At 32.3% G+C, this 57,671-nt stretch carries 48 protein-coding genes (2 of these 48 running past the window's edge); 26 read left to right on the top strand and 22 right to left on the bottom strand.

What is annotated here, in order from left to right:
- Nucleotides 1-207: the end of a cysteate-C-fatty acyltransferase gene (locus tag BMY39_RS08480; RefSeq protein ID WP_092578567.1), read on the top strand. 1,053 nt of this gene lie to the left of the window's left edge; the window shows 207 of its 1,260 coding nt (coding positions 1,054-1,260); the start codon falls outside the window, past its left edge; the stop codon is at nucleotides 205-207.
- 55 nt (nucleotides 208-262) lie between these two features.
- Here the strand turns inward: BMY39_RS08480 and BMY39_RS08475 are convergent, their stop codons facing one another.
- Entirely contained in the window at nucleotides 263-1,381 is a 1,119-nt protein-coding gene (locus BMY39_RS08475) for a GTP cyclohydrolase (RefSeq protein ID WP_092578565.1), read from the bottom strand.
- Nucleotides 1,382-1,402: 21 nt separating this feature from the next.
- Entirely contained in the window at nucleotides 1,403-2,428 is a 1,026-nt protein-coding gene (locus BMY39_RS08470; RefSeq protein ID WP_092578563.1) for a transporter, read from the bottom strand.
- Between the two features lie 147 nt (nucleotides 2,429-2,575).
- Here BMY39_RS08470 and BMY39_RS08465 point away from each other — a divergent pair, with 147 nt between their 5' ends.
- From BMY39_RS08465 to BMY39_RS08450, 4 genes are read left to right on the top strand one after another with little or no spacing between them, the layout of a single operon-like run.
- Nucleotides 2,576-2,848: a DUF4834 family protein gene (locus tag BMY39_RS08465; RefSeq protein ID WP_092579187.1), complete on the top strand. Its 273-nt coding sequence runs from the start codon at nucleotides 2,576-2,578 to the stop codon at nucleotides 2,846-2,848.
- 31 nt (nucleotides 2,849-2,879) lie between these two features.
- Nucleotides 2,880-5,306 carry a YfhO family protein gene (locus tag BMY39_RS08460; protein WP_092578561.1) on the top strand — a complete coding sequence of 809 codons (2,427 nt, stop codon included), beginning with the start codon at nucleotides 2,880-2,882 and terminating at the stop codon, nucleotides 5,304-5,306.
- Nucleotides 5,275-6,576, top strand: coding sequence for a glycosyltransferase family 4 protein (locus BMY39_RS08455; protein WP_092578559.1), 1,302 nt, complete (start codon nucleotides 5,275-5,277; stop codon nucleotides 6,574-6,576). Before BMY39_RS08460 ends, BMY39_RS08455 begins: the two co-directional genes overlap by 32 nt.
- Complete coding sequence (locus tag BMY39_RS08450; protein WP_092578557.1) at nucleotides 6,576-8,039, top strand: lipopolysaccharide biosynthesis protein; 1,464 nt, start codon at nucleotides 6,576-6,578, stop codon at nucleotides 8,037-8,039. The genes BMY39_RS08455 and BMY39_RS08450 overlap by 1 nt, the downstream gene beginning before the upstream one ends.
- Nucleotides 8,040-8,118: 79 nt before the next feature.
- Here the strand turns inward: BMY39_RS08450 and BMY39_RS08445 are convergent, their stop codons facing one another.
- A complete protein-coding gene (locus BMY39_RS08445; protein ID WP_092578554.1) occupies nucleotides 8,119-9,351 on the bottom strand; it encodes a hypothetical protein in 1,233 nt (410 codons plus the stop codon).
- Nucleotides 9,352-9,487: 136 nt separating this feature from the next.
- Here BMY39_RS08445 and BMY39_RS08440 point away from each other — a divergent pair, with 136 nt between their 5' ends.
- Complete coding sequence (locus tag BMY39_RS08440) at nucleotides 9,488-10,588, top strand: DUF3667 domain-containing protein (RefSeq protein WP_092578552.1); 1,101 nt, start codon at nucleotides 9,488-9,490, stop codon at nucleotides 10,586-10,588.
- Between the two features lie 39 nt (nucleotides 10,589-10,627).
- Here the strand turns inward: BMY39_RS08440 and uvrA are convergent, their stop codons facing one another.
- Nucleotides 10,628-13,411: an excinuclease ABC subunit UvrA gene (gene uvrA / locus BMY39_RS08435; RefSeq protein ID WP_092578550.1), complete on the bottom strand. Its 2,784-nt coding sequence runs from the start codon at nucleotides 13,409-13,411 to the stop codon at nucleotides 10,628-10,630.
- A gap of 235 nt (nucleotides 13,412-13,646) precedes the next feature.
- On the opposite strand from uvrA, the gene BMY39_RS08430 reads away from it, so the two are divergent.
- Both BMY39_RS08430 and BMY39_RS15075 read left to right on the top strand, forming a co-directional pair.
- The gene (locus tag BMY39_RS08430) at nucleotides 13,647-14,231 is read left to right on the top strand and encodes an RNA polymerase sigma factor (RefSeq protein ID WP_092578548.1); all 585 of its coding nucleotides are present in this window, start codon (nucleotides 13,647-13,649) and stop codon (nucleotides 14,229-14,231) included.
- A 57-nt stretch (nucleotides 14,232-14,288) separates the two neighbouring features.
- A complete protein-coding gene (locus tag BMY39_RS15075; protein ID WP_177176573.1) occupies nucleotides 14,289-14,435 on the top strand; it encodes a hypothetical protein in 147 nt (48 codons plus the stop codon).
- Nucleotides 14,436-14,462: 27 nt separating this feature from the next.
- Here BMY39_RS15075 and BMY39_RS08425 read toward each other — a convergent pair whose 3' ends face one another.
- Nucleotides 14,463-15,122 carry an endonuclease III domain-containing protein gene (locus BMY39_RS08425; protein ID WP_092578546.1) on the bottom strand — a complete coding sequence of 220 codons (660 nt, stop codon included), beginning with the start codon at nucleotides 15,120-15,122 and terminating at the stop codon, nucleotides 14,463-14,465.
- 53 nt (nucleotides 15,123-15,175) lie between these two features.
- On the opposite strand from BMY39_RS08425, the gene bcp reads away from it, so the two are divergent.
- Nucleotides 15,176-15,631, top strand: a complete 456-nt coding sequence (gene bcp, locus BMY39_RS08420) for a thioredoxin-dependent thiol peroxidase (RefSeq protein ID WP_092578544.1) — start codon at nucleotides 15,176-15,178, stop codon at nucleotides 15,629-15,631.
- A 25-nt stretch (nucleotides 15,632-15,656) separates the two neighbouring features.
- Here the strand turns inward: bcp and BMY39_RS08415 are convergent, their stop codons facing one another.
- On the bottom strand, nucleotides 15,657-17,138 hold the full coding sequence (locus tag BMY39_RS08415) for a nicotinate-nucleotide adenylyltransferase (protein ID WP_092579185.1): 1,482 nt from the start codon (nucleotides 17,136-17,138) through the stop codon (nucleotides 15,657-15,659).
- A 95-nt stretch (nucleotides 17,139-17,233) separates the two neighbouring features.
- Between BMY39_RS08415 and BMY39_RS08410 the strand changes: the two genes are divergently transcribed.
- Together BMY39_RS08410 and BMY39_RS08405 are read left to right on the top strand one after the other, a co-directional pair.
- The gene (locus BMY39_RS08410; protein WP_092578542.1) at nucleotides 17,234-17,995 is read left to right on the top strand and encodes an MBL fold metallo-hydrolase; all 762 of its coding nucleotides are present in this window, start codon (nucleotides 17,234-17,236) and stop codon (nucleotides 17,993-17,995) included.
- Between the two features lie 5 nt (nucleotides 17,996-18,000).
- Nucleotides 18,001-18,501, top strand: coding sequence for a hydrolase (locus BMY39_RS08405; protein WP_092578540.1), 501 nt, complete (start codon nucleotides 18,001-18,003; stop codon nucleotides 18,499-18,501).
- Here BMY39_RS08405 and BMY39_RS08400 read toward each other — a convergent pair.
- Together BMY39_RS08400 and BMY39_RS08395 are read right to left on the bottom strand one after the other, a co-directional pair.
- Nucleotides 18,498-18,869, bottom strand: coding sequence for a DNA topoisomerase IV (locus tag BMY39_RS08400; RefSeq protein ID WP_092579183.1), 372 nt, complete (start codon nucleotides 18,867-18,869; stop codon nucleotides 18,498-18,500). The genes BMY39_RS08405 and BMY39_RS08400 overlap by 4 nt on opposite strands.
- Before the next feature lie 40 nt (nucleotides 18,870-18,909).
- Nucleotides 18,910-19,287, bottom strand: a complete 378-nt coding sequence (locus tag BMY39_RS08395; RefSeq protein WP_092578538.1) for a helix-turn-helix domain-containing protein — start codon at nucleotides 19,285-19,287, stop codon at nucleotides 18,910-18,912.
- A 293-nt stretch (nucleotides 19,288-19,580) separates the two neighbouring features.
- Here BMY39_RS08395 and BMY39_RS08390 point away from each other — a divergent pair, with 293 nt between their 5' ends.
- On the top strand, nucleotides 19,581-20,735 hold the full coding sequence (locus tag BMY39_RS08390) for a M14 family zinc carboxypeptidase (RefSeq protein WP_092578536.1): 1,155 nt from the start codon (nucleotides 19,581-19,583) through the stop codon (nucleotides 20,733-20,735).
- 70 nt (nucleotides 20,736-20,805) lie between these two features.
- Nucleotides 20,806-21,285, top strand: a complete 480-nt coding sequence (locus BMY39_RS08385) for an Lrp/AsnC family transcriptional regulator (RefSeq protein WP_092578534.1) — start codon at nucleotides 20,806-20,808, stop codon at nucleotides 21,283-21,285.
- 143 nt (nucleotides 21,286-21,428) lie between these two features.
- Here the strand turns inward: BMY39_RS08385 and BMY39_RS08380 are convergent, their stop codons facing one another.
- Together BMY39_RS08380 and BMY39_RS08375 are read right to left on the bottom strand one after the other, a co-directional pair.
- Nucleotides 21,429-22,463, bottom strand: coding sequence for a peptidoglycan bridge formation glycyltransferase FemA/FemB family protein (locus BMY39_RS08380; RefSeq protein WP_092578532.1), 1,035 nt, complete (start codon nucleotides 22,461-22,463; stop codon nucleotides 21,429-21,431).
- A 404-nt stretch (nucleotides 22,464-22,867) separates the two neighbouring features.
- Nucleotides 22,868-23,719 carry an aldo/keto reductase gene (locus BMY39_RS08375; protein ID WP_092578530.1) on the bottom strand — a complete coding sequence of 284 codons (852 nt, stop codon included), beginning with the start codon at nucleotides 23,717-23,719 and terminating at the stop codon, nucleotides 22,868-22,870.
- A gap of 382 nt (nucleotides 23,720-24,101) precedes the next feature.
- Here BMY39_RS08375 and BMY39_RS08370 point away from each other — a divergent pair, with 382 nt between their 5' ends.
- The 8 genes from BMY39_RS08370 (at nucleotide 24,102) to BMY39_RS08335 (ending at nucleotide 31,828) form a co-directional block, all read left to right on the top strand.
- Entirely contained in the window at nucleotides 24,102-24,593 is a 492-nt protein-coding gene (locus BMY39_RS08370; RefSeq protein ID WP_092578528.1) for a hypothetical protein, read from the top strand.
- 162 nt (nucleotides 24,594-24,755) lie between these two features.
- Nucleotides 24,756-25,364: a sugar transferase gene (locus tag BMY39_RS08365; protein ID WP_092578526.1), complete on the top strand. Its 609-nt coding sequence runs from the start codon at nucleotides 24,756-24,758 to the stop codon at nucleotides 25,362-25,364.
- A gap of 398 nt (nucleotides 25,365-25,762) precedes the next feature.
- The gene (locus tag BMY39_RS08360; RefSeq protein ID WP_177176572.1) at nucleotides 25,763-26,509 is read left to right on the top strand and encodes an SDR family NAD(P)-dependent oxidoreductase; all 747 of its coding nucleotides are present in this window, start codon (nucleotides 25,763-25,765) and stop codon (nucleotides 26,507-26,509) included.
- Nucleotides 26,510-26,514: 5 nt separating this feature from the next.
- Nucleotides 26,515-27,333: an SMP-30/gluconolactonase/LRE family protein gene (locus BMY39_RS08355; protein ID WP_092578524.1), complete on the top strand. Its 819-nt coding sequence runs from the start codon at nucleotides 26,515-26,517 to the stop codon at nucleotides 27,331-27,333.
- Between the two features lie 4 nt (nucleotides 27,334-27,337).
- Entirely contained in the window at nucleotides 27,338-28,573 is a 1,236-nt protein-coding gene (locus BMY39_RS08350) for a glycosyltransferase family 2 protein (RefSeq protein WP_092578522.1), read from the top strand.
- A gap of 38 nt (nucleotides 28,574-28,611) precedes the next feature.
- On the top strand, nucleotides 28,612-29,901 hold the full coding sequence (locus BMY39_RS08345; RefSeq protein ID WP_092578520.1) for an ATP-grasp domain-containing protein: 1,290 nt from the start codon (nucleotides 28,612-28,614) through the stop codon (nucleotides 29,899-29,901).
- Between the two features lie 82 nt (nucleotides 29,902-29,983).
- Nucleotides 29,984-30,754 (top strand): SDR family oxidoreductase, encoded by a 771-nt coding sequence (locus tag BMY39_RS08340; RefSeq protein ID WP_092578518.1) that lies wholly within the window; start codon nucleotides 29,984-29,986, stop codon nucleotides 30,752-30,754.
- A gap of 39 nt (nucleotides 30,755-30,793) precedes the next feature.
- Nucleotides 30,794-31,828: a glycosyltransferase gene (locus tag BMY39_RS08335; protein ID WP_092578516.1), complete on the top strand. Its 1,035-nt coding sequence runs from the start codon at nucleotides 30,794-30,796 to the stop codon at nucleotides 31,826-31,828.
- Nucleotides 31,829-31,945: 117 nt separating this feature from the next.
- Here the strand turns inward: BMY39_RS08335 and BMY39_RS08330 are convergent, their stop codons facing one another.
- From BMY39_RS08330 to BMY39_RS08285, 10 genes are all read right to left on the bottom strand, one after another.
- Complete coding sequence (locus BMY39_RS08330) at nucleotides 31,946-33,079, bottom strand: glycosyltransferase family 4 protein (RefSeq protein WP_092578514.1); 1,134 nt, start codon at nucleotides 33,077-33,079, stop codon at nucleotides 31,946-31,948.
- A 27-nt stretch (nucleotides 33,080-33,106) separates the two neighbouring features.
- Nucleotides 33,107-35,005, bottom strand: a complete 1,899-nt coding sequence (gene asnB / locus BMY39_RS08325; RefSeq protein WP_092578512.1) for an asparagine synthase (glutamine-hydrolyzing) — start codon at nucleotides 35,003-35,005, stop codon at nucleotides 33,107-33,109.
- Between the two features lie 20 nt (nucleotides 35,006-35,025).
- A complete protein-coding gene (locus tag BMY39_RS08320; RefSeq protein ID WP_092579179.1) occupies nucleotides 35,026-36,171 on the bottom strand; it encodes a glycosyltransferase in 1,146 nt (381 codons plus the stop codon).
- A gap of 66 nt (nucleotides 36,172-36,237) precedes the next feature.
- A complete protein-coding gene (locus BMY39_RS08315) occupies nucleotides 36,238-37,317 on the bottom strand; it encodes a glycosyltransferase (protein ID WP_092578510.1) in 1,080 nt (359 codons plus the stop codon).
- 22 nt (nucleotides 37,318-37,339) lie between these two features.
- Nucleotides 37,340-38,596: an O-antigen ligase family protein gene (locus tag BMY39_RS08310; RefSeq protein WP_092578508.1), complete on the bottom strand. Its 1,257-nt coding sequence runs from the start codon at nucleotides 38,594-38,596 to the stop codon at nucleotides 37,340-37,342.
- Nucleotides 38,593-39,912, bottom strand: coding sequence for a flippase (locus BMY39_RS08305; protein WP_092578506.1), 1,320 nt, complete (start codon nucleotides 39,910-39,912; stop codon nucleotides 38,593-38,595). The genes BMY39_RS08310 and BMY39_RS08305 overlap by 4 nt, the downstream gene beginning before the upstream one ends.
- A gap of 54 nt (nucleotides 39,913-39,966) precedes the next feature.
- Complete coding sequence (locus tag BMY39_RS08300) at nucleotides 39,967-41,247, bottom strand: nucleotide sugar dehydrogenase (protein WP_092578504.1); 1,281 nt, start codon at nucleotides 41,245-41,247, stop codon at nucleotides 39,967-39,969.
- A 6-nt stretch (nucleotides 41,248-41,253) separates the two neighbouring features.
- A complete protein-coding gene (locus BMY39_RS08295; protein ID WP_092578502.1) occupies nucleotides 41,254-42,633 on the bottom strand; it encodes a nucleotide sugar dehydrogenase in 1,380 nt (459 codons plus the stop codon).
- 6 nt (nucleotides 42,634-42,639) lie between these two features.
- Entirely contained in the window at nucleotides 42,640-43,623 is a 984-nt protein-coding gene (locus tag BMY39_RS08290) for an SDR family oxidoreductase (protein ID WP_092578500.1), read from the bottom strand.
- Between the two features lie 161 nt (nucleotides 43,624-43,784).
- Entirely contained in the window at nucleotides 43,785-44,807 is a 1,023-nt protein-coding gene (locus BMY39_RS08285; protein WP_092578498.1) for an NAD-dependent epimerase, read from the bottom strand.
- Nucleotides 44,808-45,344: 537 nt separating this feature from the next.
- On the opposite strand from BMY39_RS08285, the gene BMY39_RS08280 reads away from it, so the two are divergent.
- Nucleotides 45,345-47,180, top strand: coding sequence for an Ig-like domain-containing protein (locus BMY39_RS08280; RefSeq protein WP_092578496.1), 1,836 nt, complete (start codon nucleotides 45,345-45,347; stop codon nucleotides 47,178-47,180).
- An 809-nt stretch (nucleotides 47,181-47,989) separates the two neighbouring features.
- On the opposite strand, the gene asnB (BMY39_RS08275) is transcribed toward BMY39_RS08280, so the two are convergent.
- A complete protein-coding gene (gene asnB, locus BMY39_RS08275) occupies nucleotides 47,990-49,804 on the bottom strand; it encodes an asparagine synthase (glutamine-hydrolyzing) (RefSeq protein WP_092578494.1) in 1,815 nt (604 codons plus the stop codon).
- 581 nt (nucleotides 49,805-50,385) lie between these two features.
- Here asnB (BMY39_RS08275) and BMY39_RS08270 point away from each other — a divergent pair.
- From BMY39_RS08270 to BMY39_RS08255, 4 genes are read left to right on the top strand one after another with little or no spacing between them, the layout of a single operon-like run.
- A complete protein-coding gene (locus BMY39_RS08270) occupies nucleotides 50,386-51,528 on the top strand; it encodes a DegT/DnrJ/EryC1/StrS family aminotransferase (protein ID WP_092578492.1) in 1,143 nt (380 codons plus the stop codon).
- Between the two features lie 12 nt (nucleotides 51,529-51,540).
- Nucleotides 51,541-53,502, top strand: a complete 1,962-nt coding sequence (locus BMY39_RS08265; RefSeq protein WP_092578490.1) for a nucleoside-diphosphate sugar epimerase/dehydratase — start codon at nucleotides 51,541-51,543, stop codon at nucleotides 53,500-53,502.
- Between the two features lie 46 nt (nucleotides 53,503-53,548).
- Nucleotides 53,549-54,325, top strand: a complete 777-nt coding sequence (locus tag BMY39_RS08260; RefSeq protein WP_092578488.1) for a polysaccharide biosynthesis/export family protein — start codon at nucleotides 53,549-53,551, stop codon at nucleotides 54,323-54,325.
- A 3-nt stretch (nucleotides 54,326-54,328) separates the two neighbouring features.
- On the top strand, nucleotides 54,329-56,731 hold the full coding sequence (locus BMY39_RS08255; RefSeq protein WP_092578486.1) for a GumC family protein: 2,403 nt from the start codon (nucleotides 54,329-54,331) through the stop codon (nucleotides 56,729-56,731).
- A 64-nt stretch (nucleotides 56,732-56,795) separates the two neighbouring features.
- On the opposite strand, the gene aroB is transcribed toward BMY39_RS08255, so the two are convergent.
- Nucleotides 56,796-57,671 carry the 3' portion of a 3-dehydroquinate synthase gene (gene aroB, locus BMY39_RS08250; RefSeq protein WP_092578484.1) on the bottom strand. The gene runs 192 nt beyond the window's last position, so the window shows 876 of its 1,068 coding nt (coding positions 193-1,068); its start codon lies off the right edge, out of view; it ends in the stop codon at nucleotides 56,796-56,798.

Below are 57,671 nucleotides of genomic sequence, written 5' to 3'. Positions count from 1 at the left end.
CGTGAGAATTATGGAATATTCTGTTCTATAGTGGTTTATCCAGTAATACCTAAAGGATTAATTCTATTAAGAATGATACCTACCGCTACACATACACTAGAGGATGTTAGGGAAACTTTAGATGCGTTTGACGCTATTAGGGATAGATTGGAAAATGGAACTTACAAACGTTTATCGGCAGCTGTAATGTCTGCCATGGGCGAGTAGTAATTTTATCATAGAAAAACAAAAAAGGTTCTATATCGCATAGAACCTTTTTTGTTTATAATTCTTTTCTGTAGGTTTTTCGTTTTCTAAACACTTCAGGGCTGAAGTGTTTCCATATTTTTTGAATGGCTAAATTATCTTCCAATTCTGGAGTTCTATAGCACATTTCAATATTTTTAGCTGTAAAAACATTGTAATATTCATTAAAAATTACAGCGTGTACGCCTTTGTTTTGATAGTCTGGGTGAACACCAATAAGGTAAAACATTACATCTTTGGCGTGTTTTCTAGCTTTTAAAAGATGCATAAAGCCAAAAGGAAATAACTTGCCTTTGGCTTTTTGTAGAGCTTTGGCGTAACCTGGCATTACAATAGCAAATGCTATTAATTCGTCGTCCTTATCAACAACAAACTTGATGTATTCAGGATTAATGAAGCTGATAAACTTTTTCTTGAAATATTCTTTTTGGATATCGGTTATGGCAACAAAACTGGATAGTGATGCATATGCTTCATTAAACAAATCAAACATTTTATCCGCATAGGGCATAACTTCGCTTGTTTTAGTGAATTTTAATGCCTTTAATTGGTATCTGCGTTTTATGAGTTCTTGGGCCTTAAAAAAAGTTTCAGGATGAACATTAGAAAATGGAAACCTACTTTCTATATAGCCTTTTTCCTTTTTGTAGCCAGCTGCTTCGTAGTGTTTTATATAATATGGGTAATTGTACCATGTTACCATAGGGGCGACGGCATTATAGCCTTCGTCTATAACACCAACCTTGTCGAGATTAGAAAATCCAACAGGACCTTCCGTATATTCAAGATTATTGTCTTTACCTATGTTTTCAACCTTATTAAGAAGTGCTTTTGAGACGTCAAAATCATCAATAAAATCAAACCAGCCAAAACGCATTTTTTTTTGGTCTTGGTTTTTCACTTCCAGCCAATTGATGATTGCAGCAATCCTACCTACAATTTCGTTGTTTTTGTAAGCTAGAAATAAGCGCGCTTCAGCATCATTAAATACAGGGTTTTCGATTTTGTCAAAAGTTTTTAATTCTTGACTTATAATTGGGGGTGTCCAAAATTCAGAATCCTTGTAAAGCTTAAATGGAAATTTTACAAAAGCTTTTAAATCTCGTTTAGAAGTAACCTCTTTTATTGTTATCATATGCACTAACTTAGATAAAATTTATTTATCAAAATCTTCATCTTTTCTTTTTCGTTTCTTAGCTTGCTTTTCTTCAGTATCTAAAGCTTTCTTTCTTTTTTTCTTTTTCTTAGCGCCTTTGCTTCTTAATTTTCTTTCCAATTCATCAGTAGCAGAATTGCCATTATCAATGTTTTTATCCTTGTGAAAATCTAAACGGTAAGAGGCGCCAAGAGTAATGTTTAAAACTGAAGGAGTGTCTTTTGTGTTAAAAGTAACCGCAGTATCTAGTTGAAAGTTTTTGCTCCATAAATATGCCCCGCCAAATCTTAATAGGTTGTCTGCGTAAAAATCACTTTGTATGCCTTGTGTTTCTCCAAAAATAACCCATTGGGGGCTAAAAGAGTGTGTAAGTGTAAGTATGTATGAGAAATCAGATTGGTCCGTTCCAATTCTATCTTTTATCAAATTCATCACAAAAACCCATCCTCCATTAAAGTTGTTTTGCGTTGCTATCATAAATTTAGGGCTAAACCCTTCAATGCCTGGGGCGGTGTATGGGTTGTTTTCGGTGTCGTAGTTTACACCTGCATAAACCGCTACAGCAGGAATAAGTGATTTCCATTTAAAACCACGATTTGCGTTCCAACTGTAAAGATTTGGTTTATCCTCTTCTGCGTTTTTGTAAGGATCGTAAATAAGATATTTAGCGCCTATTGTTAAATATTTGAAGTTAGAACGTTTGTTTTCAGTATTAAATGTTGAAAACAAAGTTCTTGTGTCGTTTTGGTAATTACCTTCAATATTTAGTTCCAGTTCTTCAAAAAGTAAACCGTACCTTGCCGAAAAATCAACGCCAAAGCCCGACACCTCGTATCTTGGTAGTGGTGTTCTTTCTTCTTTAATAAAAAGTGGTCCAACTTCAAATTGTAATACATTAGTGCCAACTGAAAATGCGCTTCTTGACATACCAGGCCTGTTGGAATTTATTACTTCAGTATATTGAGCAAAAAGAGTTGTGCTGACCAATGAAACCAAAATAAAAAACAAGTATTTAATAGTTTTCATAATCAAAGATTTAGGGTGAAGTGTTTTAAGCGCTTTTTGGTTTAGTTGGTTTTCAATAATTTCAAATATAGATATTTTATATTTTTTTTATGTTTTTTCAGGGTTTTTTAAATGGCTATAATTGTATTTTTGTACAAATTATTAGTTATGCAGCAAGAAGCATCGGTTGTAGGTTTGGTTAAAATTATTGGTATTATTCTACTCGTGTATTACGGAGTGAAAGTTTTATCTCGTTTACTTGCGCCTTTTCTATTACGATATGTTTCTAAAAAAGCTGAAGAAAAGTTTGGTGGACAGTTTGGGCAACAACGTTATGAGACACCAAAGAAAGAAGGTGAAATCTCCATTGATAAAATGCCAAATCAAAAACAATCAAATAAAGATGTTGGCGATTATGTGGATTACGAAGAAATTGACTAATTTCATGCCTTAGTGTTTTTAACCTTTTTACATGCAGTTTTTATTTAAGAAGTACTTTCCGCATTTGCTAGTTTTATTGGGGTTTGTTGTAATTTCATTAGCTTATTTTAATCCAGTTTTACAAGGAAAACAAATATACCAAAGCGATATTGTTCAATACATTGGTATGTCTAAGCAACAAAAGGACTTTAAGGCCAAAACAGGAGAAGAAACCTATTGGACTAATAGTGCCTTTGCAGGCATGCCAACGTATCAACTAGGTGCAAGATATCCACATAATTATATCAAAAAATTAGATTTAACCTTGCGTTTTCTGCCAAGACCAGCAGATTATTTATTTCTGTATCTATTAAGCTTTTATATTTTGCTTTTAGTGCTAAAAGTAGATTTTAAACTGGCTGCGTTAGGCGCTTTGGCGTTTGGTTTTTCAACCTATTTAATAATTATTCTCGGTGTTGGTCACAATAGTAAAGCACATGCTATCGCTTACATGCCACTGGTGCTCAGTGGTATTCTTTTAGTGTTTCAAAAGCGATATATTCTTGGGTTTCTGCTAACAGCAATTGCTATGGGGTTGGAGTTGGTAGCGAATCATTTTCAAATGACCTACTATTTATTGCTTCTTGTAATAGTTCTAGGCGTTGTGTATTTAATAGATGCATACAAGAAACAAATGCTGCCACATTATTTTAAATCTATTGGTGTATTGATTGGCGCTGTAGCTTTAGCGATTGGTTTAAATGCTACAAACGTATTGGCTACCCAAGAATATGTAAAGCATAGTACGCGTGGCAAAAGCGAATTAACTATTAACCCTGATGGTTCTCCAAAAGAAGTGTCTTCGGGTTTAGACAAGGATTATATTACACAGTTTAGTTATGGTGGTTGGGAAACATTCAACCTTTTTATCCCAAGATTTATGGGAGGTGGAAATGCCGAAAAATTGGGAAAAGATTCTAATATTTATGATGCCGTTAGAAAGCTTGGAGCTTCTCCTTCCCAGGCTTTAGATCAAGCTGAAAATGCCCCGATGTATTGGGGAGAGCAACCCATTGTTGAAGCTCCTGCATATATAGGTGCTGTTGTGCTGTTTTTATTCGTATTTGCACTTTTTTTAGTTAAAGGACGCTTAAAATGGTGGCTAGTAGGCGGTACCATATTATCCTTGCTGTTATCTTATGGCAAGAACCTAAATTTTTTAACGGATTTCTTTATAGATTATGTGCCGTTGTATAATAAATTTAGGGCGGTAACTTCCATACAAGTGATATTAGAATTATGTATTCCTGTCTTAGCCATATTTGGTTTGGTGCGTTTGTTTAATGATTTTAATAAGGCCGAGGAAAAACTAAAAGCGTTAAAATACGCATCCATGGTTACGGGAGGTTTGGCTTTGGTGTTTTTGCTATTTGGGCGCTCAATGTTCGATTTTGTTGGTGCAAATGATGGAAGATACATCCAAGCTTTGGGTCAAGATTTTATTAGAGCTGTAAAAGATGATAGGAAAGCTATTTTTACATCTGATTCACTAAGATCATTAATTTTGGTATTGTTTTCTGCAGGATTGGTTTTTGGATATTTAAATCACAAAATAAAACAAAAATGGGTTCTGGTAGGGTTTGCAATATTGATTTTATTTGATTTGGTAGGGGTGAACCGACGTTATGTGAATGAAGATGATTTTGTATCGTCTATAAAAATGACGAAACCATTTACCGCTAATGAGGTTGATAAACAGATACAAAAGGACACTTCTCATTTTAGAGTGTTCGATTTGGTTTCAGGACCGTCAAAGCCATCGTATTTCCACAACTCGTTAAATGGCTATAACGCTGCTGAACTAAAGCGTTATCGCGAGGTGTTTGATTGGTATGTGTCAAGAAATAATATTAATGTGCTTAATATGTTGAATACTAAATACATAATAGCGCAAGATCAAGAGGGCAGTATATTTCCATATTTGAACGACGAAGCCAATGGAAACGCTTGGTTTGTGGAAAAACTAATAAGCGTATCAAACGCAAATGAGGAAATTAAGCTGTTGGATAGTTTAGAAAATAAAAAGCATGCGCTTATAAACATAAAAAACTACAGCCCTGATTTTAAAAGCCAATTTGAAGTGGATTCAGCTGCAACTATTAAGGTGGAAACATATCAGCCAAATTACATAAAGTATAAATCAAATAACCCGAATAAGGGTTTTGCGGTATTTTCAGAAATTTATTATCCTAAGGGTTGGAAGGCTACCATTGATGGGGAAGAAGCGAGTTTTAAAAGGGTAAATTATATTTTGAGAGGAATGGAAATTCCAGCTGGAGAGCATACGATTGAGTTTAAGTTTGATCCTGATGTGGTGAAAACAGGTAGCTCAATTTCCTTAGCCAGTTCTGCGTTGCTATTTGTTTTGTTAGTTGCCAGAATATTTTATGAGTTTAAGAAACGAAAACAGCGTGCTTAAAAAAGTACTCATAATCGCTTATTATTGGCCTCCTGCGGGTGGCCCTGGTGTGCAACGTTGGTTGAAATTTGTAAAATACCTCCCGGATTTTAACGTTGAGCCTGTTGTTTTTGTGCCAGAACAGGCAACCTATCCAATCGTAGATAAAAGTTTAGAGGCTGAAGTTTCAAATGATTTAAAGGTAGTTAAGTTACCTATTTCAGAGCCTTACAAATTCGCTAATTTTTTTTCGATGCGAAAAACCAACAGTATTAGCAAGGGCTTGATTAGTGAAAGCAAAAGACAGTCTATTCTTGAGAAGGTAATGCTATTTGTAAGAGGTAATTTTTTTGTTCCTGATGCAAGGGTAGGATGGGTAAAACCGGCGACTCAATTCTTGTTGGATTATATTTCAAAAGAAAATATTGAAACTATTATTACTACTGGTCCGCCGCATAGTATGCATTTAATAGGTTTAAACCTAAAGCAAAAACTAAATATCAAGTGGCTGGCAGATTTTAGGGATCCGTGGACCACTATTGGGTATCATAAACAATTAAAGTTAACCAAGTGGTCCCAAAAAAAGCATAAATCTTTAGAAAAACAGGTGTTAATCACTGCAGATCAGATTATAGCCACTTCATCTATTACTAAAAAAGAATTTCAAAATATCACAAAACAACCCATATCTGTCATAACCAATGGTTATGATGATGAGATATTTAAGAGAGCTGATTTAGATGAGAAATTCACAATAGCGCACATAGGATCTTTCTTGTCAAAACGAAATCCTGAAATTCTTTGGATAGCACTTTCAGAATTAATGAGAGCATATGATGATTTTAAAAACGATTTACAGTTAACTCTTGTGGGTTTTGTGAGTAATGATATTATTAAAAGTATTGAAAATTACAATTTAACTGATTATATAAATAAGGTAGGTTATGTTTCACATTTAGAATCAGTTAAGTATCAAAAAAAATCTCAAGTTTTGCTATTGGTTGAAATTGATTCTGAAGATACAAGGTGCATCATTCCAGGTAAGTTGTTTGAGTATATGGTATCTAAAAGACCTATTATAGCGATAGGTCCTGAAGCATCAGACGTCGAGCAAATTATCAAAAATACAAATACAGGAAAGTACTTTAATTACCAAGATTTTGAATCGTTAAAAAAAACTATCTTAGAGCATTATCAAGCTTTTAAAAAAGGAGATTTAGGTACCAATCCAATCGGGCTAGAAAAATATCACAGAAAGTCTCTAACCAAAGCTTTGTCAAATTTACTGTAATGGGTATTGTAGCTTCGCAATCATTTAAAAACATTATTTCCACATATATAGGCTTTGTGGTGGGGGCTATCAATACATTGTTTTTGTACGTAAACTTTATGAGCGATACCTATTATGGTATGGTTGGTTTTATGTTGTCTGCTGCTTACGTTTTAATGCCTTTAATGGCTTTTGGTGTGCATAACACCTTGGTAAAGTTTTACACCTCCTTTAAAACAAGATTGTCATTAAATAGCTTTTTAACCTTAATGCTGTTGTTGCCTATGGCGATAGCTATCCCTGTTGGTATTATAGGTTATTTTGGATATAACATTATTGGCGAGTTTCTTTCTTCTGAAAATCCCATGATAAAGGGCTATTTGTGGCATACCTTTTTTATCTCTATAGCCCTAGCTTATTTTGAAGTATTTTATGCGTGGGTAAAGGTAGAATTTCAAACAGTTTTCGGCAATTTTATGAAAGAAGTGTTTCATAGGGTAGGCGCTATGGTGATCTTATTTTTGCTCTATTTTGAAACCATTACTATTGAACAGTTTATGGTTGCGCTTGTGGTAGTTTATGTATTGCGAATGTTAGTGATGATGCTATATGCTTTTAGTGTTAAGTTGCCCGTAATAGTATTTAAAAAAGTAAATAACATTAGAAGTATTTTAAAATATTCTTTTCTTATTATTATAGCAGGTTCTATAGCAACGGTGCTTTTGGATGTAGATAAGGTAATGTTAGGGAAATATGTTCCTATAAAAAACGTAGCCTATTACAATGTTGCTATTTTTATTGCCGCCGTAATAGCTGTGCCGCAACGGGCGATGCATCAAATACTGTTGCCGTTGTCGGCTAAATATTTAAATGAAAAGGATATGGTACGTTTAGCGGATTTGTACAAGCGTAGTTCCTTAAATCTTTTCATAGTCACGGGCTTTATTTTTTTATTGATTGTGCTTAACATTAAGCAGCTTTACACTTTAATTTCTCCTGAATATAGTGTTGGTTTATATGTTGTTTTATTAATAAGTGTCGCTAAACTATATGATGCGCTTTTAGGTAGTAATAATGCTATATTGTTTAATAGCGAATATTATAGGATTGTATTGATGTTAGGGGTTATATTGGTGATAATCATGGTATTGCTAAATATACTTCTAATACCGCTATATGGCTTAAACGGTGCTGCTTTAGCTACATTTATTGCAATTCTTCTATACAATACATTAAAGCTAATAGTTGTGTATAGGGTTTTTAAAATTACGCCGTTTTCAGATAATACTTTAAAGGTTGCTGCATTATTACTTTTATTTGGTGTATTTGGCTATTTTTGGGACTTTAATTTTCATGCCATAATTAATATCATTTTAAAATCTGTTTTAGTTGTTACTGCTTTTTCTGCAATTGTTTATAGGTCAAATTTTTCTCCAGACATTAACGATATAATACAAAAAAATTGGACTCAGTTTAAAAAATAAGCAGTAACAGAAAACCCCACGATGTTGCTTTGAGGCATACATATCGCAGGGCTTTCTTAACTAACCAACCAAAATCTATTTATCTTCTTCTACGATTAGAATCAGATGACTTATTGTTATTTCTAGAAGTGCTTCTACTTTGAGTAGCTCTAGAATTTGTCTGTCTTGCACTTCTTGTAACACTTGAAGCAGGTTTTGATGTGCTTCTAGAAGATCTATTTACGGTTTCCCTGGAGCTTCTGTTTGTGTTATTTATAGTATATATACGAGTATTATTTGCTTTTGGCTTTTTGGTAACCATGGAGCTCCTGTTACTCGTAACCTGTTGAGACGAATTCCTTTTAGGAGATCTTACAGTTGTGTTAGATTGCTTTCTAACATCAATATTGTTATTACTTCGGTTTCTGTAAGTAGAGTTTCTGTTTGTTGTAGAACTCTCACGTCTCATCGTACTATTATTTCTATTTATTACCCTAGAATTTCCATTTTCAAAACTTCTGTTGTTCCTACCTTTATCATTCGCACTCGCAATTCTTCTAGAGCTGTTGTTTCTAACATTGGCATTTCTGTTAATAGATCTTCTGGTGTTGGCAACAGTGTTTACTTTTGTCCTGTTTCTCGCATTTCTGTTTACCGTTGCATATTTTCTATTTCTAACAATGTTATTACCTCTTCTACTTGCAATAGCAGTTCTCGGTCTGTAATTATTACGAAAAGGTCTGTTGTACACATATCTAACAGGGGTGTAAAAACGTCTGTAAGGTCTGTTGTAAACTACGCAATAATCTAATGCTGGAACGCTATAGAAACGATGCCATGGCCTATATACATACGCACGATTGTAAATATTTATAAATCCGGTATAGTGGGAAAATCTATTATATCTATTATAATGAACATACAAGCCACCAATACGATTTATGCGTCCGAAGTTGTTATAGAATATATTTACATTTCCAACTTGGGTAACGCGACCATAAAAATCATAGAATACAGGCGTATTTTCTATTTGTATAATAGCGCCAAATTCATCATATTGAACGTATGCATTATAATTAAAACCAGAGTTAAAGGTAATATTTGCATTACGTGTACCAATTGAGATGGCTAAATCTGGTTGATGTCTCAAAATATTGAAATCGAATTGACCATCTGTGAATACTGAAAATTCAATACCGTTTTCAACAAATATGAAAGAGTTGCCGTAACCTCTGTAAAATGTTGATACAGTATTATTTTCTAAATTGGTTGTAGCTGTAGCAGAAAACCCTCCTAGGATTATGGCTGCAAAAAATAAGATAAACTTTTTCATAATTGTTAAATTTTATGGGTTCGCTTAGTTATAAACAAACAGCGTGCCAAAAACTATAAACTATTGCTTTACAATTAGATATAAAATTCATGTGAGTCTAAAATCTTTTCTTAAATTTATTTTGAAATGAAAAATCATGGAAAAATCTTTAGAAACCTGTAAAAATTGCGAGCAACAATTTGATGATTCTTTTAATTTTTGCCCGCACTGTGGGCAACAAGCTAAAGACGAACTCACGGTAAAAGTGTTGTTTTACAATACTATAAGTAATTATTTTTCTTTCGATGCCAGATTTTTTAAGAGTTTTTTGCCCTTACTTTTTAGACCCGGTTTTTTAGCCGCTAAATTTATTCAGGGCAAGCGCTTATTGTATTTGCACCCAGCGCAGATGTATTTGTTTATTGCTGTAGTTTTTTTCTTTTTGTTTTCTTTTGTGCAACGCAGCCAGGTTAGAACTTTAGATGAAAAATTGGCCCAAACCCTAAAGGAGGATGCTATAATTGAAAAGATAGAAGATGAGTTTGTGAAAGACTCTATTTTACAAGCTCGCAGTGAACGAAAGAAAACTGAAGATTCCATTGATCGTGCTGCGTTAAAGCAAACTTTAGAAAAAAACCAATATTTATCGGGGTTTACAGATAAGCAAATTGATTCATTAGTAGCTGCTGATGATTTTAGGAAGAATGATATTATTAACACAGATTTTAATTCGCAATCTGTAGATTCATTAATTGCCATGGGCGCATCAAATGAAGTGATATACAAGCAAATGGGAATGAATGATGATGCAGGATATATTAAGCGCAGATTATATGCTCAGGCTTTAAAGTTCTATAAATCAAGAAAAGGTGGAAGTATTTTGCAGGCGTTTTACGATACTATCCCAATTGCAATGTTCTTTTTACTACCAATTTTTGCCTTTGTTTTAAAGTTATTGCATTTAAAAAAGGGACGTTATGCGCATCATTTGGTGTTTAGCTTTTATTATTTTTCTTTCTTATTTACAGTATTTAGTATTATTCTAGGTATCAACTTTATTTTAGATATACCAGATTGGTTAGACTTTTTAATTATGCTATCTACTTTTGTGTATTTAGTAATGGCGCTGAAGCGTTTTTATACGCAGGGTTGGTTTAAAAGTTTATTTAAGGGGGTTGTCGCGTCTTTTGTGTTTTTGTCTGTTGTGGTGCCTATTGCTTTTGTTTTTTTAGGGTTGTTTGCTTTCCTGTTTTATTAAAAGTGGTTTATTGATAATTAATAGTTGTAATGATTTGCACTAAAGTTTTTCCTTTAGATATTTCCCGGTTTCAGAATTTTTCACTTTAATAATATCCTCAGGTGTACCGGAAGCCACTAAATGTCCGCCCTCTTCGCCGCCTTCAGGCCCTAAGTCAATAATGTAATCAGCACATTTAATTAATTCCAAATTATGCTCTACAACAATTATAGAATGTCCTTTGGAGATTAATGCATTGAATGATTTTAATAGTTTTTGGATGTCATGAAAATGTAGGCCAGTAGTAGGTTCATCAAAAATAAAAAGTGCTTTATCTTTTGTGTTGCCTTTACCTAAAAAAGTAGCGAGCTTTATACGTTGCGCTTCACCACCAGAAAGAGTAGAAGAGCTTTGTCCTAATGTAACGTAACCTAAACCAACATCTTGCAAGGGTTGTAGTTTGTTTTTTATTTTATCCTGTTCATGTTCATCAAAAAAAGTAATAGCGTCATCGATAGTTAGATTAAGGATGTCGTCTATTGTTTTTTCTACAAACGTTACTTCCAGCACTTCTTTTTTAAAGCGCTTACCTCCGCAAGTTTCACATTCTAAATGCACGTCTGCCATAAATTGCATTTCAATGGTTACTTCGCCTTCGCCTTTACAGGTTTCACAACGACCGCCATCTACATTAAATGAAAAATGTTTTGCTTGGTAATTTCTAATCTTACTCAATTTTTGTTTTGAAAACAGTGCACGAATATCATCATAAGCCTTAATGTAGGTTACCGGGTTAGAGCGCGATGATCGTCCAATAGGGTTTTGATCTATAAACTCAATATGCTTGACATTGCTGAAATTACCATCCAAACTTGAAAACTGCCCCGCTTTATCGCTGAAATCTGTTAGTTTCTTTTGCAATGCAGGGTATAAAATCTTTTTTACTAAAGTACTTTTGCCACTACCAGAAACACCGGTAACAACGGTAAGCATTTCTAAAGGGAAACTAACATCAATGTTTTTTAAGTTGTTTTCTCTAGCACCTATAATATCCACATGATACTTAGAAGTTCTTCTCGTTTTTGGAACTTCAATTTGCATACCTCCATTTAAATACTGAGCAGTTAAAGATGTCGATTCTAAAATATCGCTATATGTGCCAGATGCAACGACCTTTCCGCCAAATGTACCCGCTTCAGGACCAATATCAATAATACTATCGGCAGCTTTCATAATATCTTCGTCATGTTCAACTACAATTACTGTATTACCCAAATCCCTCAAAGATTTTAATACTGATATTAGGCGTTCGGTATCCTTCGGGTGTAAGCCAATACTGGGTTCATCTAAAATATACATGGATCCTACCAAGCTACTACCTAAAGATGTAGCAAGATTAATACGTTGGCTTTCGCCACCAGAAAGCGTATTAGATTTTCTGTTCAAGGTGAGATAATCCAATCCCACATTAGCGAGAAATGAGAGCCTGTTATTGATTTCTTTTAAAAGGCGATTTGCAATTTGAGTATCATAATCGTTCAGTTCTAATTCATTAAAAAACTGAATTAACTTTTTTATGGGCATTTCTACTAAATCTGTGATAGTAATGCCATTTATTTTCACGTAGTTAGCTTCGGGGCGCAAACGTTTACCGTTACAGGTTTTACATTTGGTTTTTCCGCGATATCGCGATAACATTACGCGATTTTGAATTTTGTAGGCTTTAGATTCTAATTCTGCAAAAAACGAATTAAGCCCTTCAAAATATTCATTGCCATCCCAGATTAATTGTTTTTGTTCAGGAGATAATTCGAAATAAGGTTTGTGAATCGGAAAATCGAATTTATGGGAATTGTTCACCAATTGATCCTTGTACCAACTCATGCTTTCACCACGCCAAGGAAAAATAGCGCTTTCGTAAACAGATAGTGCTGTGTTGGGGACTACTAAGTCATCATCAATCCCTATAATATCCCCATAACCCTCACATTTTGGACATGCGCCATAAGGGTTGTTAAAACTAAACAAATGAACATTTGGCTCTAGAAAGGATATGCCATCCAATTCAAATTTATTACTAAATTCTTGTTGCAAGTTGTTTTTCAGGCTTTCAACAATACATTCGCCTTTACCTTCAAAAAAAGCGGTCTGTATAGCATCGGCTAATCGGTTTTTAAAATCATCTTCATGTTTTACAATAATTCTATCTACAACTAAAAAAACCGAATCGTTTTTGGCTATCGTCGTAACTTCTTCTATTCTAAAAATTTCATCGTTAACTTTTATTCTAGCATAACCTTGCTGTTGTAAGGTTTTTAGTTTGTTTTCTATGGAACGCCCTTCTTCTAAATAAATAGGGGAAAGGAGCAATAGTTTTTCTCGTTCCTCAGAAGACATGATGTAATTTAAAACATCAGTAACTGTATTTTTTTTTACCTCGTTTCCAGAAATTGGTGAATATGTTTTTCCGATTCTAGCAAATAGGAGTTTTAAATAATCGTAAATTTCAGTAGTAGTACCTACAGTTGAGCGTGGATTAGTGGAGTTTACTTTCTGCTCTATAGCAATGGCAGGTGCAATACCTTTTATATAATCTACCTTTGGCTTATTTAGGCGCCCGAGAAATTGACGTGCATAACTCGACAAGCTTTCTACATAGCGTCTTTGGCCTTCGGCATATAATGTGTCAAAAGCCAAACTGGATTTTCCAGAGCCTGATAAACCCGTGATAACCACTAATTTGTTCCTGGGAATTACAACATCAATATTTTTAAGATTGTGCAACTTTGCGCCTTTTATAATGATATTTTCTTTTGGATTTACTTCTGAAATTACAGTATTCATAGGCTTTTAAAGGAATAATTTTGCAAAGATACTATAACTAAATGAGCATAAAAAATGCACTTTAGTTAAGTAAAATGTTAAAAAAAGGTGTTAATTTTTGCTTTTTAGGAACGATTGTTGTTATATTTGATGTATTGAAATCCTAATAAAACTCTTGTCTATAGCATATTATTACTTTTAAAAACGAATAACCCCAAGCTACGAAGTACAACTTCGCGCATTAAAAGTAAACATTATGCAAAACGAACTTATTACTGATGCTGTTTTGGTTAGCAGCTATATTAAAGGACAAGAAAGTGCGCTAGAAACTCTTATTAAAAGGCACAAACACAAAATTTACAGTTTTATTTACTCTAAGGTATATGATAAGGATATAGCCGAAGATATTTTTCAGGATACATTTATCAAAGTGATACGTACTTTAAAACGAGGCGCTTATAACGAAGAAGGTAAATTTTTACCGTGGACAATGCGTATTGCTCATAATTTGGTAATTGACTATTTTAGAAAAAGCAACAGAATGCCAAAATTTGATAATTCAGGTGAGTTCAGTATTTTTTCTGTGTTGAGTGATACATCTTTAAATGCAGAAAAAAGTATTATTAAAGAGCAAGTAGAAAGTGATGTAAGGCGTTTGGTTGATGAGTTGCCCGAAGACCAAAAAGAAGTGTTGATGATGCGTATTTATAACGATATGAGTTTTAAGGAAATTTCGGACCGAACAGGAGTTAGCATAAATACTGCTTTAGGGCGCATGCGCTATGCCTTAATCAATTTACGAAAGATAATAGATAAGCATAATATTGTTTTAACCAATTAATGCAATAAAGTAAATATTGCCACGTTATTAATTTAAATTAACCCTTAAATTGATAAAATGGCAAAAATTTACTCTAAAAATTCTATTCAAAATACTGAAAATCTTAAGCCCAAGGACGAAACTATTAGTTTTCTGTTAAATTATTCAAAAGCGCTTAAAGTGGTAAAAGGACAAGAAACGAAGTTCGATATACTTCTAAATTAAAATCAAAAAATCCTGATTCTTCATGAGTCAGGATTTTTTCTTCTTATAATATTCGGTAATTACTGATTTACGTCCAATAGTTTTTGTAATGACGTCCTTCTCTAAATCCCAACCTCGGGCAGGGGAGTATTCGCGTCCGTACCAAATAATCTGCAAATGCAAATCGTTCCATAATTCCTTTGGGAATAGGCGTTTGGCGTCTTTTTCGGTTTGTGCCACATTTTTACCGCTACTTAAATTCCAACGGTACATTAAACGATGAATATGTGTATCTACAGGAAAAGCGGGAACGCCAAATGCTTGTGACATTACTACGCTTGCCGTTTTATGTCCTACAGCTGGTAAGGCTTCTAAAGCTTCAAAACTTTGTGGTACTTTACCATCGTGTTCTTCAATTAAAATTTTAGATAAACCATGTATGCCTTTACTTTTCATGGGTGATAGTCCAACAGGTTTTATAATGTCTCTAATGTCTTCAACCGAAAGCTTTATCATATCGTAAGGATTGTCCGCAATTTCAAATAGAAGTGGTGTTATTTGATTAACACGAACATCGGTACTTTGAGCAGACATTAAAACCGCTATTAGCAATGTGTAAGGATCTTTATGGTCTAACGGGATAGGAATATGAGGGTAAATTTGGTTTAACGTTTTTATAACAAAGTCTACGCTTTCTTGTTTGGTCATTTGGTTGTATTTTTGTGAAACGAAGTTAATAAATTATTAAACAAAAAATTGATATGACAACATTAAAAGTAGGAGATAAGGCACCCGATTTTAAAGCCTTGGACGAACAAGGTAATACTGTGCAGCTAAGTGATTATAAAGGAAAAAAACTAGTGGTATTCTTTTACCCAAAAGCGAGCACTCCTGGGTGTACAGCTGAAGCATGTGATTTAAATGATAATTTTGACCGTTTTCAATCTTTAGGCTACGAAATACTTGGTGTAAGTGCAGATAGTGCTAAACAACAATCTAATTTTAAGAATAAATATGGTTTTAAATATCCGCTGTTAGCAGATGAAGACAAGTTGGTAATTGAAGCTTTTGGTGTTTGGGGGCCAAAAAAGTTTATGGGTAAGGAGTATGATGGCATTCACAGAACTACTTTTATTATTGACGAAAATGGCATTATTGAGAATGTAATCACGAAAGTGAAAACAAAGGCGCATGCGGCACAAATATTAGATGCATAAAAAAAGAGCCATTTGGCTCTTTTTTTTATTTCTTTCTAGCTGTTCTTCGTTTTAATGTCAAGGGTTTTAAAGGTCTTCTGGTGTAACCAAATAACCTAAAATCCTTAATTAAATCTGCAGTGCCTTCAGGAAGCATATCTTCCCATCCAGGTTCTCCTTTTTCAATTAAGCTTAGTGCCTCTCTTGAGAAAATATTCATAATACTTTCGTCATAATCCTTAATGTCTATTACTTTGCCATTATATTTAAAGAACTTATAAAGCTCTTTCATACGAGGATATACCTTAAGATTTTCACTATTAATCAGTTCACCAGTTTCAGGGTCAAACATAGGATATAAATACACCTTAAGGTCTTTAAAGAACAACTTGCCGAAAGCCTCAAGAATACCTCCGCTAATATGACGATAGTATTTTTCATCAAAAATGTCAACAAGGTTGCTCACACCCATCGCTAATCCCATTCTGGCCTTTGTGTATTTAGAGAAGTATTCTACAACTTTGTAGTACTCTTGGAAATTTGAAATCATTACAGACTGCCCTAGTGCACATAATAAATCAGCTCTATCTATAAAATCTTGTTCATCTATTTTTCCTTCAGCACGTAAATTAGATAAGGTGATTTCAAAAACTACAACGGTTTTTTCTGGATCTACCTTGTTTTCTTTTACGAACATTTCATATGACTTCTCATACATAGCCATGTTCACCTTGGTAACGGGTCTGAAACTACCACGAAGCGCCAAAATATTCTTCTTGTAAAAAATTCGTGCAGGCAATACGTTATTGCCATCTGGACCAAACATTACGGCATCGGTCATGCCATTTTTTACCAACTGCAAGCTCATTAAACGGTTGTCTACATTTTTAAATACTGGCCCTGAAAAGTTTATGGTATCTATTTCTAACTGGTCTTTATCTAAATGATCATATAGATATCTCAGAAGTTTTTTAGGTTCGTTGTATTTGTAAAATGCACCATAAATTAGGTTTGTACCTAAAACACCAAGGGTTTCTTGCTGTAAACGCGCGTCTGTTTCCTTAAATCTTATATGTAAAATTATTTCGTTGTATTCCGCTCCAGCTTCAACTTGGTATTTTAGCCCTACCCATCCATGGCCTTTAAACTGTTTTGCAAAATCTATAGTTGCAACAGTATTGGCGTAGGTGAAAAATATTTTATCTGGGTTCTTATCCCTAGTAATTCGCTCTTCCATCAATGCCATTTCATGTGTTAGCATTTTTCGCAACCTAGATTCGGTAACGTAGCGCCTATCATCCTCAATTCCGTAGATGGCATCACTAAAGTCTTTATCATAGGCAGACATTGCTTTGGCTATAGTTCCAGAAGCACCACCTGCCCTAAAAAAATGTCTAGCGGTTTCCTGTCCCGCACCAATTTCAGCAAATGTTCCGTAAATATTTTCGTTAAGGTTTATTCGGAGCGCTTTAGATTTTAATGATGGGATATCATCAAATTCTCTGTCACCATGTATGCTGATTTCCATAAGCTCTTGATAAGTTTGCAATTTTGGGTAAAGATACCAAATAACCATAGGTTACAAAAAAATAACCCTATTTTTGTTCTGCTAAATAATACGTTTTGAAGGTAACATTTCTAGGTACTGGCACATCACAAGGTATTCCCGTAATTGGGAGTAGGCATCCTGTTTGTTTAAGTACAGACCCTAAAGATAGTAGGTTGAGAACCTCTGTTTTAATTGAGTGGGAGGATAATAAGTATATTGTGGATTGTGGACCTGATTTTAGGCAGCAAATGTTGCGCTGCGGCTGTGAAAAAATAGATGGTATTTTATTTACGCATGAGCATTCTGACCATGTGCTTGGATTAGACGATATAAGGCCGTTTTATTTTAAACAAGGAAATATCTCAATCTATGCGCATAAACGAGTTTTAAAGGCGCTTAAAAAACGATTTGACTATATTTTTGAAACTGAAAATAAGTATCCTGGCGCGCCTTCGGTTTCAATTCAAAAAATTAAAAACAAGCCTTTTAATCTTGCTGATGTAAAAGTGATTCCGGTTAAAGGGAAGCATTTTAAATTAAATGTATTCGGTTTTCGCTTTAATGACTTTTGTTACACAACCGATTTAAAATCAATGAAGCAAAAAGAAAAGCAAAAGATAAAAGGCGTTAAAGTGCTTGTGGTTAACGCGTTAAGAATAGAGGCGCACTACTCGCATTTTAACTTGGAGGAAGCTTTAAAGTTTATAGAAGAAATACAGCCTGAACGAGCCTTTTTAACGCATATAAGTCATTTATTAGGGTTTCATGCTGAAGTAGAAAAGCAGTTGCCAGAGAATGTGTTTTTAGCTTATGATAATTTAGAAATTTCAATTTAATAGAGATGAAACAAAGAATTTTTATGTATTTGTTCGTGTTTACGTTGTTATTGGTCATTTTTCAATATGCAAATGCTAAACGTATTTTTGAAAATCAAAATAAAAAGATAGAAAGTGCTCTAGGAAAGGTGGAAAGATTAACGGATTCAATTGCAGTTTTAAATGATGCCTTAATAACCCAATCGCATTTTAATTTAGAGCACAATGAAGATGCTTTGACTTATTTTGAAAAAGATGGTTATAATGTAAGCCAATTAATTCCAATGATAAAGGATGAAATTTATAGTACGAATGAATTTAAAGGACAGCATCCAATAGTTCCTTACGTATCTTCAGAAGGTAGAAAAATGCTTATTAACACGGTTAAATTGCTAAATCACAGATGGATTATAGCCGATTTTTCGGATGGGGAATATTGGGGTGAAGTTTTTGTGACTTATTTTGTTAATGAAGACAAAACCATTGAGTTTAACACGGTGGAGTCCTTTTTATATCCTTTTGATTAATTTACTCTATACGCAGTGCCTTTAGCTTTTTTAACTTCGCCCACATACGAATACTCAAACGTGTAGCTAGAGTCTGTGGTGGTTAGTATTTTAAGATGAACATCTTTCTGTTCTGCCATGTTCTTAGGGTTAATGGTCTTGAAAACCACCTCGCAATTGTTTATCCATCGTACTTCCGAGGAATCTATATGGTTATTATACGTTTCAACTTGGAACGCTTCAGTTCTCGTGAATTCAGATGTGTAAACTTCATCGTTTATAACAGCTTCACTTCTAAAAGTGCCAGTTTTAAAATATTCGCAGTTTCTTTCACTTTGGTAACAAGATAAAATGGTGACTAATAGAAATGTTGCAAGGATTTTTTTCATTACAAAAAAGTTATTTGTTGCAAAACTACAAACTACAAGTTTATTTTTCGAAATTTTCAAAACTTCCGTCAGAATAAAATATAACAATACGCTCAATTTTCTTTTGACTGGCTATTGAAGGTTTAGCTATTGTTTTATCTCCAGTGATATTTTGAAGAGGAGAAGGTGAGGGCGTGTTTTCTTCTGGCGCTTGTTTTGGAAAAGTGCCCTTGCCATTTAACAACCAATATAGTTCTACCTCTGGAAAAGCGGTTAGCACCTTTAAGACAAATTCTAAACTTGGTTTATTTCTACCTGATAAAATATGTGAAATACTAGAGCGCTGCACACCAATTTTTTCAGCAAACGACGAAGCAGATTCTCCGTAATATTCGATGACTTTTTGAAGTCTTTTAGTGAATTTTTCACTGTTTATCATTGTAAACTAGTATTCAGGTAAATGTGTTTTACAAATGTAACAAATTAGAGTGCTAAATGTTTAAATTTATTTTAATTTATTCATTTAATATTAAATTAAAACTTTATATATTGTAATATAAATAACTGAAATACAAATAAATAGTAGTTTAAGATAAATTCAAGTTTCATTTTGAAAGAAATGCTTGCTTATAACTATATAAAGATGTTTATAAATGTGTACAAAGACCCCATAATTTAATGTTTACAATTGTAAAATAGTAAATGTTTACTTTTGTACACCAAATATGTTACATGGAAATTACAGACTTACAATTCTTGTTCGAAAAGCACAAAGAAGAATCACTTTATCACAGGTATATTACTAACGAAAATATTACGCCTTTACTTACAACATTTAAGAGTTTTGCTAAGGTTGAAATCGTTGGTAAGTCAGTTTTAGGCGATGATATTTTTTCCATCACAATTGGGCATGGACCAAAAAAAATACTAATGTGGTCTCAAATGCACGGTAATGAATCTACAACCACTAAAGCAATTTTTGATTTATTGAACACATGCGTTTCAAATGAACCGATAACAAATGGTATTTTAAAGGCATGCACATTATGTATTATACCGATTTTAAATCCTGATGGCGCAAAAGCTTACACTAGGGTAAATGCTAATAGAGTTGATTTAAATAGAGATGCACAAAATAGATCACAACCTGAAAGTAATGTGTTACGGAAGGTTTTTGAGGATTTTAAGCCTAATTTTTGTTATAACCTTCATGGGCAACGCACTATTTTTAGTGCAGGAACAACTAATAATTCGGCTACGGTTTCGTTTTTAGCACCAGCACAAGATGCGTCATGCACTATAACCCCAACCCGTAAGATAGCCATGGAAATTATAGCTGAAATGAATGGCTATTTACAAGAAGTAATTCCAAACCAAGTGGGGGTTTATGATGATGCATTTAACATAAACTGCGTAGGGGATACGTTTCAATCTGAAAATGTGCCAACCATATTATTTGAGGCTGGACACTTCATAAATGATTACGCAAGGGAAAAGACACGTGAACTTATTTATATATCCTATTTAACTTCCTTAGCTTATATTGCAGATAACGCTATTAATGGTAATGGTTATAAGGCATATTTTGATATTCCAGAAAATAAAAAGCTTTTTTACGATGTAATCATTAAAAACGTCCGTTTAAATAATGAAGATGAAGAAACTTTTGATTTAGCATTTCAATATGAAGAGCGTTTGGAGAAAGAACGGATTGTTTTTATACCCATTTTGAAAAAAATAGGATCGCTTGAAGAAAGTTTTGGTCACAAGCAAATTAACGCTAATGCCGCTGTGGTCTCGTCTGTTGATGGTACAGCGCTTAAAATTGATAGCGAAAACGTTTTCGTAAAATTAAATAATGAGGAAATCGCATTATTTTCAAAATAAAACGCATTAAATATGCGTATTCTTTATAAGAAATGTATTATTTTTGATTTTTATTTAAGAATAGTTCATTATGGGGAAAATTAAACTAGACGAAATTGACCATCAAATTCTTGATATGTTGATAGACAACACAAGAATACCTTTTACTGATATCGCAAAAAAACTTTTGATCTCTGCTGGTACAGTGCATGTTAGGGTTAAAAAAATGGAGGAATCCGGTATTATAAGAGGTTCTTCTTTAACTTTAGATTACAAGAAATTAGGATATTCGTTTATTGCTTATGTTGGCGTTTATTTGAATAATACCTCTCAAACACAATTCGTTTTAGAACGCATCAACGAAATTCCTTTTGTTACAGTGGCTCACATAACTACTGGAAAGTTTAATATTTTTTGTAAAATAAGGGCCAGAAACACAGAACATGCTAAAGAAGTTATTTTTAAACTTGATGAGATAGAAGGTGTATATCGCACAGAGACCATGATATCTTTAGAGGAAAGCATAAATGATAAAAAACGTTTAATGCATTCTATTTTTAATGAGATGTAATTAAGCGATTTTATTGTGGTATATTTAAAAAGCTCCAGATTTGGGGCTTTTTAGTTTATTGACATTTTTTTAGTGTTTTCTATGTTTTTGTACCCGTTAATGTATCGCTTTTGTTTAGTGAGGCCTTATATTCAGATATTTAACTACGAGTTATACTCTTTAGATCTATAAAGCGGAAAAAATTTTAAATCTGAATTTTTGATTGCATTCCTCATGCATAGCTCATTATAGACTTTTTGATTTATAATTAATTTCCAAACTGAAAACTGATGATAGTCGTCTGAGAACGACGACTTAAATCTAAAAAGTGTATCATTTTCATTAGCTCCTACACCTCCTCCTAGGTTAAATGCCTTAAGTCCGTCTATAGTAGATTTTACTCTCATCTCATCAATAAGAAGTTTTGTGGGCATAAGATGTAAAAAATCATTTTTAGTACCCGATAGATGGTACTGTACTATATTATCAGATTTTAGAAAGACAGCACCAGATATTATTGTATTAGTTTCTTTTTCCGTAGCCAATAAAATTTCGGTTTTAAAACTTTCGCTATTAACAAGCTTAAGAAAATATTCTTTATTAAAGAAATACATTTTCTTTGCGTTAACCCTGATCATATTCTCTTTATAAATACTAGCAAATTGTTCAATTAACTCTTCGTTGTCTGCTTTTATAATGCCACAATTTCTTCTAGATTTATTCGCATGATTCTTTAGTCTTCTGTGGTACTTTTGCCTTTGAGTTATATGGTCTAGGGTTAAATTTATATTTACTACTTTACCTAATGGGGATATTTCTCCTAAACCATCTAGAATGACCTTTTGTTTTGATATGTAAGGATTAAGGCGAGCGAATATTGAAATAATATTATTGTTAAATAAGTGTGCTTTCAAAGCCTCTACAAATTGTGTGTTGTCAAAAGTTCTAGTAATACCTTTCGAAATTGGACCACAATATCCATATACAGATGTAGCATCTTTATAAGGTGTCCCTTTAATACTCCTTACGAGAAGCGGAACACCTATTACAATATTATCTTCAGTATAAATTAACAAAACCGGAGTCTCGTCTTTTGAACTAGAAATATGATGATAATCATAAGTATGGTAGGAATCATATTCGCTAAACTCTGCAATTAATGAATCCCATTCATCTTTTTCTGTTATTGTTTTTATCATTTAACAAATTATGATAAATCACATTGTTGCTTGCTGTTAATTAGAACTTGTGATTGTATTTTTTTAACTAGTCTGGTTTTGATTATGAGTTTTAAAATAATTCCAAGGAATTACCTTCAGGAATATGAACACTGGTAATAATATTAAAAATTAAGAACTAGCGAATTAGCTTTTTTTTTATAAATAAAACCAAATAATTTTGTCATTACCAATTTTGACGACAAAAAGCCAATTCACTAGATATAACAACTATTTATTCGTCACTTTTTCTTAAAAAGAATAGCTAGTTGTTACGCATAGGGTATTGCCTATGGCGCTATTCACTGTGTGAGATTCAGGCAGATACAATTCGATTTATAAAAGGATAAAACTTAAGTTATTAACTCCATTTGTTGTTCTAAATTCTATAGTACTACAGACCACTCAAAATCGTCAGGATTTGGTCCTGTTCGAAAATTACGATCCAATGAGTCTATAAAATCCATATCGGATTCAGATATTTCAAAATCAAATAAATCAGCGTTACCAATAATGCGTTCCTCTCTGCAGGATTTTGGAATGGTAATAACGCCTTTTTGCAGATCGTATCTTAAAATAACCTGAGCAATGCTCTTACCATACTTTTTTGCCAATTTCTGTATCTCGGGTATTTCGAAAACTTTTCCTTGCATTAAAGGAGACCAAGCTTGATATTGAATTTTATGTTGTTTACAGAAATCAAGTAATTCTTGTTGTACTAAGTAAGGGTGAAACTCCATCTGGTTCACCATTGGAATTATTTCTGCATCGCCCATTAAATCCTCTAATTGATGCTTTAAAAAATTACATACACCAATAGCGCGCACTCGCCCCTGTTTGTATAATTCCTCTAGTGCTCGCCAAGTTTCTTTATACAATCCTACTACCGGCCAGTGCACTAGATAAAGATCAACATAATCCATCTGCAGATTCGCTAAACTGCGTTCAAAAGCTTTAAACGTTTTATCATAACCATGATCACTGTTCCATACTTTAGTGGTTAAAAAAATATCCTCTCTATTAATATTACTAGCTTCTATACCCAATCTAACATCGTTCTCATTTCTATATATAGCGGCGGTATCTATATGCCGGTAGCCATTTTCTAGCGCTAATTTTACAGAATTAGTAACCTCATATCTGTCTTTTGGCATGTAAGTTCCAAGTCCGAGATAAGGCATTTCTACACCGTTTTGTAATTTGAACGTGCCAGTTATATCAGTAATTTTTTTATCCATTATTATGTTTTTATATATTTAAAATAATCATTTGTATTTATTGTTAATAAATAGCTTATTATTAGTAATGAATTCAAAACTATAAAAGTCGAGCAAATTACACTTAATATTTCTATGGAATTGCACTTTTAAGAGATAAAACGTCGATAAGCCATCCTTTCGCAATAATTTTTAAACAAAAAATATAAACTGGCTTTTATAAGCTAGGAATTGTTTTCTCAATTTTTAATCATAATTAAAGTGATAATATTGCGACTTAGTCGAATAATTTATACAGATAACCTCAAAAAATAATTATTCTTGATTATTTCAAAATAATTGTTTTTTATTTGTAAGTGAACAATTGAAAATAAATCAGAATCAAATCAAATTATTTAATATAATGAAAAAAGAGTATTTAGAAAAAGTTCAAACAATTGATGATTTAATAACAGCGTTTTATGCTTGCCTTGGTGGTGAACCAGGAGAAAAAAGAGATTGGGAATTCATGAAATTTTTATTTCATCCACAAGGGATGAAAATTGGATATGAATACGACATAAACAAAAATTTCAGACCTCAATGGATACACCCAAATGATTATATAGAACGTATTGGTTTTTGGTTTAATAACACCAGAGAAACGGCGTTTTACGAAAGGGAATTGGGTAGAGTAGTTGAGACTTATGCAAATATTGGTCATGCTTTTAGTCATTGTCAAGCCTTTCACAGTAAAGAGGATATGGCTAATAACAAACCTTATAAACAGGATGTAAAAAGTATCCAATTAGCTTATTACCAAGACAGATGGTGGATTATCAATATGTTTTGGCATGGAGTAACTCCTGAGTTTCCAGTTCCAGATAGATATAAGAAATTTCAGCAATTTCCTTAATTAAATATCATCTTACTATTGATTCTTATCAAAAAGTATTATAAAGTTTCCTAAAAGAATCTATAACCTTTCCTCAAGTTATAGATTCTTTTGTAACCATTTTTTAAGACTTAAAAGTCATAGAAAATGAAAGTCTTTTTTTCCTAAAATGCCAAATCTGTAATGTATAAAAATTTTTTGAAGAGAATTTTAGATTTTTTAGCATCGCTAATAGCATTGATTATACTTTCTCCTTTGATTATTTGCTTAATCATTATATTAACTGTTGTGAATAATGGTAAACCGTTCTTCTTTCAAAGAAGACCAGGTAAAAATTCAAAAATATTCACCATTATTAAGTTTAAAACCATGAAGGACCCTAAAAAGAATGAAAGTGAATTACTTAATCAAGAGCAGCGTATTACAAAAGTCGGAGGGTTTATTAGAAAAACTTCCTTAGACGAACTTCTTCAATTGGTTAATGTTTTAAAGGGCGATATGTCAATTATCGGTCCTAGGCCACTATTGATAGAATACCTTCCATTGTATAATGAAGAACAAGCGAGAAGACATTTAGTTAGGCCTGGTATTACAGGTTGGGCACAAGTTAATGGCCGTACGGCCCTATCATGGGAGTCGAGATTTGCTCACGATGTTTGGTATGTAGACAATCTAAGCTTTAGGAACGATATCATGATACTGATGAAAACAGTGCAAAAAATATTTAATAGAAAAGCGATGTCTTCTATTGAAAACGCCTCTTTTAGTGGATGGGAAGGTAATACTCAATAATATTTTTAAATTTTAAATGCAACCCTCTTATAAAATCGTAAAGAATGTTTAAATATTCTTTTTAATATCACAACAAAACCTTGGTTTAATCTATTTGTAAACTTGTGTTTTGATAATTAATATTCCAAAAACGAGTTGAAAATTTCGTAAACTGTTTAAAATCCAAACTTGTTTGTTTCTACAATTTTTGTAAACAAATGAGATTTTGCTTTAAACCCAACCCTGCATTTTAAAAATAGTTCATAGTTATAAATGTTGTATTTGTTTGGGTGATAGGTTTGTGTGCGTAGTTTTTACTTTGAACGATTTTAATTTCATTATAAAGAAAAAAGAGTATTTCTAAACATAATTAATTTAGATTTGAACAAATTACTAAAACTTAACCAAATCGAGAATTTATGAAAACAGTAATGATTATGGGGGGCACCAAAGGTGTTGGAAATGAAATACTTAAAACTTGTTTAAAAAAAGGTTACAATGTTGCTTTTTGTGGTAGAAGTGCCAAAGAGGGCCATGAGATAATTAAAAACCTAAATGCCGAAGACAGACTTTATTTTCATCAGATTGATCTGAAAACCATAAATGAAATTGAAAATTTTTATAAAGAAACAATAAAAAAGTTTAACAAGATTGACGCCCTAGTTATTTACGCTGGTATTACGCCTGTAGCATCTTTAATTGATACAGAAGAAGATGTTTTTGATAGTGTTTTTAACGTTAATTTTAAGGCACCATACTTCTTGGTAAAACATGTTTTAAAGTCTATGATAGAAAACAAATCGGGGTCGATTATATTTTTCGGTTCGGCGCATATGGATTATGGTATGAAGAACAGAGCTGCATATGCGTTTACCAAAAGTGCACTTTATACACTGTCTACTCACATTGCACATCATTATGCTCAAAATGGCGTTCGTTCAAATTATGTAGTAATGGGCTGGACTAATACTGAAGGAGAGCTAGAGTTAAGAGATTCTGAAGGTATGACTGAGGAAGAATTAAAACAAAAGGCAGCTAAAATTCTCCCTATGGGCCGTATGTGTAATCGCTACGATCCTGTTCCTGCAGTTATGCATTTTATTTCGGATGAATCTGCAATGACTACGGGATCGATAATGAGAGTAACTGCTGGACAGTATATATAGTTATTATGACTCCAACTCTAATCTTTCATTCCAATTCAAAGCTCCTTGAGGGCCCTGTTTTTGATAAAGAAAACAACCTTCTATACTTTGTGTCTATTTTAGATGGTTTAGTATATTGTTTTAATCCTAGAACCAAGGAAATTTTAAGTGTAAAACTGGATTCTCCAGTAAGTTGCGTTTATTTCATGAAAAAAAAGGTGGTTTTAGTTGCCTCTAAAAACGGTTTTTTTGAAGTAAACTTTAATACCTTGCAAAAGACGTATGCTTTTCAGATTGATATTGATGATATGGTAAGATATAACGATGGTATTCAAGACCCTAAAGGAAGAATCATTATTGGTACCATGGGATTTCCAGAAGTTAAACAAGGGGTAGGAAATGTATATTCGTACCATTCCGGTAAGCACAAAACGCTTATTTATAGTACGACTATTTCTAATGGTTTAGCGTTTTCAAGTGATCATAAATTTTTGTACTTTATTGATACACCTACAAGAAAAGTTGCGAAATATGCTTATGATCTTGAAACAGGGGATGTCGCGTTTAAATCTTACGTGATAGAGTTTAAAGATAAAGGCGTTCCTGATGGTATGTGTATTGACGAAAAAGGTATGCTATGGATTGCAGAATGGGGAGGGGCATGTGTATCCAAATGGAATCCTATTACTGGAGAAAAAATAGACGCTATTAAGCTACCATGTGCAAATGTTACTTCGTGTTGTTTTGATAACGATTCAAATTTGTATATAACAACCGCAAAAGATGAATCCATGTGCGATATATATGGTGGAGGTTTATATTATGTTGAATTAGACAAGTCTTAAATTTATGGATAATGTTGATGTAAGTGTGATTGTTCCTATTTATGGAATTGAAAAGTATCTACCAAAATGTGTAGAAAGTATTTTGGAGCAATCTTTTCAAAACTTTGAGCTGATCTTAGTGGACGACGGTAGTCCAGATAATTGCCCAAAGATTTGTGATGATTATTCAAAAGAAGATTCTAGAATTAAAGTTATACATAAAAAAAATGGTGGTCTTTTAAGTGCTAGAAAGGCAGGTTTAGAAAAGGCTAAAGGTAAATATATATCATATGTAGATGGTGATGATTGGGTAGATAAATTCTATTTAGACACTTTATTTAAACTTGCCGAAGCGAATAATGCAGATTTGGTTGCTACTGGTCATTTTAGAGAATTTAACGGAAAAATAGAAACCGTAAAACCAGAAAAGGTTGGTGTTTATAATGAAAATGAAGTAAATTCAATCATCTTACCTAAAGCAATTTATAATGGTCGTTTTTGTAAGCATGATATCTCAACCTATGTTTGGAATAAGTTGTTTAAGAGAGAATTATTAAAAAAAGTTCTTTTTGATGTTCCCAACGAAATAATAATGGGGGAGGATGCAGCCATTACTTATGCTTATTTGGCCATTTCAAAAAGATTGGCAATAAGCAGGATTCCGTTATATTATTACAGGCAGCGACATGATTCTATTGTTAAATCTATCGAGAACCCTAAAAAGGAATATTTTAGACTAGGGCTTTTAACAAGTTTTCTGAAACAAAAATTGAAAAATGTTTTGGATGATGATAATTTGAAAACGCAGCTTACCTATTATCTATACTCTCAAATCCTCGTACGCTCTGGTGGAATAATTTACGATGAAAATGGCGATATACTCTTTAACCCTTTTTTGAATGTGAAATCAGAATCTAGAGTAATTGTATATAGTTCCGGATCTTTTGGACAACATATTTTATCAACAAATGCTAAAAATAAATTTTTTAAAGTTAAGCAGTGGATAGATATAGATTACCATGAATTAAATATAGGTGGTAATGTTGTACAACCTATTAGTAGTTTTAATAATGATGAGTTTGACTCTTTAATTATTGCTACAATTAATCCAGTAAGCTACGATGCCATAAAAGACGAGTTAAAATTAATGGGTATCGATGAAGAAAAGATTGTAAAAATAAGCACAGATATAAAAGAAATACAGAACCTATTATCTAATTTAGGCTTTGACAGCAACTTCAAATATCTTGAAAATAACTAAAAATCGAATTGAAACAATTTTAATCCCTTACATTACAAATGAAAAAAAAGCTAATAATTCTAGGAGGAAATCCAGAAACAGGTGTTTTAGTAGATGTAGCAAATTCAATGGGTATACACACTATAGTAATTGACCCCAACCCAGACGCCCCTGCCAAGAAATATGCAGCGGAGACCTATGATATTGATGGTTTTGATATTGACGGTATTGTGAATGTTGCGAGAGAAAATAACGTAGATGGTGTGTTAGTGGGAGTAGCTGATATCTTGGTAAAACCTTATCAAGAAATTTGTGAAAAACTAAATATGCCATGTTATGCCAATAAAAAAACTATAGAAGCATTTTGTAGTAAGGATGGATATAAAAAATATTGTAGAGAGTACAACGTACAAGACATTCCAGGAATATACTTAACAAAAGACTCTGAAATAAAAGCTCCAGAAAACATTAGCCTTCCTTTAATGGTAAAACCAGTAGATAGTGGAGGAGGCGTAGGAATGAAAATTTGCAGAGATGAAGAAGACTATATAGCTACGGTTAAAAATGTATTCAAATTTTCTAAGAAAGGCGTCGTTTTAGTTGAAAAGTATATGGACGCGGCAGTTGATGATATTGCTGTGTATTATACTTTTAAAGATGGTGTACCATATCTTTCAGCAACTTATGATAGATATCTTACAAGGCTTCAAGGAGATTCCAGTCCCATTGCTATTGGAACGGTCTACCCTTCAACATATACAGATTTGTTTGTGAAAGAAATACATCCCAAATTATGTGAGATGTTTAAAGGTTTAGATATACAAACAGGCGTACTTAATGTACAGTTTTTTGTTGAAAACAACGTCTTTTACAGTTATGATCCTGGATTTAGATTGCAAGGAGAAGCGCCTCATATACATCTAGCACATATCAATGGCTTCGACCATAGAAAAATGCTTATTAATTATGCCCTTACAGGTGTTTTTGGAGAAGACAATTTTTCTGAACAAAACGATTATATGTTGAGAGGTAAGATAGCCTGTTCAATATGGGTGCTTTTAAAAAGTGGTAAGATTGAAACTATTGAAGGCCTAGAGGAGATGAAATCCCATAAAAATGTTCATTTTGTGGTAGAACGATTTAAAGCAGGGGATACTGTAAAAGAAGAGTTTGTAGGGACCGAAAGACAGGTTTTATATAGAATTTACACGGCCGCAGATTCTATTTTCGAAATAAACCAAACTATAGAAGATATAAAAAGCTCGCTTAAAATCACTGATCCTAACGGTAATGATATGGTTATTGAATGGTTAAAACCATGGAATACGGATGATTACATTTTTGACTGATTCACGTGTTTTTAATGTAGCAAATACAAATACCTAGTAGTTTAAATCAAATAAGAAAAAACAGATATTTAAAAATAGTATAATGCAAAATATTTTAGAAAAATTTAGTTTACAGGGGAAAAAGGCAATCGTAGTTGGAGGCGCTGGAGACCTTGGTAAAGCCATGGTAGAAGCTATATCTCAAGCAGGTGCGCAAACCGTGGTAATTGATTATGATGACCGTGTTTTTGAAATGTGCGAAAACTTTAAGAAGGATGGTCTAAACGTTAGTGCTATAAAAGCAGACGTTAGCAAATTAGAAGAAATTAAGGCTTCATACAGCAAATCGTTAGATATACTTAATGGAACTGTTGATATTTTAATAAATTCTGCAGGTATCCAAAGAAGATATCCTAGTGAAGACTTTCCAGAGGAAGAATGGAGCAAAGTAATCGCTATAAACTTGGATGCAACATTTTATTATTGCAAATATGCTGGAAACACCATGTTGGAAAATGGCGGAGGGAAAATTATAAATATAGCCTCACTTATGAGCTTTTTAGGTGGAATTACGATACCTGCTTATGCTGCATCAAAGGGAGGTGTTAGCCAATTAACGAAAGCACTTTCTAATGATTGGGCAGCTAAGGGAATTTGCGTAAATGGTATTGCTCCTGGTTATATGGACACCCAATTGAATGTTGGTATAATTAATGACAAAAAAAGAACCGACGAAGTGTTTATGAGAGTACCGATGAAAAGATGGGGCAACGGTGATGATTTGAAGGGGCTAACGGTATTTTTAGCTTCATCAGCAAGCGATTACATTACAGGAACTATTATTCCTGTAGACGGTGGATATTTGGGGAGGTAATAGTTACTTCATATGGATGGATAATTTAAAAAATTGTTAATGGAATTAAGTATAATAATACCTATTTACAATAATGAGGAACAAATAAAGCGTTGTTTAACGAGTTTATTAAATCAGGACTTGAAATTATCTGAATATGAGATAATAGTTGTTGATGATGGCAGTACTGATCTTAGTCAGTCAATCGTTAAACAATATGCTAAAAAGTATAAAAATATTCATTTATATTATCAAAAAAATGCAGGATCTGGGGCGGCGCGAAATGCCGGCATAGAGTTTTCAAAAGGCGACTATATATACTTTTTAGATGCTGATGACTATATAGCCAAAAACGTATTAAAGCGCCTTATTGAATTATGCAAAATTAACCGTCTTGAGATGTTGTGTTTTAACACTAAAGAAATTGGCGCTGATCATTTTATGCCAAACACTACCACCCAAAATATCCAAGATATATCCTTAGATGTTATAAATGGTAAGGAATGCATTGCAAGACATAATTTTAGAACTGAAGTGTGGTGGTATATAACTAAAAGAACTTTTTTATTAGAAAGTGGATTAAAGTTTCCACATGATAGGTTTGTGCAAGACGTTAATTTTACAGCAAGATTACTATTAAGAGCGAAAAGAATTTCTAAAATTAATTTTGATGTTCATAGGTATGTTATTGTTGAGGATTCTGCCAGTAGAAATAGCGACACAGTACATATGCGAAAATATATTAAAGATTTAATTACTGCAGTCGAGGAATACGATGCTTTGATTAAGGGTTTGAAACATTCAAATTTCTTACATTATGAAGAAGTGGTAAAAAAACTTAAGCGTAAACAGCATATGTGGACTTTCTCTATATTTATAAAGGCTTTTAAGTGCCGCTTAAACGTTAAAGAATTAAAAAATATATTATTGAGGCTTAAAGAAATGAACGCATACCCCATAACCTCTGAGCATGGAGAAATAAGAACAAGCAAGTTATATAATAAGATTCTGATTCCAATATTTAATAATAGAATATTACTTTTCTTAGCCGTAAAAGGCAATTCACTTTTTAATTTTGCAAGATTAGTAGCCTAATGAAGTGTTATTAAAGAAGTAAAACATTTGTAAATATTAAGAGTAGTTTTCAAAGGTTGCTCTGAAATTTATAAAGCTTATGTTTAAATGAATTGAAATATAAAAGTTTGTTTCATATTAAATAACACCATCAATAATGTTTAATAGGTCGTTGTTTATAATATTTACATCAAACCTTCTTTCAGCATAGGCTCTACTGTTTACACCCATTTGGGTAAGTTGCGTAGGGTTGGCAATAAAAAATTCCATTGCCTTAACTAATGCCTCTAAATTCCGTGTAGGTATTAAAAAACCGTTTTCTGCTTCTATTACAGTTTCCCTGCACCCAGGTGTATCTGTTGTAATAATGGGCATACCTACAGATAAAGCTTCAAGAATTGATCTGGGTACGCCCTCTCTATAATACGTAGGTAAAACAAAGACATCTCTTTCTGATAAATGTTCCCAAATATTTGACTGTGCCCCATGATATACAACGGTACCCTTCTTATGTAATGCATCTAATTCCTCTATTTTAACTGCTGAAGGGGAATTTCCAGGAGCACCAATAATATGAAATTCAGTGTTGGGGTATTTTTGCTTTAAAATCTTAGCAGCATCAATAAAGAGCGATGTGCCTTTTTCACGAATTAATCGTGTTACTATAATAAAGCTAGTTATCCCGTTGGTTTTTAAGTTTTTTCTAAATTTAAATTGATTTAAATTTACTCCAGATCCGCTAACAATCTCGGTTTTTGTTTTCTTTGTTAAGATTTTTCTCTTTATAAATAAATTTCTATCATCAACATTTTGAAATACAACTACTTTATTTTTTCTAATAGAACGCTTATACAAAAACTCATTAAGCCTCTGTAATACTTTTGATTTAAGCGATAAGCCTGTAAAAGTAAAACCTAGACCTGTGATAAGCGAAACCACAGGGGTTTTGCACATGTTTGCAGCTATTGAACTATATATTACAGGCTTTATGGTATAAGGGAAAACTAAATCTATTTTCTTATCTCGAATAAGTCTTTTGAGTTCTAAAATTGTCTTAAAATCTACAAAAGGATTTAAGCCTGTTCTTTGTAAATTGTAAGTTACAGGAACTGCACCTAAACACTCAATATCCTTGTGTTTTTCGGGAGTAAACTCTGGTGCACCTGCATATACTTCGTACCCATTTGCTACAAGACTTTTTATAAAATCTCCCCTAAAATTGGTTAGTGAATTCCCTAAGGATGAAACAATTAAAATTCTTTTTTTGCTCATTAGTGTTAATTTAGAAACTAAATGGTTTTACTTTAAATAGACATTACTGTACCATTTTTGGAAACAATAAAATGCCCAAACTCTAAATGTATTATCGCGTTTGCTGTTTAAATGATTTTTTACTAAAGGTATTACAGTATCTAAATTAAATATACCTTGTTCAGACAGGTATTTTGGTTCAATATAAGACTCTAGTTCCTTTCTTAAACTAGACTTTAACCAGTTTCCCACGGGGGAACCAAACCCCATTTTACTTTTCTCTAAAAACTCGTCAGGGAATTGATCTTTAAAGGCTTCTTTAAGTATGTATTTTTTATTCCATCCATTCATTAAGAATTTTTCTGGAAGGGTATTTGTATAATCCCATATTTTCTTATTTAAGAAAGGCGCTCTACATTCTAGAGAATTTTGCATGCTGGTTCTGTCAACTTTGGCAAGCATTCCACCCTCTAAACTTAAAATTTTATCTACGTGTCTAAAATCGGTAAGTGTTTCTACTTTATCAGATTCTAATTTATCCTTATAATCTGCAAACAGACAATCTTCATACATGTTGGGGTTTAAGATTTCAGCTAGTTCATCCTCAGTATTTGCTAATGAAATAATATCCCAATAGGAATTACCTTGATAATCAATAGCTTTAAGCATTTTTTTAATTTTAAATCGTTTTCCTCTGTTATCGTCTTTTGTGGCCAATAGAAATGCAGAAGATTTTAATAGAACATTATGAATAGTTTGTGGTACGAGGTTAGTGTACCTGCTGTTCATTTTCCCTACGTAATATTTGTTATATCCTCCAAAAACTTCATCGCCACCATCTCCTGTCAATGCTACTTTAACGTAATCTTTTGTTTTTTTAGATACAAAATAGGTGGGTAGTGCGGCTGTATCAGAAAACGGCTCATCAAAATTTAAAAGAATGTCATGTATGTTATCCTTTAAATCGTTTTCACCAATTTTAAATTCATGATGATTACTATCAATCATTTTAGCCACTACTTGAGACTTATCGGTTTCATCTTTCTTAGCTTCCGAAAACCCAATAGAAAATGTTTCTATTTTTTTATTTGCCGATTGCGATAAACACAGCGAGACTATAGAAGAATCAACACCACCAGACAAGAACGTTCCTAAAGGTACATCGGCAATAGATCTACTCTCCACACTTTCGTAAACTAAGTCTTTTACTTTCCTTTTGGCTTCATCAAATGAAATTGGATGTTCTTTTGGTTTTATTTCCTGATGTATCTCAGCTATCGTAAAATCATGATTTTCAAAATCATATTCAATATAATGATTAGCTTCAAGTTTATAGATATTATCATAAATGGTGTAAGGAGCCGGCACATAAGTTAACCTTAAAAATAAATTAAGCCCTTTTTTAGAAATTTCTGGCTTAATAGGCAATACATCCACAATAGATTTTAATTCTGATGCCCAAAGGAACTCTGTATTTGTATTGGTATAATAAAGTGGTTTTTCACCAAAAAAATCTCGCGCTATAAAAAGTTTATTGATGTTTTTATCGAAGATGCTAAAACCATACATGCCATCTAGCCATTTAAAAGATGCTACACCATGTTTTTCATAAAGTTTTAGAATGACTTCGGTATCACTTGTGGTTTTAAATTTTACTCCAGAAGCCTCTAAATCAGACTTTAAAGTTCTATAGTTGTAAATTTCACCATTAAAAACGATTACTATTTTCTTATCATCAGAGTAAATGGGCTGTTTTCCAGAAGTTAAATCTATAATAGATAATCGTCTCATTGCCATACCGATGGCATAGTTATCTTGCTCCACTGCCAAAAACCCATCCTCGTCAGGTCCTCTATGAATTATCAAATCATTCATTTTGGTGAGCGTTGATAGGATATCTGATTCGTTATAGCTGTTTTTTTTAATTATTCCGTTAATTCCGCACATGGGTGTAATTTTATATGTAATTAGTGAGATTCACGTATTACATTGATATATTCATTTAATACTTTGTTCTTTTTAAAATCATTGGAACGCTTAAGAACATTCCTTTTGCAGCTTTTTAGAAAGCCTTTGTTAGATTTGAAGTAGTTAATGCCTTTGGTCATTAATCTGACGTCATTAGTTGGTACCAAAATACCATAATCAGTTAACATTATGTCATCTTTTAAATCTTTTAGTTCCATAATCTCGTCGGGCCCAGATTTACAGTTTGTGCTTAATATAGGCAAACCACAAGACATCGCTTCTAATAAAACATTTGGAAAACCTTCATGGTTTGAACCAAAAATAAATAAGTCTGCAGATTTCAGGTATTTGTAGGGGTTAGGGTCAAAACCCATTAACTTTACTTGATTTTTTAAATTTAATTTATCAATTAACACTTCCAATTCATTTTGAAGTTCGCCTAATCCAAAGATGTAAAGTTTTATTGAAGAGTTTTTAGTTCTATATACAGCTTCTATAAGCATAGTATGATTTTTTCCCTTGGTAAGTCTCCCTAATGTAACGATGTTGAAGCTTTTTTCATCAAAAAAATTGGTGATAGGTTTGATGGTATTGATTTTTTCTAAATCTATTGGATTATGAATTACCCTCATTTTATCTTTAGGGACACCGAAGTTTTCAATTAAATCATTTGCATTGCCCTGAGAATTAGAAATAACTAGATGGGATTTTTTATATAAAAGCTTTATCATCCTTTTATTGAAAAAAGATTGAAAATTTTTGTAACCATACTGTAAGCTAGGGTAAGCACGTTCATTAGTTATTATCTTAAAAGAGTGTTTTGTGAGATTAATTGAAATAATATTTATAAAAGAAGGTCTAGTTAAGAAGCCTAAGCTATGTGTAATTCCTAATTTTTTTATGAGTTTCGCATACTTAAAAGCTAAAAAAGGAATTTTGAGTGTCTTGTTGATACCACTTTCATTAGAATTAGATTTTTCTATGAAGTGAATATTAATGTTTTGAGGTACTTCATATTTAATAGTATCATTCATTAAAATTAAATGTACTTCAATCTTGTTTGCAATACAAAAAGATAACAAATGCGAAACTACTCTTTCTGCACCACCACCAGCTAATGAATATATCAATATTCCTAATGTCATTTTATTTTGTTTAGATTTATTTTCTAAAAATGTATCTTGCAATGTTTCTGGAATTATAAATTATACTCAAATACTATTGAAAAAATCCTCATAATTTTTGATAATGGTTTCTTTATTGAATTTGATATTTACAGATTCGCTTACTTTTTTTAAATTCCATTGTATTTCTGAAACAGCTTTATGAATATTTTCTAAATATTCGGTTTCATCATTTGAAATTAGTCCATTAATACCATTCTCTATTATTTCGTTTAATCCACCAGGTGCTTTAAAAGCAATTACAGGAGTCCCGACTGCACAGCTTTCAATTAAAGAATTTGGAAAACCTTCTACATATGACCCTTGTAAAAAGAAGTCAGACTTCTGAAGATACTCTGCAACGTTTTTAGTAAAAGGAATATGGATTACCTTATCTTCTATACCATAAGCCTTTATTTTATCGAATAACGGCTCTTTTTCTGGACCATCCCCAATTATAGTGTACTTGTAGTTAAGGTCTAATTTAGAAAGTACATTTACAATTCTTTCATGGCCTTTTTGTTTTTTTAATCTAGCAACGGTAATAAATTTTATAGTATCACCTTTTTTCCACTCTCTATCGTTAAATTTAAACCCATCACTTATAGGATTATTAATAATCTTTAGTTTAGCATCTGGTATATTATAATTTAGTTTCATATCGTCAAACATATCTCTAGATTGGCAAAGAATAATATCTAAAAATTTATAGCCAAACCTACTTAAAGGTAATCTACTGAAAAACGTTTTCTCGTTATCGTTTAAGTAATTACTCCTTACACTAATTACGTTAGATACTCTACCAACAAATTTGGTTTTTGGAAATAATAATGATAGAAAACCCATAACTGTATTGACATGTCCAATTGAGCTTATTACTATATCTGGCTTAGTTTTTCTAATCGAATTGAAAAAGCATGGTATAGCTTTTAAAACTCTGTCTTTATTGAAGTAAGTTACATCTAGGCCATCTAAATTGTACGTTGTATTTTTTTTAAAACCAGCAGCCCAAAGTGATACTTCAAAATTATGCTTAGAAACATTTTGAGCTACAAAAGACATCACCCTTTCTGCTCCTCCTGATGTGAAATCAGGTAAGACAAAAACTATTTTTTTCCTTTTAGCCATTTTTTAATAATTAGTAATATTGTTATACTAAATCGGGTTCAGTTGATACTAATACAGATTCATTTTGTTCACTGTCCTCCTGTGTATGCCTGTAATAAAGACTGTAGTCTAATAAAGCTAATACAACTACAATAGGTTTCTCAACAAATAAATAATGTGAAATTACGCTTTCAAATATTATCAGAATTATAAAAACTAAGTAATAGAAATGTTCCTTTTCTCGAGCTAGTTTAATTGACTTGTAGAGAAAAATTATAAAAATGATTAATCCAAATATCCCATATTCGACAGATACTCTTAAAAAATAGTTGTGAGTATTTTTTGAGCTTATATTTTTATCTGCACAATATGCTGTACCTGACCCTAATGGGTTATCTGCAAACTTATTTAGATATCTAATTACTAATGTACTTCTTCCATCACTAGTTCTGTCATCACTTGTTATAATTTCATCGCTTTGCCCTGTCAACAAATCAAGTCTTTCTCCAGCTGCACCTTCTCTAAAAGCAGGCACTTCTTGTCTTATAATATCTGCAAAAACTAGAATAAGCATATAAAAAAAACCAAATAAAAGTATCATTTTTAAAGATGTAAGAAGCAAACGGCTAAATTTTATATTTAAGAAAATTTTCCACTCATTCAAGGATAAGAATATTACAATCAATATTACAGATAATAACCCACTTCTGGAAAATGTAATGAAAACAGAAGATAGCATTATAGTTAAAACCACCATTCTCATTTTTTTTTCTGAAGCATATAGAAGCAGCAATCCTAATCCTAAAAACTTAACAGCAGAAGCAGCAGTATTTGGATTTTCGGCAAAACCACCTTTTCTAGCCTGGTCAACTAAATCTACGTCAGTAACGGGAAGACCGATAAACATGTCATAATATATACTTGCACAGATTACTATAAAACCTATGAACAAAAAAAACCTTATTTCCTTCGTTGAGCATTCAGTGAAAAATATCAAACAAAAAGAATATAATAAAACAGTTGTTGAAAATGCTACTATTTCGTTAAGCATAATTTCAAATGACACTTTATCATTTAAACTAAAAATCAAAGTACATATAAAGGTTAAAAATAAAAACTTTGCTGTATGTGTTTTTAAATAGATAAAGTATTTTCTTATATCAAATTTTATAAAAAACATTACAAAAGACAGAGGAACTAAAAGGTAAGCAGGACTAACAGGAACTATGCCAACTCTAAACAAAAACCTATCGGCACCAGAGACAAATAATATTATAAAAAAGAATAATACATATTTCATATTTTTATATTCTTGATGTAAAAGGGTATTAAAAAAGATTTAAGATTTAATCTTAATAAATAAAACATGGTTTTATCAAATAAAGCTAGAATAAACCATGACAAAACAGCCGAAATAATTATTGAATATGCAGCATAAGTAATTCCAAAGTTAGCTAAAAATATAGTATTAAAAATGACGTTAGATATGACGCTTACTAATTTTATCTTAAAAAGGTATTTTTCCTTTTCCTCAAGAATAAGCATAGAAGTTGTCAAATGACTTTGAAAAAGTATTAAATGACTAAAAATTAAAATCTTCAAAACTTCTACACTGTTAAAATACTTCTCACCGTATAATTGCATTATAATAAATTCTCCAAAAATTATAGTGAGAAGTATTATAGCTATTGCTGAATAATTTAGGATTCCGTACAGCAACAAAATAGTTTTTTCATATTTTTTATCTTCATTATCTTTTTTTAACTCCACAATTTTTGGATAAAGAACCGGAACTATAAGTGAGGGAATTACTAACCAAATTTGTGACAAAATCACTGCAGTACCGTATATTCCCAATTCATTTATACTCAAATAGTATTTAATTAAAAATTGGTCAAACCGCGCATACAACCCTGTAAGTAATGCCCCAAACATTAATGGCCATGAATAGGGAAGCATTTTTTTTAGAATAGAAACCCTGAACTGCATTTCGTTGAGTTTAAAAACTTTTTTATGAAACGCTAAGCATATACCTATAAAAATAAAAACTCTTTCTAAAACATATATAGTTATAAAATAATATACATCAAAATCTAAATAAAGTCCAATTACCAATAGAATAGCTACAATAAATAAAGAAACTGCTGTAACTGATATGTATATGGAAGCCTGTAATTTTCTTTGAAAATAAGATGACAAGACTTCATTAGACATGAACAGAATAGAAGAGGTAGCGATAAAGACAATCCAATATTTGCTGTCTACGCCAGAAAAGGTTATCCATACTCCCAAAACAAAAAGGATAACTACAGAAGCAATTATTCTCGAGATTAAAAATGTGCCTAACATCTTTTTTTGTTGATCACTTCCGTCTTTGTAACCTACTAAGTGTTTAATGATGAATGAAGAATTAAACCCAAGTGCAGCAATTGTAGTTAGTATTGTGAAAAATGATATTCCTAAGTTGTACCAGCCAAAATCTTCAATTCCAATTTTATCAGCAATTTTTGATATTATAAAAATAATCAGTAACAGTCTTAATGCATAACCAAAAATAATCCAAAGATAATTGACTAAATAGATTTTGAACCTTTTTATTAAGTCTATGATGTTCATATTTAGTCAATGGTTTTTGATGAATAATTATATAAGAAGGGCAGAGTTGATAATTTACAAACAACGATTAGCTTTATTTTTTAAAACTCCTTTCACATCATATATTAATCCTTTATTAGATAATAGTTCTGTATAATCTAAATTATTAAACTCCCTATGAGCTGCTGCTAAAACGATAGTATCAAATTTATCTTTTGGTAATTTATCTGTGGTAGTTAGGTTATATTCGTGTTTAACTTCATCTGGGTTTGCCCACGGATCATAAATAGTTACGCTTAGCCCATATTCCTTTAAATGTTTTATAACATCTACTATCTTGGTGTTTCTAACGTCTGGACAGTTTTCTTTAAAGGTAATGCCAAGCATTAAAACTTTAGCGCCATTTACTTTTATATCATTTTTCAACATCATTTTCACTACTTCACTGGCAACATATTGTCCCATACTATCATTCACGCGCCTACCTGCCAAAATAATTTCTGGATGATACCCAACCTCCTGAGCTTTTTGTGCTAAATAGTAAGGATCTACACCAATACAATGGCCACCAACGAGCCCAGGTTTAAAAGGTAAAAAGTTCCATTTAGTACCCGCCGCCTCTAAAACAGAGTGAGTGTCTATATCCATGAGGTTGAATATTTTAGCCAATTCATTAACGAAAGCTATATTAATATCTCTTTGCGAGTTTTCTATAACTTTAGCGGCTTCAGCAACTTTTATCGTAGGAGCGAGGTGCGTGCCAGCAGTAATAACACTTGCGTACAAATCATCTACTTTTTTACCAATTTCTGGTGTTGAGCCAGCAGTTACCTTTAAGATTTTTTCAACCGTGTGTTCTTTGTCTCCTGGATTTATACGTTCAGGTGAATATCCTGCATAAAAATCAGAATTAAACTTCAGTCCACTTATTTTCTCTAGAATAGGAACACATTCATCTTCAGTCACTCCTGGATATACCGTAGATTCGTATATAACGATATCGCCTTTTTTAAGCACTTTTCCAACAGTTTCGCTAGATTTATACAAAGGTGTTAAATCTGGTCTATTATTTTTATCTATCGGTGTAGGAACAGTTACTATGTAATAGTTGCAACCTTTAATATCTTCTATATTTGAGGAACAATACAAGCCAATTTCAGAACTGGGACTGCTCTTTAAAACAGCTTTTAATACAGCGTCATCAACCTCTAAAGTAACATCGGTGCCTTTTTGCAATTCAGAAATTCGTTTCTCATTAATATCAAAGCCTACAACATCGTATTTTGTAGCAAACAAACGCGCTAGTGGTAATCCCACATAACCTAAACCTATAACTGCTATTTTTTCTTTATTCATAATATGTTATTGACCAATTGAAGAATACACAAACCCTATTTTTTCCATTTCGGACTTATCCAGTATATTTCTACCATCAAAAATAAAAGCTGGCTTTTTCATGTTCTCGTAGATTTTTTTCCAATCGTATGTTTTGAATTCATCCCACTCCGTCATTATCGCAACAGCGTGTGCATCATTCAAAGCTTCATATGGCGTTTTCGCAGCTTTTACCAATGCTCTGTTTTCATCTTCAGATCTAGTATTTAAATAGTTTAAATCTGATTGTATTTTTTCACTGGATACTTTAGGGTCGAATACAGCAATGTTAGCCTGTTCGTTTAATAAATGATCTGCAACATAAATAGCTGCAGATTCCCTAGTATCATTGGTGTCCTTTTTAAAAGCCCAACCTAAAAAACCAATTTTCTTACCAGAAACGGTATTGTATAGTGTACTAATTAAATTATCTGCAAAACGTCTTTTTTGGTGATCGTTAAGTATAATAACCTGTTCCCAATAGTCGGCAACTGCATTTAAGTTGTAACTTCTAGCAATATAAACTAGATTTAAAATATCTTTTTGAAAACAGGAGCCTCCGAAACCAACGGATGACTTAAGAAATTTAGGGCCAATTCTTGAATCCATTCCTATTGCCTTTGCAACTTCATTTACATTGGCCTCAGTTTTCTCACATAACTCAGAAATTGCATTAATAGACGAAATACGTTGTGCTAAAAAGGCATTAGCCGTAAGTTTTGATAGTTCTGAAGACCACACGTTCGTTCTTAATATTTGTTCTTGTGGCACCCAACTTCCATATATATCGGCTAAACTCTCAATAGCTTCTTCCGATTCCCCGCCAATTAAAACGCGGTCTGGGTACAACAAATCTTGAACAGCGGTGCCTTCAGCTAAAAATTCAGGATTTGATAAGATATCAAATTTTACTGCGCTACCAGTATTGTCTAAAATACTTTTAATCGCCTGAGCTGTTCTTACCGGTAAAGTAGACTTCTCTACTACAATTTTATCTGACTTAGCTACATTGGCAATGTTTCTAGCGCAAAGTTCCACATATTTTAAATCTGCGGCCATACCTTTACCCTTACCGTAAGTTTTGGTTGGTGTATTTACAGATATAAAAATCATTTCTGACTCGTCTATAGCTTTGTCTATTTCAGTAGAAAAGAACAGGTTTTTACCTCTAGTTTCTTTTACAATTTCAGCCAAACCTGGTTCATAAACAGGAAGTTTTGACACATCGGGATTATTCCAAGCATCAATTCTAGCTTGATTTATATCTACAATAGTTACTTTAATGTTTGGGTTTTTTTTAGCAATTACCGCCATTGTGGGCCCACCAACGTAACCGGCTCCAATACAACAAATTTTTGTGACTTTCATTTCTTTTTATAAATTTTCCCAATACCAATTAACAGCTTCTTTAATGCCGTCATTAATATTGTATTTGGGGTTGTAGTTTAATAGTTTTTTTGCTTTATCAACAGAGGCTAGGGAATGAGGTATATCGCCAGCTCTGTTCTCACGATGCTTTATTTCTACGTGCTTTATGGAATCATCGAACTCAGAAAGGTGTTTTTTCAATAGTGTTGTTAATTCTAAAAGGGTGGTTCTTTCACCATATGCTACATTATAAACTGTATTTAATGCGTTTTCATTTTCAGTTGTAATAGCTAGCAGGTTCATTTGTACAACATTATCTATATACGTGAAATCTCTCGAATAGCTTCCGTCGCCATTTATCATTGGAGATTCATGTTTAATAAATTGTTTCACAAAAAGAGGAATTACTGCAGCGTATGCTCCGTCTGGATCTTGTCGCCTTCCAAAAACATTAAAATACCGCAGACCAATAGTATTTAGTCCATAAGCTTTATGGAATATATCAGCGTAGAGTTCATTTACATATTTAGTTATGGCATAAGGCGATAGCGGCTTTCCTATAACGTCTTCTACTTTAGGTAATGCTTCATGGTCTCCGTAAGTGGATGAACTAGCTGCGTAAACAAAACGTTTCACCTTAGCATCACGAGCAGCAACGAGCATATTTAGAAAACCAGATACATTTACATCGTTAGTTGTAATGGGGTCTTTAATAGATCTTGGAACGGAGCCCAAAGCGGCCTGATGTAAAATATAGTCAACATTTTTACAAGCGTTTTGGCAATCTTCTAGAGATCTTATATCGCCCTCGATCAAGGTGAAATTACTGTTGCTTAAAAAGGGTTCTATATTTTTACGTTTACCGGTAGCAAAATTATCTAGACAGATAGTTTTAATGTTATGGTAAAGAAGTGTTTCACAAAGGTTAGATCCTATAAATCCGGCACCACCCGTAACAAGTACGGTCTTATTTTGTAGATTTTCAAGCATTAATTTGGGTTTGTTGTTAGTAGCTATGGGCAAATATGTGAAAAATTATTTAAACCCTTATGATTATTATACTAAGTTGATGTTTTTAACGATAAAAAATCAGTAGGGTCTTTATAGGGTTAAATTCATCGATAAAAAACAGTTTTGTAGTCAAAATTAAGTTAGTTATAATATGATTTATACCAATCTACAAATGCTTTAACACCATGATTAATTGATGTGTTGGGGCTATAGCCGTAATCGGTTATTAAATCATCTACATTGGCCCAAGTGCGTTCAACATCACCAGGTTGAATGGGAAGCATGGTTTTTTCTGCTTCGGTTTCGAGGTTTAATTCTATTTCCTTAATAAAATCTAATAATTTTACAGAATTGTTATTACCAATATTATAAACCTTGTATAAATCGTTTTTTTCAAGTCTTTCCTTGTTATCGTGCTCTAGAATTCTAACAACACCTTCTACGATATCGTCTATATAGGTAAAATCGCGTTCCATTTTCCCATAATTAAAAACTTTAATAGGTTTGTTTTTAACGATGGCATCCGTAAATAAAAACATGGCCATGTCTGGTCTTCCCCAAGGGCCATAAACAGTAAAAAACCTAAGGCCTGTAGTAGGGATTTTAAATAAGTGGCTATACGTATGCGCCATTAACTCATTGCTTTTTTTTGTGGCGGCGTATAAACTTATGGGATTATCAACATTATCTTCTGTAGAAAATGGTATTTTTTTATTTAACCCATATACACTAGAACTACTAGCATAAACAAGATGTTTTATATTAAAGTTTCTACAGCATTCAAGGATATTTAAAAAGCCGACTAAGTTAGAGTCTACATAAGACTCAGGATTTTCTAAACTATATCTTACCCCAGCTTGGGCCGCTAAATTACAAACCACATCAAAACCTTCATTTCTAAATAAATTTGGAAGTTCCTCACGGTTTTCTAGATTCATTCTGATAAATGAAAAGTTACTGTCTGTTTCGCTGTTGCACAAATAATTATAATTAGATGCTTCGGTACTATTTATACCTAGTTCTTTTAGCCTATCATATTTAAGGCTAGTATCATAGTAATCGTTAATATTATCAAGACCTACAACTTTATGGCCATTTCGCAATAAGGCCTTTGAAGTAAAATATCCTATGAAACCTGCGGCTCCTGTAACGAGTATTTTCATTTTTGTATGATTTGAGGTGTTTAATTGTTTTAATACTACAAATATTAAAAAAAGAATTAAAGGATATTTTATTTAATGCTAAAATGAATTTATTCTCGATGAAGTAACTAGAATTGCTTTTTTGCGTCTTTCTTTTTTTAATAACTGTGATTAAATAAAACAAAAAGCTTCAAAAAAAAAAAATTAGATGCGCGACTTAACTTATGCAATGTAGGTGTTTGAAAGCTCAGATCTTTTTAACATGATCTTCTTCAAATAATACTTATTACATCTTATTAACAATATTTAAAAATATCCGATGAACTACTTATTTTCGCGATGAAATTAAAATTGTTACAAATAAAGAAAGTCCAAATCTCAAATCATAGCGTATATGCCTAAAATTTAGAACGGATAAAATGCATATCGAAATCGATAAAATGTAATATTGAATATATAGTACTACAAAAATATTTATTTTTTCGACGAAATGCATAAAATATCGTTTTAAAGTATATATATTTGAAGCCCCAATGAATCTAATTATTAAAAACAAACATGGAAAACCTACGTTTAAACCTGAACCTATTGATTATTTTTGTATTCTTTTTAACTTTTTTATCTTCCTGTAACAACGAGGAGTTGTATGTCTCTCAGATTGAAGAGCAAATACTAGAAGAAGAAAATGAAGAAACCCCCGAGACAGTAAATGAAATTTTTCAGATTGAAATCGAGAATGATGTTGCTGAAACATTTGAGAATGTACCTGTAGAGATAAAAATACTAGAAAATGATTCGAGTATTCCAGCTAACTTTACTGTGACAAGTACTTCCCCGCAAGAAGGCTCTCTAGAAATTATTGATAACGATACGCCTAACGATTTTTCAGATGACTCAATTTTATACTCGCCTAACCCTGGTTATTCTGGGGCTGATTCTTTTGAATATACTATTTGTGATGCCGATAGTGTCACAGAAAATTGTAGCACAGCAGTGGTTACTATAAGTGTTAATCCCAGAGTTGATAATATTGCTACCGAGTTAAAAGCATTTCCGTCGGCTTACGGTAGTGGGAGCAACGTAACTGGTGGACGTGGAAAGCCTGTTTACAGGGTGTCTAACCTAAATGGAACTGGTGCAGGTTCATTTGCACAGGCTTTATCAGATAGTAAAACAACGAATGGAGGTATAATAGTTTTTGATGTTGGTGGCACCATAAATCGTGAGACAAGCTTTTCTTTTGGAGGCCTACAAAACGTAACTATAGCAGGTCAAACAGCGCCTTATCCTGGTATTACTTTTGCTGGTAACAAAATGGAAATTAAAAACTCAAGTAATGTCATTCTTCGTTTTATGAGATTTAGACCTCCTTACACGGCGTCAGGTAATTTAAAAGAGGCTTTGTCCTTTCGAAATGTTCAGGATATTATTGTAGACCATTGTTCATTTAGTTGGGGTAATGATGAAGTTGTAACTTTTTGGGCACCAGGAGGCGGAGAGACAATTCAAAATATTACGTTTCAAAGAAATATTTTAGCGGAAGGAAAGACTGGAATGCTTTTAGGGGATAGTGATGACCCAAGTAAGAATGATAATTTGTCTTTCATATATAACTTAACCTATAATATTACTCATAGGTTTCCTAACATTCACACAGACGGAAATGCTGAAATAGTCAATAATTTTATTTACAATTATAAACACAGACTTACAGTAACAAAAGGCTCACCAAAGTTAAACTATATAGGAAACTACATTGAATCTGCATTAAATACTGTTAGCGACGTTAAGGTAAATATGATTGTTACAAACGAAGAAAAATCAGGATCATTTCCTTTAATTTATGCAGAGCAGAATGTTGCAGACGGGCGATTAACGGCCGATGGTGATAATTGGACTTTGTTTAGATACAGAGATGTCTCATCACCTTACTCAGATGAAGGAAATCCAATAAGTGAAGCTTCTTATCGTACAAATACTATGTTTCCATTATTAGGTCATGATGTACCTGTTTTAAGCGCTTCGGCTGCTAGAACATCTATTTTAGCCGATGTAGGAGCTAATAAATACCTGTCAGCCGATGGAAAGGTTAATAATTATTCAGATACTGTAGACCAGCATTATTTTGATAATATCAATAATAGTACACCACATAGTTACAAGGGTGGTAATTCTGCGGATTATCCGAGTGATCCACACTACATAGCCTTTCAAAATTCCGTAAGCGCAACACCTGTAAATACGAGATCAGTGGATTACGATTCTGATAATGATGGTATGCCAGATGTTTGGGAAATAGCAGCTTTTGGAGATTTAACAAGAGATGGTACTGGTGATTTTGATGGTGATGGCTATACTGATGTTGAAGAGTTTTTAAATCTGGTTGATTTTTAATTAAAGATTTCAAATCGCTGACGACGCTGACATTTCATGCTATTCGTCTGGGTAGTGGCTTTTACTATTATTATTTATGCATACCCTGTCAGATATCAAAGCACATTCGCCCAAATAATTAAAAAATTAAACTTGAGTTATACGATTTACTTTAAGTGTTTTCACAAAAGCGTTTCCTTGTAAACCAATGAATTACGTTTTTTCTATATTAACCTTGTTAATTAGTAAATCGTATAAGATTTAAGTATGCCTATATAAATCTGTATTTTTATTAGGTGAATATGCATTAGAATTATTCTTTAATCTAAATTTATATAGTAGCCAATAATATTAGACATTAGTTGGAAAGCAACAATAATAGTAAGAAAAAAACTCTATTTAATTCGAAGAATTGATAATATGAAGATTTTTAAATTCAACAGTCTAGCACAGTTAATTAAATCTATTCACAGATTAAAAGGTTTTTAAAGTAGTTCATTCAAACCCTATAATTATACCATTATAAAAGCTTTTAAAGGTCGACAATCTTAAAAATAAGAAATTAGGTTAATTGAATTTGAATTAACATTTAAAAAGTTACAAACAAATAAGGACTTCAAAAAGACATCGAAAATTAGTCTTATTAACGAATTTTGAGAAATATTAATTAATAAAACGCTCCTATATAGGTTTATTCAATTTGTAATTTACAGCAAAATAAAGTATTCCTTATAAAATTTAAATCTTTTATCCCATAAGTTTATATATTATATTCAGTTAGTAGATTCGCAATTGTTAAAATCAACTAAGAATAAAAAAAGGCATAGGATTTATATAGAATCAATGAACCCAAATTCTTTATACCACTTGCTTAAAACATAAACTTTCCAAATATTTTCGGTATGGTCATATTTTTCACTCATGTGTTCACTCAAAATAGTTTTAAATTTAGAAATATTCAAGTTCGGTACTTTATTTAAAAAATCATCATTTAAGGCAGAAATAAACTCTTCTCTCAACTCATGTCTCATCCAATTGCCAATCGGTACTGCAAAACCTTTTTTAGGTTGCGTAAAAACCTCTTCAGGTATATATTCTTTTAAGATATCTCTTAATATTTTTTTTTGCCTCCCTTTTTCATAACGAAAAGACATTGGTAATGATCGTGCAAACTCAATAACTCGATAATCTAAAAAAGGGCTTCTTACCTCAACTGAATAGGCCATACTTGCACGGTCTACTTTAGCATTACTATCATTTTCTAACCAAAGTTTAATGTTTAAATCCGCTGCTTTTTGCAAAAAGTTATTAGACCATTTTTTATAGCCCTGGTAGTGCTTCATGTAATCTTGGTTTTTCTTTTTTAATAAAAACCCTTTTCTGGAGAATATATTTTCAATAAAATCATTTCTTGTTTTTGTAGTCAAAGCATTTTTAACTCTATATGTATTTTGGCCAATCATATTTAAAATAAATTTACTTGATAAGGCTTTTCGTATTGAGTAAGGAATATCTATAATAAATTTATTCTTTATGAGCGAATCAAAATGGTCATAACCCATAAAACTCTCATCCCCACCATCTCCAGATAACGCTACGGTAACGTGTTGTTTTGTAACGGAGTTTAATAACAATGAGGGGAGCGCAGAACTATCCGCAAATGGTTCATCATAAACTTCAACTAGTTTGGGGATTAATTTTAAAACATCATCAGAACTACAAATTGTTGTTTTGTGTTTGGAACCAATTATATCCGCGTATTGTTCGGCTATTTTACTCTCGTCATATTTTGGGTCATCAAACCCAATAGAAAATGTATTTATAGGTTTCTCTGACACTTTAGCAGCTATACTTGAGACTAAAGCAGAATCTATTCCTCCAGACAAAAAAGATCCTATTGGCACATCTGATTGAAGTCTTATTTTTACTGCATCTATTAATAAATCGTGTAGTTGTGCTTTGGCTTCGGTGTAAGATATATTCTTTATTTCTACCTCTTTTAAATTCCAATATTCATTTATTTCATAAGTATTGTTGTTCAAGTTTATTTTCATAGAATTTCCTGGAGGGAGCTTGTAAATATCTTTTGCAATTGTATATGGGCTAGGTATAAACTTGCAATCTAAAAATATTGATACTGCTTCATCATTTATACTTTTGTTTTTTAAAAGTGGTCTAATCTGACTACAAATCTCAAATTCGTTGTCTTTCCAGTAATAATAAAAAGGTTTAACACCTAGTCGATCTCTCGCTGAGAATATTTCATTTTTTACAGGATCATAAATGGAAAAGGCAAACATCCCATTTATTTTCTTGAGAATTTCTTCTCCCCACTCTTTAAAGCCTATTAAGAGAACTTCCGTATCGCTTTCCGTAGAAAAGCTATAGCCTTTATTTATAAGTTCCTTTTTTACATCTTTATAATTGTATATCTCACCATTAAAAACTATTTCTAAACCTTTGTAAGCCATTGGTTGGTGAGATCTGGAATCTAAATCTAATATTGATAGTCTAAGATGGCCTAGAGTAAGATTGTTAATCTTTTTTATCCCAGTGTAATCAGGACCTCTAAACGAGATGGAGTCTAGTTTTTCCTTTACAATAGTTTCCTCAAATGGAATATTTGTTAAATATATACCGCACATGCCTTGTTTTTTGTGTAAATCAACTATATAATTTTTATATAAACAATATAAAAACTAAAAATTCTATGAAGGGAGTAAAAGTTAAGATATGGTGCTTCTTCATACCTGTTATGTTGAAAAATTTATTTTTCAATTCTTTATGTAGCTATTGTGTTCAAAATCTTATGAACAAAAAAATAAAGTTTTTCTTGATTAAGAATTTGATTCTATGGCTGCCAAAGACATGTCGATAACATGCAAAGATTATCCATAAAAATTAACCGCTGTGTATTTAACCGATTTTAAATATGTTTTTAGCGAAATATGTCGTCTCTAAGCCTTTTGCACTGAAACTATTACTAAATTTACAGCGCAATACAAGATTAAATTGATTAATAGCAGAGTTTTGATTTAATTGAGTTGTTGTTCTACTGGTTTATCTAAATCCCTCTCTTATGTGGTAGGCCATTTATTATTTACAGCTTTAAATCAATTTTGAAAATTTTGAATATTAGTTATTGATTTTGTTTTCTTCTTTATTGGGGGATTTCATTAATAAATACTTTTATTTTAATTGCTTTTATAAGTGGATTAATTATAACATGTTGACAAAAACAAAAATATATTTATCATCGCCTCATATGGGAGGTGCAGAAAAGCATTTTGTTGAAGAAGCGTTCAATACAAATTGGATAGCGCCTTTGGGCCCTAATGTTAGTGGTTTTGAGGAAGCTATATCTGAGTATTTAGGCAGTGAGCATGAAGTAGCTGTTTTAAGTTCAGGAACCTCTGCGATCCATCTGGCCCTAGTTTTATTGGGAGTTTCAATTGGAGATGAGGTATTATGTCAAAGTTTTACGTTTTCTGCATCAGCTAATCCCATTATGTATCAGGGAGCTACTCCTGTATTTATTGATAGTGAAAAAGATACATGGAATATTTGTCCAGAATTATTAGAAATTGCCATTCGAGATAGAATTCAAAAACACAAAAAGCCAAAAGCTATTATTGCTGTTCATCTTTATGGTATGCCTTATAAAGCAAATGAGATTAATGCAATAGCCGAGAAATATGATATTCCTGTAATTGAAGATAGTGCTGAGGCTCTTGGCAGTAGTTATATGGGTAGGCCTTGCGGGACTTTGGGAGACTTTGGAATTCTATCGTTTAACGGTAATAAAATTATTACAACTTCTGGAGGAGGTGCTTTGATTACTAAGAGCGCAGAAATAAAACATAAAGCAGTTCATTTGGCTACCCAAGCTCGAGATGATGCACCGCATTATGAACATTCCAAAATTGGTTTTAATTACAGAATGAGTAATGTGGTTGCAGGTATTGGTAGAGGACAAATGCAAGTACTTGATGATAGGGTAGCGGCAAGAAGACAAAACTTTGAATTTTATAAAAAGAATTTAGAACGTTTTGAGCAAATTGAATTTTTAAAAGAACCTAAGGGTTACTTTTCTAATAGATGGTTGACTTGTGTTAAGACAGAGTCATTTGAATTAAGGGAAGCACTAAGATTGAAATTGTTAGAAGAAGATATTGAATCTCGACCATTGTGGAAACCAATGCACATGCAGCCTTTATTTAAAGATTTTTTGCATTTTACTAATGGAACATCCGAAGAATTATTTGAGAAAGGACTTTGCTTACCAAGTGGTTCAAATTTAACAAAGGACGATTTAAATAGAATTTTAAAGATTATTACAAAAACCCTCAATACAACTAGATTAACCTAAAACCCCTCACTTATGATTAAAAATTACTTTTCTTTTTATTCACAAAAGTTTGCCTCAAGATGGTTGGTTTTTGCAATAGATTTAGCTATAGTACTGTTTGCTTTATTTATGGCATATTTTGTAAGATTTAATTTTACATTAAATTTTGATTTAAACCAATTTTTAATTCAAGCGCCATTGCTATTATGTATAGCTTCAGTAAGTTTTTTACTTGTAGGTTCATTTAAAAGTGTAATTAGACATACCGGTTTTACCGATGTAGTAAATGTGTTTAAAGCAGTAGCCTTAATGGCATTTTTAACAACACTTTCTGTACTCATTAATGCAATTACAAATATTATCCCAGAATTTACAATACCAAAATCTATAATTGTATTTCATGCTTTAATTAGTTTTGTAGCCTTATCGGGATGTAGGCTACTGTTTAAGATTGTGTATAACCACTTAAAATGTAAACTAACGAGCACTAGGAATGTTATGATATATGGGGCTGGAGATTCCGGTATAGTTACATACAATGCATTAATAAACAATACTAAAACCAATTACAATACGTTATTCTTTATTGATGATGATCCTAAGAAAAAAGGCAAGTTAATTAATGGTATTAAGATTTTATCTTTAGAAGATGTAAATGAAGACTTTGTAAAATATAATAATATTCATGAGATTATTGTGGCTGCTCAAACGATAGATACGAGTAAGCTCATTAATATGGTGGACAATTTAATTGATTTTGATATTAAAATAAAAAAGGTACCACCTATTGAAGATTGGATTAACGGTGAATTCAATAGCAATCAAATTAAGCAATTTGAGATTGAAGATTTATTAGGAAGGCCTCAAATTAGTATTGATAATCCAAATCTTTTAAATGAATTTAATGGAGAGACCGTTTTGGTTACCGGAGCTGCTGGATCTATTGGAAGTGAGTTGGTAAAGCAACTATCAAATTTCAATTTAAAGGAGTTAATTCTTGTAGATCAGGCTGAATCTGCATTGTATGATGTACAGCAAGATTTAAAAAGAGCAGGGAAGTATAATTATTCAGCGATTGTTGCTGATATTAGAGATGGTTTAAGGGTAGATTCTATTTTCCAAACACACAACCCAACAATGGTCTTTCATGCTGCTGCTTATAAGCATGTGCCTTTAATGGAAAAATCTCCTTATGAAGCCATAAAAATAAATGTTAATGGAACAAAATTACTAGCAGATACAGCATCACGTTATAATGTTAAGAAGTTTGTTTTCGTCTCAACCGATAAAGCAGTGAATCCAACTAGTGTTATGGGCGCTACAAAGAGAATGGCCGAAATGTACATAAGTTGTCTCCAAAAGGAAAGTAAAACGAAATTTATTACAACGCGCTTTGGTAATGTTTTAGGATCAAATGGTTCTGTAATCCCATTATTCAAGAAACAAATTGAAGCAGGAAGTGCTTTAACGGTGACTCATCAAGATATTACTAGATATTTCATGACTATTCCCGAGGCATCCCAATTAGTATTGGAAGCTGGAACGATGGGTAAAGGAGGTGAAATATTTATTTTTGATATGGGAGAGTCAGTTAAAATTTTCGACTTGGCTAAAAATATGATTAAACTGTCTGGATTAAGGTATCCTGAAGATATTGATATAAAGATTACAGGTTTACGTCCAGGTGAGAAACTTTATGAAGAATTACTTGCCAATGGAGAAAATACGTTATCGACTTATCATAAAAAAATAATGATAAGTAAGACAAGAGAATTAGATTATACCACTGTAAAAGCTCAGATAGAAGAGCTTTGTATAACGAACCGTTTTCAAAACAATAACATTGTAATGAAAATGAAGAGTTTGATACCAGAGTATAAATCAAACAATTCTGAATACGAAAAATTTGATACAAGAGTTAAAATTTATAAAAAAGCCAAAGGCATAACAGAAACTAACTCAAAAGATTCTAAAGTTTTTAAATCTGTGAAATAGATTTTAATTAAAAAAAACATAAATTCAACCCCAAATTTATTAAAGAATGTATAGCAATTATTTTGTTAAGATAAGACTTTGCATAGTATATATTACTATTACGATTTGTTTATTCTCTTGTGCTTCTAAAAGTGAGGTGATATATTTTCAAAACGCTAAAAATTTTGAAACTATAGTAGATACAGAAACTTTTGCTCCCAAATTTAAAGTTAACGACGTAGTCAGTATCTATATATCAACTTATGATATGGAAGCAGTGACACCATTTAACTTATTTGAAACTGCTGGACCTAATACAAATGCTAGACTTATTGACTACTTAGTGGATATAGATGGAAACATTGACTTTCCAGTATTGGGGAAAGTTAAAATTTTAGGGCTAAGTATAGAAGAAACTAGAGAGTTGTTTAAGGAAAAACTCACAGAATACCTTAAGGATCCAATAATAAACATAAGAATATTGAATTATAGAGTATCTGTTTTGGGAGAAGTTAATTCGCCGGGGAGATATGATGTTTCTGGAGTTAGAATTACACTCCCTGAAGCGATTGCATTAGCTGGAGACCTAACTATTAAGGGAAAGCGTGAAAATGTATTGGTAATAAGGGATTTTAATGGGACTAAAACGTATACAAGAGTTGATTTAACTAACAAAGAGTTGTTTAATTCTCCAGTATATTATTTAACCCAAAACGATGTTGTTTACGTAGAACCCAATAACTCGGCAATCAGTAATGCTTCAGGAGATAGTAGAATTGGAACGATAATTAGTATTTCTTCATTTATTCTTACTACAGCATTGATATTTGTAACAAGAAATTAATTTATGACTTCAAATTCAACTAATAGAAAATTCAAAACTAATACTGAAAGATTAGATCTTAAAAGCAAATTTAGTATCTATACAAGGCAATGGAAGTGGTTTGCTTTAAGTTGCATTACCTTTTTAGTGATCGGCTTCTTTTATTTAAGATATGCTACCCCTAAATATAATGCTTATGGTAAGATTATGTTGATGGACGATAAGAATGTTTCTAGTCCTGCAGATGCCATACTACAGGATCTTAGCAAAATATCAAGTGTTGAAAAAGAGTTGATTGATGACGAAATAGAAGTCATTAAATCAAGGAAATTGATGAAAGAAGTGGTAAAAAATCTAGATCTAAATGTACAAATATTTTCGAAGGGTAGACTTCATGATTCTGAGTTTTTCCCACATTCAGAAGCTCCAATAAGGATTAATTTTATTGCTTCTGATTCTTTGATATATGAGTCCGATTTCGAATTTAGTTTACTTTTCACTTCTGAGAATACATTTGATTTTAAATACTTTCCTGATCCAGGTGCCGAAGAAATAACTAAAAAAGCTGTATTCGGAAAAAACATCACCACTCCTGTAGGGGATATTTTGATAACGCCAAACGTTGAAGATATATCCTTCCTAATAAATGAAGTGATTTTTGTAAAAATAAGCACCTTAGATAAAATAGCAGAATACTATAAAAATACTATTAGGGTTTCTCCTGCAGTTGAAGGGTCTAAAGTAGTAAACTTATCTTTAGACGATTACTCTTGGGCAAAGGCTATTGCAATAATTAATACATTGGTTGATGAATATAATAGAACTTCAATTGAAGAAAAAAACATAAGGTCTAACAATACAGCTGAGTTTATAAATAAGCGAATTGATTTAATTGCTACTGATTTATCAAATGTTGATAATGAAATTGAACGTTTTAAAACTGGTAATAAATTAACAAATATTACTTCCGAAGCTGACCTATATTTAAAGAATAACGCGCAAACTGAACAACAATTGGCTGCCAGTCGTACAGAATACAGCAAAATCAATTATATGAAAAGTCAGATTATGGATGATTCGTTTAATCCTATACCAGCCAATGTAGGTTTGTCTGATGCAGGAATTAATGCTACTGCTTCGAAATATAATGATTTGCTAAATGAACGTAACAGGCTTTTAAAAAGTTCGAGTGAGAAAAATCCACTCATCATAAATTTGGATGAACAATTAAATAGCTTAAAAAGCGGACTTAGCCAAAGTTTGGATAATGCTGCGCAAACTGTAGGTCTACAAATTAGAAGTTTAGAAAATCAATCCGCTAAGATTAGCTCGAAAATATATGCTGTTCCTGGTCAAGTGAGAAAATCACGGGATATACAAAGAGAACAAGGTATTAAAGAATCATTGTATTTGTATTTGTTACAAAAGCGTGAAGAAGCTACTATTTCTTTGATTTCGACCTCTCCAAATGCTAGGACAATAGATGAAGCTCATTCAGAAAAAATACCTGTCTACCCTAAAAATATAATGGTATATCTGATTTGCTTTATTATAGGTTTGGGAATTCCATATGCAGTTTTGTATATTAAACAGTTATTGGATACTAAAATTCACAATAAAGAAGATCTTCAAAAAATAATAGGAATCATGCCAGTACTCGGTGAGATACCGCGAATAAGTACTTCTGGTAGTAGATTGATAGAACGTAATGATAGGTCAATCCTTTCAGAATCATTTAGAATTATAAGAACTAATTTTGATTATATAAATCGTAATAGAAAAACAGAGAAATACCATAATGTTGTTTTCGTTACGTCTACAATTAATGGTGAAGGAAAGTCTTTCGTAAGTCTAAACATGGCTCTTACTAAGGCTAATACCGGTAAAAAAGTATTACTTCTAGGTTCTGACATTAGAAACCCTCAAATTTATTCAGCAATTAAAACAGAAAAAAACAAGGATAGATCTGATATAGTAGGATTGACAGAGTATTTAGCAAATGAATCGGTTAGTATAAGCGACACCATTAACAGGTATAGTATTAATGATATTAATATAGATATTATACTATCAGGTAAAGTGCCACCGAACCCAGCTGAATTACTAATGAATGAGAGAATAAAACCATTGTTTGATAAAGTTTCTTCTGAGTATGATTACGTAGTTGTGGACACTGCTCCTGCTATGTTAGTAACGGACACTTTATTAATAAGTGAATATTCAGGAAATACAATTTATATTACTAGAGCAGACCACACCGAAAAGAAAATTTTGAATTTTGCTAAAGAATTACAGGCTGAGAACAAGCTTAATAATATGATGCTTGTAGTTAACGACGTGAAACAATCAAACTTCGGTTATGGTGCTAAATACGGCTATTATGGTGCGCCTAAAAAGCAACGATGGTTTTCATTTGGAAAAGCCTAAAAAAACATAAAAAGCCAGTTAAGTAATTTTAACTGGCTTTTTTATATTTATAATAATTGCTAAATTAGTTTTCGTAAAACTTAAAAGCCTCTAAAATTATAGCATCATCTACTAAGCAATCTATTTTAGTTTTTCCTATATCCTCTAGTAATACAAAATTTATATTTCCATGAGAATTCTTTTTATCGTACTTTAAAAGCTCAATTATGGCAGGATAATCATTATCCTTAAATGCTATATTACCGTAATATTTTTTTATAAACTGCTTTATATCATTTGCTTTATCTTCTGGAAAACCCACAAGTACTTTTGATATGTATATGGCCAGTACCATGCCAATGGCAATGGCTTCACCATGTAACAAATCAGTTTTATTAGGATTACTTAGAAAGTAAGACTCTATAGCATGACCAAGTGTATGGCCAAAATTCAACGTTTTTCTTAATCCATTTTCGTGTGGGTCTTTGTCGACGACATCCTTCTTTATTAAAACAGATTCATATATCAATTCATCTAAATCTTCTAAAGTTAATTCAGAAAACTTATTGAATTTATTCCAATACGTTTCATTACTAATAAGGCCATGTTTTAGCATTTCTGCGAGTCCAGACCGCATCTGTTCTTTTGGTAAGGTATTTAAATAATTAGTATCTATAAGAACAATATCGGGAGTGCTTATTACACCAATCTGGTTTTTTAAAGTGCCTAGATCCACACCAGTTTTACCGCCAACTGATGCATCAACCATAGCAAGTAACGATGTTGGAACGTTTATATAGGCAATACCTCGTTTAAAGGTAGAGGCCACAAAACCACCAAGATCAGTAACAACCCCTCCACCAATATTTATAAGCAAACTTTTCCTGTCACCATCCAATTCAGATAAGGTATTCCAAACACCAACGCAAGTATCAATGGTTTTATGGATTTCTCCGGCCTC

Source organism: Hyunsoonleella jejuensis (assembly GCF_900111025.1).
GTDB classification, from domain to species: Bacteria; Bacteroidota; Bacteroidia; order Flavobacteriales; family Flavobacteriaceae; genus Jejuia; species Jejuia jejuensis.
This window is presented reverse-complemented; position numbering and strand designations above follow the sequence as displayed.

Bases quoted from the DNA above. Each gene is read 5' to 3' on its own strand.
- BMY39_RS08475 (WP_092578565.1), bottom strand. From the start codon at position 1,381: ATGATAACAATAAAAGAGGTTACTTCTAAACGAGATTTAAAAGCTTTT.
- BMY39_RS08470 (WP_092578563.1), bottom strand. From the start codon at position 2,428: ATGAAAACTATTAAATACTTGTTTTTTATTTTGGTTTCATTGGTCAGC.
- BMY39_RS08465 (WP_092579187.1), top strand. From the start codon at position 2,576: ATGCAGCAAGAAGCATCGGTTGTAGGTTTGGTTAAAATTATTGGTATT.
- BMY39_RS08460 (WP_092578561.1), top strand. From the start codon at position 2,880: ATGCAGTTTTTATTTAAGAAGTACTTTCCGCATTTGCTAGTTTTATTG.
- BMY39_RS08455 (WP_092578559.1), top strand. From the start codon at position 5,275: ATGAGTTTAAGAAACGAAAACAGCGTGCTTAAAAAAGTACTCATAATC.
- BMY39_RS08450 (WP_092578557.1), top strand. From the start codon at position 6,576: ATGGGTATTGTAGCTTCGCAATCATTTAAAAACATTATTTCCACATAT.
- BMY39_RS08445 (WP_092578554.1), bottom strand. From the start codon at position 9,351: ATGAAAAAGTTTATCTTATTTTTTGCAGCCATAATCCTAGGAGGGTTT.
- BMY39_RS08440 (WP_092578552.1), top strand. From the start codon at position 9,488: ATGGAAAAATCTTTAGAAACCTGTAAAAATTGCGAGCAACAATTTGAT.
- uvrA (WP_092578550.1), bottom strand. From the start codon at position 13,411: ATGAATACTGTAATTTCAGAAGTAAATCCAAAAGAAAATATCATTATA.
- BMY39_RS08430 (WP_092578548.1), top strand. From the start codon at position 13,647: ATGCAAAACGAACTTATTACTGATGCTGTTTTGGTTAGCAGCTATATT.
- BMY39_RS15075 (WP_177176573.1), top strand. From the start codon at position 14,289: ATGGCAAAAATTTACTCTAAAAATTCTATTCAAAATACTGAAAATCTT.
- BMY39_RS08425 (WP_092578546.1), bottom strand. From the start codon at position 15,122: ATGACCAAACAAGAAAGCGTAGACTTTGTTATAAAAACGTTAAACCAA.
- bcp (WP_092578544.1), top strand. From the start codon at position 15,176: ATGACAACATTAAAAGTAGGAGATAAGGCACCCGATTTTAAAGCCTTG.
- BMY39_RS08415 (WP_092579185.1), bottom strand. From the start codon at position 17,138: ATGGAAATCAGCATACATGGTGACAGAGAATTTGATGATATCCCATCA.
- BMY39_RS08405 (WP_092578540.1), top strand. From the start codon at position 18,001: ATGAAACAAAGAATTTTTATGTATTTGTTCGTGTTTACGTTGTTATTG.
- BMY39_RS08400 (WP_092579183.1), bottom strand. From the start codon at position 18,869: ATGAAAAAAATCCTTGCAACATTTCTATTAGTCACCATTTTATCTTGT.
- BMY39_RS08395 (WP_092578538.1), bottom strand. From the start codon at position 19,287: ATGATAAACAGTGAAAAATTCACTAAAAGACTTCAAAAAGTCATCGAA.
- BMY39_RS08390 (WP_092578536.1), top strand. From the start codon at position 19,581: ATGGAAATTACAGACTTACAATTCTTGTTCGAAAAGCACAAAGAAGAA.
- BMY39_RS08385 (WP_092578534.1), top strand. From the start codon at position 20,806: ATGGGGAAAATTAAACTAGACGAAATTGACCATCAAATTCTTGATATG.
- BMY39_RS08380 (WP_092578532.1), bottom strand. From the start codon at position 22,463: ATGATAAAAACAATAACAGAAAAAGATGAATGGGATTCATTAATTGCA.
- BMY39_RS08375 (WP_092578530.1), bottom strand. From the start codon at position 23,719: ATGGATAAAAAAATTACTGATATAACTGGCACGTTCAAATTACAAAAC.
- BMY39_RS08370 (WP_092578528.1), top strand. From the start codon at position 24,102: ATGAAAAAAGAGTATTTAGAAAAAGTTCAAACAATTGATGATTTAATA.
- BMY39_RS08365 (WP_092578526.1), top strand. From the start codon at position 24,756: ATGTATAAAAATTTTTTGAAGAGAATTTTAGATTTTTTAGCATCGCTA.
- BMY39_RS08360 (WP_177176572.1), top strand. From the start codon at position 25,763: ATGAAAACAGTAATGATTATGGGGGGCACCAAAGGTGTTGGAAATGAA.
- BMY39_RS08355 (WP_092578524.1), top strand. From the start codon at position 26,515: ATGACTCCAACTCTAATCTTTCATTCCAATTCAAAGCTCCTTGAGGGC.
- BMY39_RS08350 (WP_092578522.1), top strand. From the start codon at position 27,338: ATGGATAATGTTGATGTAAGTGTGATTGTTCCTATTTATGGAATTGAA.
- BMY39_RS08345 (WP_092578520.1), top strand. From the start codon at position 28,612: ATGAAAAAAAAGCTAATAATTCTAGGAGGAAATCCAGAAACAGGTGTT.
- BMY39_RS08340 (WP_092578518.1), top strand. From the start codon at position 29,984: ATGCAAAATATTTTAGAAAAATTTAGTTTACAGGGGAAAAAGGCAATC.
- BMY39_RS08335 (WP_092578516.1), top strand. From the start codon at position 30,794: ATGGAATTAAGTATAATAATACCTATTTACAATAATGAGGAACAAATA.
- BMY39_RS08330 (WP_092578514.1), bottom strand. From the start codon at position 33,079: ATGAGCAAAAAAAGAATTTTAATTGTTTCATCCTTAGGGAATTCACTA.
- asnB (WP_092578512.1), bottom strand. From the start codon at position 35,005: ATGTGCGGAATTAACGGAATAATTAAAAAAAACAGCTATAACGAATCA.
- BMY39_RS08320 (WP_092579179.1), bottom strand. From the start codon at position 36,171: ATGACATTAGGAATATTGATATATTCATTAGCTGGTGGTGGTGCAGAA.
- BMY39_RS08315 (WP_092578510.1), bottom strand. From the start codon at position 37,317: ATGGCTAAAAGGAAAAAAATAGTTTTTGTCTTACCTGATTTCACATCA.
- BMY39_RS08310 (WP_092578508.1), bottom strand. From the start codon at position 38,596: ATGAAATATGTATTATTCTTTTTTATAATATTATTTGTCTCTGGTGCC.
- BMY39_RS08305 (WP_092578506.1), bottom strand. From the start codon at position 39,912: ATGAACATCATAGACTTAATAAAAAGGTTCAAAATCTATTTAGTCAAT.
- BMY39_RS08300 (WP_092578504.1), bottom strand. From the start codon at position 41,247: ATGAATAAAGAAAAAATAGCAGTTATAGGTTTAGGTTATGTGGGATTA.
- BMY39_RS08295 (WP_092578502.1), bottom strand. From the start codon at position 42,633: ATGAAAGTCACAAAAATTTGTTGTATTGGAGCCGGTTACGTTGGTGGG.
- BMY39_RS08290 (WP_092578500.1), bottom strand. From the start codon at position 43,623: ATGCTTGAAAATCTACAAAATAAGACCGTACTTGTTACGGGTGGTGCC.
- BMY39_RS08285 (WP_092578498.1), bottom strand. From the start codon at position 44,807: ATGAAAATACTCGTTACAGGAGCCGCAGGTTTCATAGGATATTTTACT.
- BMY39_RS08280 (WP_092578496.1), top strand. From the start codon at position 45,345: ATGGAAAACCTACGTTTAAACCTGAACCTATTGATTATTTTTGTATTC.
- asnB (WP_092578494.1), bottom strand. From the start codon at position 49,804: ATGTGCGGTATATATTTAACAAATATTCCATTTGAGGAAACTATTGTA.
- BMY39_RS08270 (WP_092578492.1), top strand. From the start codon at position 50,386: ATGTTGACAAAAACAAAAATATATTTATCATCGCCTCATATGGGAGGT.
- BMY39_RS08265 (WP_092578490.1), top strand. From the start codon at position 51,541: ATGATTAAAAATTACTTTTCTTTTTATTCACAAAAGTTTGCCTCAAGA.
- BMY39_RS08260 (WP_092578488.1), top strand. From the start codon at position 53,549: ATGTATAGCAATTATTTTGTTAAGATAAGACTTTGCATAGTATATATT.
- BMY39_RS08255 (WP_092578486.1), top strand. From the start codon at position 54,329: ATGACTTCAAATTCAACTAATAGAAAATTCAAAACTAATACTGAAAGA.